This window comes from Achromobacter sp. RW408 (genome assembly GCF_003184165.1).
GTDB classification, from domain to species: Bacteria; Pseudomonadota; Gammaproteobacteria; order Burkholderiales; family Burkholderiaceae_B; genus Achromobacter; species Achromobacter xylosoxidans.
Genome location: NZ_QHHO01000049.1, coordinates 441,565 through 483,177 on the forward strand (window position 1 = coordinate 441,565; position 41,613 = coordinate 483,177).

Below are 41,613 nucleotides of genomic sequence, written 5' to 3' on the forward strand. Positions count from 1 at the left end.
CCGCCCCCGCCCGCCAACGCAACGGGCGGCTCAAGAACCCTTGAGCCGCCCGCAAAACACAACCATCCTGCAACCATCAAGGCAACGCGTCAGCCACCCCAACGTCCGCGGCCAGCTTCTTCAACCCCTCCCAGATGGGCGGCGCAAATTCCAGCGAATCCGCGTTCAGCTCCCGATTGCGGGCTTCATACTCGCCCGGGTACTGAACCCCATCCACGCCCGGTTGGGGCGGGCAGGCATGCAGGTAGTCGATGAACGCGCCCACTTCCATCGAGCGCCAGTCCGTATTGAAGTCCACCTGCGGATCCAGCAGCAGCGCGAACATATTGTTCGTGGCCACTCCGTTGCGCGGGTGTTCCGGCTGGATCGTGCCGCCGCCGGACAGCACGCCCGCCAGCAGCTCGGCCACCAGGCCCATCGCGTAACCCTTGTGGCCGCCGAACGGCAGCAGCGCGCCCGGCGGATCGGTGAACAGCGCGCCCGGATCCGTGGTCGGATTGCCTTGCGCGTCGATCAGCGAGCCCGGCGGCGCCTGCTCGCCCTTGGCCGCCAGCACGCGCGCCTTGTTCACCGCGATCGAGCTGGTCGCCATGTCGACGATGAACGGCGGGCGGCCGCCCGGCAACGGGCCGGCAAAGCACAGCGGATTGGTCGTCAGGCAGGCGCGCGCGCCGCCAAAAGGCGCCACCGTGGGGGCACGGTTGATCACGTTGGTGAAGGCCAGCAGGATCAGGCCCTTGGCCGCCACCATCTCGCCGTAGTGGCCCATGCGGCCCAGGTGATGGCTGCGGCGCAGCGTCAGGATGCACTGGCCGTGCGCCTGCGTGCGCTCGATGGCCTGCTCGATCACGACCTTGCCCACGTACTGGCCCAGGCCGTTGTGGCCGTCGTAGGCCAGCATGGCGCCACGGTCGTTGAGCAGTTCGGGGCGGCCGTCGGCCTGCGCCAGGCCTTCGGCCAGCACACGCCGATAGTTGGTCAGGATGGACAGGCCGTGGCTGGTGTAGCCCACGCGGTCGGACTCCACCAGGTGCTCGGCCACGTCGCGCGCGATATCTTCCGGCACGCCTTGCGCCATCAGCACGCGACGGCCGTATTCATTGGCTTGGGCAATGGAGATCTTCATGATGCGGTCTCCTTACAGCCAGCCCAGCCAGCGCCAGTAGGTCATGCCCATCAGCATCATCAGCGCGTAGCCGATGATGGTGACCAGGATGCCGACCTTGGCGAACTGCTTGGCGTTGAAGGTTTCCGTGCCCAGGCACACCATGTTCTGCGGCGCGTTGATCGGCAGGATGAAGCCATAGCTCACCACGAAGCCCAGCAGCATGGTCATGCCCAGGCGGCTGAAGTCGCCCGGCAGCGTGGCCAGCACCGAGATCAGGATCGGCAGCATCGCCGAGGTCAGCGCGGTGGCGCTGGCGAACCCCAGGTGGATGATGATCAGGAAGGCCGACAGGATCGCGAAGATGGCCAGCGGGCCGAGATGGTCCAGGCCGGTGTGCGCCACCACCTGGTTGCCCAGCCATTGGCCGGCCTGCGTGGTCAGCAGCGCGGTGCCCAGGCTGATGCCGACGCCGAAGACGATCACGGTGCCCCATGGAATGCGCGATTGCACGTCTTTCCACGTCATCACGCCAAAGCGCGGCAACAGCAGCAGCACCAGGCCGAAGTAGGTGGTGGAGGTGGTGTCGAACTTGTGCAGCTTGCCTTCGGTCGACCAGAACAGCAGCAGCATGACCGACACGGCCATCAGGCGCTTTTGCGCGCCCGTCATGGGCCCCAGTTCAAGCAGCGATTTCTCGACGGCTTCCTTGCCCCCCGCGATGCTGTCGCTTTCCGGCGGCAGCAGCTTGAGCACAATGATGATCAACACCGCCGACATGATCAGCGACCAGGGCGCGCCGGCGATCAGCCAGTCCGACCAGGCCACGCGCTGGCCCAGCATCTTTTCCATGAAGCCGACCGTCAGCAGGTTCTGCGCGGCCGCGGTCTGGATGCCCACGTTCCAGATGCTGGTGGCCTGCGCCACGATGATCATGATGCCGGCGGCGATGTTCGAGCGCTTGTCCACGCCGAAGGCCGCGATCACGCCCATCATGATGGGCACCACGGCCGCGCTGCGGGCGGTCGCGCTGGGCACTACCAGGCTCAGCACGATGGTCACGGCGATACATCCGATCAGGATGCGCCGCGTGCTGGTTCCGACCTTGGACAGCGTCACCAGCGCGATGCGCCGATCCAGTCCGGTGAAGGTCATGGCCGCGGCGATGAACAGGGCGCCGGTGACCAGCGCCAGCGCCGAGTTGGCGAAGCCGGTCAGCGCCATGCTGATGGCGGCCGACGTGCCGTAGACCACCTGCGGATCCTTGATGGTGGGCGCGGTGCCCAGCAGGAAGGCCATCAGCGTCGTGATCATGATCGCGCTGGCTTCGTAGGACACGGCTTCCGTGATCCACACCACCACCGCGAACGCCAGGATCGCCAGCATGCGATGGCCGGCAACGGGCAGGTCGGCCGGCAAGGGCAGCATCAGCACGCCGATCATGACGATGAAGCCGGCGACCAGGCCGATCGGGATTTTGGTTTTCTTGGGGGCTTGCGAGGCAGGGACAGCGGTTTCCGCAGTCATATCCATCTCCGGTTGAGGTCAAACTGACGACACCCCGTTGCCAAGCCTTGGGCTGGATCAAAGCGAAGTGTCGACGCTACAGAATGATCGTGACGGCATTAAGGAAAACCCGTATTGATACGTGTCAATTCGGCGGACAATCATGCTTGTCGGAAACCCGCTCCGGAGATTATGCTCGTCGGCCGGCAAAAATCGCAACCCTGCGAATGTTGCATAAAAACAAACAAATACTGCAACACCACCCGTGCGAGGCAGTTAATTCGTTCGTGTTATGGCGCGAATGAGATCAGCCCAACGCCAGGCGCAATTGCTCGTCCAGGTGCAGCGTGGGCGCCACGCGCCAGCCGCTCTGCGCATAGCGCAGCCAGCGGCCCAGCACCAGGTGCGTCAGCAGGCTGGCGTGCGCGGCCACGTTGGCCTCGGGCGGCAGGCCGCCGTCGGTCACGGCGATACGCAGCGATTGCTTCAACGACGCCTCGATGCGGTCGTTGATGTGGTTGATCCGTTCCTGCAGGCGATTGTCCTCGGTGACCAGGGCGTCACCCGTCAGCACCCGCGTCATGCCTCGATTACGTTCCGAGAACGTCAGCAGCATCGACACCGTCTGGTGCGCCTGCGACAGGCCATAGGGCTCGGCGATGGCGATCTGGTTCACCAGCGTGAAGATGCTGGTTTCGATGAATTCGATCAGCCCTTCGAACATCTGCGCCTTGCTGGCGAAATGCCGATAAAGCGCGGCTTCCGATACCGCCAGGCGCGCGGCCAGCGCCGCCGTGGTGATGCGCGAGGCGTGCGGCTGCTCCAGCATCTCGGCCAGGGTCTGCAGAATCTGGGTCTTGCGCTCGCCGGGTTTGCTCGCCATGGACGGGTCTGGTGTTACGCAGGCTGACGGTGGAGGAGGGAAGGCGCGTCGGCGATCAACCCCGCAAGGGGCGCCGGCGCAGCAGCAAATCACTGACGGAGTTTACCCGCAAGTCGACGTAGGCCGGCCGTTGCGCGCGGCCGCGCGCAAACGGGGTGCCGGGATGGAACACATGCACCGTGCGCAGCCCGGCGCGGCGCGCGCCGCGCAGATTGGCAAGGGTGTCTTCCACCAGCACCGCCTGGCGCGCCGGCACGCCTTCGCGCGCCAGCACGTAGCGCAGCAGCGCCGGCGATGGCTTGGGGCGGAATTCGCCATGCAGGCGCATGTGCTCGATGGCCCACAGGCTGTCGAACTGGCGCAGGATGCCCAGCCGCCGCAGCACCGCGCGCGCGTAATGCAGCGGCGCGTTGGTCAGCAGTACCTTGCGCCCGGGCAGTTGCTTCAGCTTGTACGCCAGCGCCTTTTCGGCGCGCACGAGCGGATTGACGTCGAAATCATGGCTGCGATGCAGGAAGACATGCGGGTCCACGCCATGGTGCCGGACCATGCCGATCATCGTGGCGCCATAGCGCTGCCAGTACTGCTTGCGCACGGCATTGGCGGTGTCGACGTCGACCTCCAGCGCCTCGGCCACCGCCATGGTCATGCCATGGTCGATTCGAGGGAAGATCGCATGCGACGTATCGTGCAGCGTGTTGTCCAGGTCGAACAACCACAGGCGCCCGGGGGCGTCCGTGGTCGTGCGGCGCGAGCGGCGCTGGCGCACCGCCGGCCGCAGCAGGGTGCGCAGCGCTCGCATCAGTGCGAGCTGATCATCGTGCCAACGCCTTGGTCGGTCAGGATTTCCAGCAACAGGCAGTGCGGCACGCGGCCGTCGACGATGTGCACCGAATTGACGCCATTCTTGGCGGCATCCAGCGCCGACGAGATCTTGGGCAGCATGCCGCCCGAGATGGTGCCGTCGGCGAACAGCTCGTCGATGGTCTGGGCCGACAGGCTGCGCAGCAGCTTGCCGCCCTTGTCCAGCACGCCCGGGGTGTTGGTCAGCATCAGCAGCTTTTCGGCGCCCAGCACTTCGGCCATCTTGCCGGCGACGACGTCGGCGTTGATGTTGTAGGCGGTGCCGTCTTCACCGTAGCCGATGGGCGAGATGACCGGAATGAACTGGTCGTCCTGCAGGGCCTTGACCACCGCCGGCTCGACCAGGGTGATGTCGCCGACGAAACCGATGTCGATCGGTTCGGCCGGGTTTTCCTTGTTGGCCATCAGCTTCTTCTGGGCCTGGATCAGTCCGCCGTCCTTGCCGGTCAGGCCCACGGCCTTGCCGCCGACCTCGTTGATCATCATGACGATGTCTTGCTGGACCTGGCCGCCCAGCACCCATTCGACCACTTCCATGGTCTCGGCATCGGTGACGCGCATGCCCTGGATGAAGGTGCCCTGCTTGCCGATGCGGCGCAGCGCGTCGTCGATCTGCGGGCCGCCGCCGTGCACCACCACCGGATTCAGACCCACCAGCTTGAGCAACACCACGTCATGCGCGAAGCTGCGCTGCAGGCGCTCTTCCGTCATGGCGTTGCCGCCGTACTTGACCACGATGGTTTTGCCGTGGAATCGTCGGATATAAGGCAGCGCTTCGGAGAGCACCGCGGCTTTGACAGCGGGAGACGAGACGGCAGCAGGGTCGGGGGTGTCGGTCATGGCAGCTAAGTCGGCAATAAGTAGGGTATGAAAGTTAGAGGTTGAAAGCCCGCGCCAGCGATGGCGGACAGGCATTGCCCCCCGTGGGGGCGTGGGGTCCGGCAGTAAAAAAATGCCTGCACAGGAACGCGTTGGCAACGCGGTAGCGCAAGCATACGACGGATTGTAGTACCCGCAGGTTGCTTATGCTTTAAACCCATGTTGTTATGCCCGACAAATAACCGGCATTCGGGTAAATTGGGGGCGTTTTCGCAACGGAGCACCCCTCACAAGGGGGAATCTCCACACCGGCCGGGCATATGCCCCCAAATTTCTACCTATAAAAGAGGCAACTCATGCGTTTGAATTTCGTCCGTTCCGCCCTGGTGGCGTCGGCCCTGCTGGTGGCAGCCACCGCCGCCCATGCCGAAAAGATCGTGGTGGGCGCCACCCAGGTGCCGCATGCCGAGATCCTGGAAGTGGTCAAGCCGCAGCTGGCCAAGGAAGGCGTGGAACTCGACATCAAGGTGTTCAACGACTACGTGCAGCCCAACCTGCAACTGGCCGACAAGCAGCTCGATGCCAACTTCTTCCAGCACAAGCCGTACCTGGATACCTTCAACAAGGACCGCAAGGCCACGCTGGTGCCGGTCGCCCTGGTGCACGTGGAGCCGTTCGGCGGTTACTCCAAGAAGATCAAGAGCCTGGCCGAACTGAAGGACGGCGCCACCGTCGCCATCCCGAACGATCCGTCCAATGGCGGGCGCGCGCTGGTGCTGCTGCAGAAGCAGGGCGTCATCAAGCTGAAGGATCCCTCCAACATCCTGGCGACCGCCGCGGACGTGACCGATAACCCCAAGAAGCTGAAGTTCCGCGAACTCGAGGCCGCCATGCTGCCGCGCTCGCTGGACGACGTCGACCTGGCCCTGATCAACACCAACTACGCGCTCGAAGCCGGCCTGGTGCCGACCAAGGACGCGCTGTTCATCGAGGGCTCGGATTCGCCGTACGCCAACATCCTGGTGACCCGCTCGGACAACAAGGACGCGCCGGGAATCAAGAAGCTGGTCAATGCGCTGCATTCGCCCGAGGTGAAGAAGTTCATCGTCGAGAAATACAAGGGCGCCGTGGTGCCGGCGTTCTGATCGCGACGCTTCCCCTGCCGAAACCGCCCGCATCATGCGGGCGGTTTCTTTTTTTTGGGCCAGGCGCTGGCTTCGGACGTGGGGCCAGGGGGGCGGCGGGGATCGGCCCGGGGTGTGGCCGAGGCCGGCGGGCCGCCCGCGGCCAAATGAAAACCGCCCGGCAGGCGGGCGGTTCATGGCGGCGGCCAAGCGGACCGGGGTTCAGCCCGCGGCCAGTGCCTTCTCGACGGTGGCATGGAATTCGGCCACGTCGTATTCGCCCAGGTAGCGCTTGATAATGCGTCCCTGTTTGTCGATCAGGAATGCCGTGGGCGTCAGGCGGATGTCGCCAAAGGCGCGGGCGATGTTGCCCTTGGTGTCCAGCGCCACCGGGAACGGCAGCTTGCGGCTTTCGCTGAAGTTCAGCACGTAGTTGGGCGGGTCGTAGTCCATGGCGACCGCGATGGCCTCGTAGCCCTTGCCCGCGTACTCGTTGTAGGCCGAGATGGTTTCCGGCATCTGCTTGACACAGGTGACACAGCTGGTGGCCCAGAACTTCACCAGGACCACCTTGCCGCGCAGGTCCTGCATGGAGAAGGTCTTGCCCTCCAGCGTGGTGAAGGTCACGTCGGGCGCGGTTTGCGTGGGGCGCAGGGTGAACCAGGCGCCGACGCCGACCGCCACCAGGACGGCCAGGGCTACGATGGCTTTTTTCATTTGATGGGCATCGCTTCTACGGCACTGCCACCGCTGCTGGGCGCGCTGCTGCCGCTGTCGGCAGCGCCCGCGCCGCTTTCGATGGGGGCCTTGGTTTCCGTGGTGGTCGACTTGCTGCCGCTGCTGGACAGGCGGATCGCTTCCTCGCGGCTGATGGTCTCGAACAGTTTTACCACTTTTGCCACGCCGCCGAGGTCGGCCACCGCGTTGGCGGCGTAGTCGCCCTCGGCCTGCGTCACCTTGCCCATGAGGTAGACGACGCTGTGGTCGGTGGTGACGGCGATGGTGCCGGAGGGCACGTACTTGGTGTTGATCAGCGCGGTCTTGGCCTTGGACGTCAGCCAGGTGTCGTTCGAGCGCACGCCGAACGACGCGATCGGACCGACGGTGAGCTGGTTGACCACCTGCTTGACGTTCTCGACGCCCTGGGCGATGGCGGTGGCCTGCGACTTGGCTTCCTCGGTGGGCACGTCTCCGGTCAGCAGCAGGTGGCCGCCGTACGCCATGGCGTTGACGCGCGCCGCGTCGCCGAGCTTGTCGGAGATCTGCTTCTGGGCCTTGAAGGCCATGTTCTGGTCTTCGAGCTGGATCCCCGAGGTGCGCCGGTCGGTGACGACGACGGCGGTGGTGGCGGCCGCGCCGCCCACGATCAGGGGCGCGCAGGCCGACAGCGACAGCGCGGCGCCGGACAGGGCCGCGGCGAGCAGCAGGGGGCGGGCGGCGGTTCTGGCGTCTGAAATCATTCGGTGTCTCCAAGCAGAAGAGCGTCAATGCCGTCGCAAAGCGCATGCAACAGCAGTATATGGACTTCCTGGATGCGCATGGTGCGATCGCTGGGAACACATAGATGGACGTCCATTGGCGTGATGAGTTCCCCCATGACGCCGCCGCCCTTGCCGGTCAGGGCCAGGACGTGCATTTCGCGGCTGGCGGCCGCCTCCATGGCGCGCACCACATTGGGCGAATTGCCGCTGGTGGAAATGGCCACCAGCACGTCGCCGGCCTGGCCAAAGGCGTTGACCTGGCGTTCGAACACTTCGTCGAAACCGTAGTCATTGCCGACGGCGGTCAGGATCGAGGTGTCGGTGTTCAGGGCGATGCCGGCCAGGGGCAGGCGTTCGCGTTCGAAGCGGCCGACCAGTTCGGCGATGAAATGTTGCGCGTCGGCGGCCGAGCCGCCGTTGCCGCAGGCCAGAATCTTGCCGTTGTTGGCCAGGGCGCCAAACAGCACGTCCACCGCGATCGCCAGCGGCTCGGCCAGCACGTTCATGCTTTGTTCGTACGTGGCCATGGCGTCGCGAAAGTGCGACGTCATTCGAGAGGTCATATCCATGGCCGCGATTATCTCACGGGCGGCGCCCGATCAAGGCAGCTCGAACGCCGCGCGTAGCCACCGGACCTGGCCGCCGTCGAAGAGCACGGCGTCGAAGCGGACCGCGGGCGGCCTGCCGCGCCAATGGCGTCGGGCCAGCTCGGGCAGCCAGTGGGCCGCCGCGCGCGCCAGCCGCGCCTGTTTGTCACGGCCGATGCTGGCGGCCGCGCCGCCATAGGCGTCTGCCTGGCGTGAACGCACTTCGACCAGCACCAGGATGTCGCCTTCACGCATGGCCAGGTCGATCTCGCCGGCGCGGCAGTGCAGGTTGCGCGCCAGCAGCACCAGGCCGGCGGCCTGCAGCAGGCGCAGCGCGGCGTCTTCATGGGCGTCGCCGGTGCGTTGGCGGGGCGAGCGCCGGGGAGGCGGGCGGTCCGCGGGGCCGGCGCGTCGCGCCGCGCGGCGGCGGCGTTTTTCGGCGCGGCGGCGTGCCGCCAGGGCGAGCTCGAAAGCGAATGTGTCAACCGTCATGCCAGTTCCGAAACGGGGGGGCGATGGCGGCTACACTGGCATGGTTTTCCGTGTAAGTAGGCTGCAATGAACCAAAATGTCTCACCCCCGGTGGCCGACGATGCCTGGGCCCGCGTGGCTGAACGCGTGGCCGGGCAGCATTGGCCGGCCTCGACGCTGTATGTGGTGGCCACGCCGATCGGCAATCTGGGCGACCTGGGGTTGCGGGCCTGGCACGCGCTGCAGCGCGCCGACGTGATCGCGGCCGAAGACACCCGCGCCAGCCGCACCCTGCTGGATGCCTGGGGCGTCGGCACGCCCCTGATGGCGGCTCACCGACACAATGAAGCGGCGGCGGCGCAGGCCATCTGCGAACGCCTGGCCCAGGGCCAGCGCGTGGCGCTGGTGTCGGACGCCGGTGCGCCGGCGGTCAGCGACCCCGGGGCGCGCGTGGTGCGCGCGGTGCGTGAAGCCGGTTTCGCCGTGGTGCCGGTGCCCGGCCCCAGCGCGGTGATCGCCGCCTTGATGGGCAGCGGCGTCACCACCGACGAAAATCCCGCATACGCGTTCGCCGGCTTTGCGCCATCCAAGGCCGCGGCCCGCCAGCGCTGGCTGCGCACCTGGTGCGCGTTGCCCGCGCCGGTGGTGATGTTCGAATCGCCGCATCGGCTCGCGGCGACCCTGGCGGATCTGCTGGAGGTCTGTGGCCCCGCCCGCCTGGTGACGGTGGCCCGTGAACTGACCAAGCGTTTCGAGGAGATCGCCACGTTCCCGCTGTCCGAGGCCGCCGCCTGGCTGGCAGCCGACCCGCATCGCGAGCAGGGGGAATTCGTGCTGATCGCGCATGCCCAGGCGGGTGGCGAGGTCGACGAAGACGCCGACCCGCGCGCCGACGCGTTGCTGGACGCGCTGCTGGAAACCCTGTCGCTGCGCGATGCCTCGAAGGTTGCGGCCAAGGTCACCGGCCTGTCGCGCGACGTCCTGTACAACCGGGCCCTGGCCCGCAAGAATTCGTAAGCCATGATCTACATCGCACAGGCACGCAAGCGTCCCGGCGAAGCGGCCGAACGCGTGGTCTATCGGGACATGCCCACGCCTTTGGGTGAAATGCGGCTGGTGGCCAGCGCCAGGGGCCTGCGCGGCGCCTGGTTCACCGACCAGATGTCGCTGCCCCCGGCCGACGGCTGGGTGCTCGACGAATCGGATCCCATCCTGGAACAGGCGCGGCGCGAACTGGACCAGTGGTATGCCGGCGAGCGCCGCGATTTCGACGTGGCGCTCGATCCGGTCGGCACGCCGTTCCAGCACGAGGTCTGGCGCGCCCTGTGCACGCTGGATTTCGGCCAGCTTGCCAGTTATGGCGAACTGGCGCGCGTCGTGGGGCGTCCCAAGGGGGCCCAGGCGATCGGCGGCGCGGTCGGGCGCAATCCGGTCAGTATCATCATCCCCTGCCATCGCGTGATCGGCGCGGACACCTCACTGACCGGGTTTGGCGGCGGCCTGCCGCGCAAGCAGGCGCTGCTCAAGCACGAAGGCAGCCAGTACCTGAGCCGCAATCCGCGCGCGCGGCGGGTTTGCGACGGGCAGGCGCAACTGCCGTTCGAGTTGCCGACGTTCGACTGGCCGCCGGCAAGGTAGGCCGTTATTGCGCGGCGATGCTGGGGGTGATGCCGAGGCGGTCGGACACCAGCTGTACCGCGTTCAAGGCGCTCTGGCGATCCGGATAGGGCCCGATCTTGACGCGGTAAAGGTTGTTGGCCTGCTCCACCGCGGCCGCTGGCGCGCCCTCGGCGCCCAGCTGCGTATTGATGCGGCTGACCAGTGATTGCGCGTTGGCCGGCTGGCTGAATGCGCCCACCTGCAGGTAGACGCTGCCGGCCGCGCCCATCGGGCGCACCGGCGCGCTGCCCGGCGCGGGCGCGGGCTGCTGCGCCAGCGGCTGGGGTTCCAGCGCCACCGGCGCGGCGGCAACGGGTGTGGCCACCGGCGTGGAGCCGGTCGCCGAGGCGGGCATCGGCGCCGGCGTGCCCTGCGAGGCCAGGCGGCGGATCTCGTCCTGTCCGATGCTCTCGACCACCACCTGGCCGCTGCCCGGCCCGATGATGCCCAGCTTGTAGGCCGCCACGTACGACAGGTCCATGATGCGGTCGCTGTGGAATGGCCCGCGGTCATTGACTCGCACGACGATGGTCTTGCCGTTGACCAGGCTGGTGACGCGCGCGTAGCTCGGGATCGGCAGCGTGGTGTGGGCCGCCGTCATGGCGTACATGTCGTACGGTTCGCCGATGGAAGTGGAGTTGCCGTGGAACTTCTTGCCGTACCACGAGGCGATGCCCTGGCGCTTGTAGGGCTGGCCGCTGGTATCCGGCACGTAGCGCTGGCCGAACACCACATACGGCCGGTTGGCGCCGCTGGCGTAGGGCTCGATGCGCGGCACCGCGTCCGGAACCTGGTCCAGGTTGGACGGCGGATTGGCGTCCGGGCCATCGTCCTTGTAGTACCCGCCGCCTTTCTTGCGTCCCCCGGTGGAAGAGCAGCCGGCCACGGCAATGGCCAGCAACAGCATCATCAGGATATGGAGCGGGCGGGACAGGATCATGCGGATTCGTCGGGCAGTTGGGTGCGATGGCGCACCAGCAGCGGGTCGTGGTCGGCAAAGCGCTTGGCCAGCTCTTCGACCACGTAGACCGAACGATGCTGGCCGCCGGTGCAACCGATGGCGACCGTCAGGTAGTTGCGGGTGTCTTGCGTGTATTGCGGCAGCCAGCGGTTCAGGAAGCCGGTGATGTCGTCGATCATCTGGCCCACCTGTTCATAACCGGCCAGCCAGGTGGCGACGGGCTCGTCGCGGCCGGTCAGCGGACGCAGGTTGCGGTCGTAATAGGGGTTCGGCAGGCAGCGCACGTCGAACACCAGGTCGGCATCGCGCGGCACGCCGCGCTTGTAGGCGAACGATTCGAAGGTCAGCACCAGCGGCGCGCGGTCGGCCTGGATCAGGTCGCGGATCCACGCGCGCAGCTGGCCCGGGGTGAGTTCCGAGGTGTCGATGACGTGTTCCTGCTCGCGCAGCGGCGCCAGCAGTTCACGTTCGAGCGCGATGCAGTCGGTCAGCGACGGGGCGGTGCCGCCGCGTTGCAGCCGGTCGGTCAGCGGATGGCGGCGGCGCGATTCGGAGTAGCGTTGCACCAGGGTGTCGGTGCTGGCATCCAGGAACACCACGCGCAGGCTGGTTCCCATGGCGCGCAGCGCGGTGACCACGTCCGGCAGTTCGGCCAGTTCGCCCGGCGAACGCACGTCGATGGCGACCGCCACGCGTTCCAGGCCGTCGTCACGGGCATTGGCGATGAATTCAGTCAGGAACCGCACCGGCAGGTTGTCGACGCAGGTGTAGCTGGCGTCCTCGAGCATGCGCAGGGCGACGGACTTGCCTGAGCCTGAGATGCCGGTGACGAGGACGACTTTCAACATGGACATGATTGTGGCACGCTTTTCCGGGAGGATGCCGGCGGGTCGGCATCTGATATGGCCGTAAACTGCGGATCTGCGCCTGTACCGTTTTACCGCCCCTGGCGTAAGCTTGGGCACCGGCACACGACCGAGATTCATCTACGCGCCCCGCCGCCATGCGCTTCCGGGGTTGGTTCGACTTAGTGTTAACTGGCCCTAGATGTTAGCCTTCATTTCCTTTCGTAGTGTTTCACTGCCACGGTTTTGGGCAAAATCCCGGCTTCTGGCCGCCGCCGTTGTGGCCTTTTCCGCAGCCCCCGTGCTGGCCCAGGACACGCCCCAGGTATTGCAGCCCGGCACCATGGCGGCCCGGGTGGCGGCCTGTACGGCCTGTCACGGCGAGCAGGGCCGCGCCGGCGCCGACGGTTATTACCCGCGCCTGGCCGGCAAGCCGCAGGAATACCTCTACCACCAACTGCTCAATTTCCGCGACGACCGGCGCCAGTACCGGCCCATGGCGCACCTGCTGGCGGGCCTGCCGGATGCCTATCTGCACGAAATGGCCGGCTACTTCGCGGCGCAGCACGTGCCGTATCCGCCGCCGGTGCGCGCCGAGGTGTCCGCCGCCACGCTGGAAGCCGGCCGCAGGCTGGCGCTCGGCGGCGATGCCGCCCGCGGCCTGCCGGCCTGTGCGTCCTGTCACGGCGCCTCGTTGGGCGGCTTGTTGCCCGCCGTTCCCGGATTGCTGGGCTTGCCGCGCGACTACATCAGCTCGCAGATCGGCAGCTGGAAGAACGGCCTGCGCCGCGCCGCCGCGCCCGATTGCATGGCCGACGTTGCCCACAAACTCACGCCCGCGGACATCGGCGCCCTGGCGGCCTGGCTGTCGTCGCAGCCGGTGGCTGACGACTATGCGCCCGAACCGGCCGGTTCCCTGCGCCTGCCAGCCGAGTGCGGCAGCCAGGTGCAGCGTTGAGGGGGCACGCCATGAAACTGATGAAGCGACTCCTCGGCATCCTGTTGGCGCTGGCCGCGTTGGCGGTCGGCATTCTCTATTGGCAAGGCACGCGCGACGATGCCAGCACCGGCCCGACCGAGGCGCCGGCCGATCCGCAGCAGCGCATCGAGCGCGGCCGCTACCTCGCCCTGGCCGGCAATTGCATGGCCTGCCATACCGCGCGCGGGGGCCAGGCGTATGCCGGAGGCACCGCCATTCCGACGCCATTCGGCACGATCTACGGCCCCAACATCACGCCCGACGAGAAGACCGGCATCGGCGCCTGGAGCGCGGATGATTTCTGGCAAGCGCTGCACAACGGCAAGTCGCGCGACGGCACGCTGTTGTATCCGGCCTTCCCGTACACCGAATACACCCGCGTCACGCGTGCCGACTCGGACGCCCTGTTCGCCTATCTGCGTACGGTCACGCCGGTCGAACGGCCGAGCCGCGCGCCGGAACTCGATTTCCCGTACGACCAGCGCATCCTGCTGGCGGCGTGGCGCGCCCTGTATTTCCGCCCTGGCGTGCAGGAGGCCGATCCGGGCCAGTCGACCCAGTGGAACCGCGGACGCTACCTGGTCGAGGGCCTGGGTCACTGCGCCGCCTGCCATGCGCCGCGCAACAGCCTGGGCGCGACGCGCGCGGCCGACGGCCTGGCTGGCGGCATCATTCCCATGCTGGACTGGTATGCGCCGCCCTTGACCAACGATCCGCAGACGGGCCTGGGGCGCTGGTCGGCCGAAGACATCGCGGCGCTGCTGCGCACCGGCATCGCGGCCCACTCCAGCGCCAGCGGCCCCATGGCCGAGGTGGTGCTGGGCAGCACGCAGCACCTGAGCGATGCCGACGCGCTGGCGATGGGCGTGTATCTCAAATCGTTGCCGTCGACTCCGGCGCCGGCCGCGGTCGCGAGCGCCGCGGTCGCGCCCGCGGCGATGGAGCTTGGCGGCAAGATCTACCGCCAGCAATGCGCGCAGTGCCACCAGCCGGCGGGCGAGGGCAGCGCGGGCGCCTGGCCCGCGCTGGCCGGCAACCCGACCGTGACGGCGCCGTCTCCGCTCAATGCCATACGCATGGTGCTGGATGGCGGCTTCGCGCCGGCTACCGCGGCCAATCCGCGGCCCCACGGCATGCCGCCGTTCGGCCAACTGCTCAATGACAATGATGTCGCCATGCTGGTGTCCTACATCCGCAACAGCTGGGGCAACCAGGCGGGGGGCGTGACGCCGCTGGAGGTCAAGCGCGCCCGCGCCGCCTCAACCCGCAACTGATCAGGAGGGCCGCGTCGCCTGGCTGCAGGCCGCGCGCGCCATCTCGCCCAGGACGCGGACGGCGTCAGCCTTGCCGTCGTCCCATGGATGGCCGTAGTTCAGCCGCAGGGCGTTGCCGAATTGCCCGCTGGCCGAGAAGATCGGTCCCGGCGCCACGCTGATGCCGCGCGCCAGCGCCTGCCGGTGCAGCGCCAGCGCGTCCACCGCCGCGGGCATTTCCAGCCACAGGAAGAAACCGCCCTGCGGACGCGTCACGCGGGTCCCGGCGGGAAACTCGCGCGCGATCGCATTGGCCATCAGGTCCTGCTGGGCCTGCAGCGTTTCGCGCAGCCGGCGCAGGTGGCGGTCGTAGCCGCCTTGCTCCAGGTATTCGGCGAGCGCGCCCTGGGCCGGACCGGACGCCGACAGGGTGGACGACAGTTTCAGGCGCTGCACGCGCTGCGTATAACGGCCGGCGCTGGCCCAGCCGATGCGGTAGCCCGGCGCCAGGCACTTGGAGAACGACGAACAGTGCAGCACCAGCCCGTGCTTGTCGAAGGCCTTGGCAGGCACCGGCCGGGCCGCGCCGAAGTACAGCTCGCCGTAGACGTCGTCCTCGATCAACGCGATTTCGTGGCGCGCCAGCAGCTCGACCAGCTGCCGCTTCTTTTCCTCGGGCATCAGGCTGCCCAGCGGATTCTGGAACTGCGTCATCAGCCAGCAGGCCTTGGGCCGGTGGCGCTTGATCGCCGTTTCCATGGCCTCCAGGTCCACGCCGGTGCGCGGATGCGTGGGCACTTCCAGCGCTTTCAGGCCGTGGCGCTCCAGCGCCTGCAGGGCGCCGTAGAAGGTCGGCGCTTCGACGATGACCGTGTCGCCCGGTTCGGCCACGGCCTGCAGGCACAGGTTGAGCGCTTCCAGCGCGCCATTGGTGACCACGATGTCGTTGGCCGGCACGTTGATGCCGGCGATCAGGTAGCGCAGCGCGATCTGCCGGCGCAGGCCGGGGTTGCCGGGCGACAGGTCTTCTATCGTGTCCAGCGGGTCCTGGCGCTTGAGATGGGCCGACATGGCCTGGGCCAGCCGCGGCAGCGGGAACAGCAGCGGCGACGGAAAGGCCGAGCCCAGCGGCGTGACGTCGCGGTTGCGCACGGAATCGAGGATGTCGAAGATGCGCTCGCTGATCGCCAGCTCGGTCGATTCGCCGTCGGGACAGGACGTGTCAGGTTCGGGCGGCAGACTGTCGTCGCGCGCATTGACGTAGTAGCCGGAGCGGGGGCGGGCGCGGACCAGGCCGCGCGCTTCCAGCAGGTAATAGGCCTGGAATACCGTCGACGGACTGACGCCGCGGCTGGAACAGGCATCGCGCACCGAGGGCAGCTTGTCGCCCACGCGCAGCACGCCGTCGCGGATCGACTTGGCGATCTCGTTGGCGAGTTTCTCGTACAGGCTCACGGTGCCGCGGGGCGACGCGCGTTATTTGCTGCTTTGCAGGATCGCCATGGCCTGGCGTTCCATGAATTCGCCCAGGGTGTCGATGCCGCGCAGCTTCAGGATGGTGTTGCGCACGGCGGCTTCGACCAGCACCGCCAGGTTGCGGCCGGCGGCCACCTGCAGCATGACCTTGCGCACGGGCAGGCCCAGCATGTCCTGGGTGATGTCCTGCAGCGGCAGGCGTTCGAACTTGTCCTGCGCGGTGGCGCGCACCAGGTGCACGATCAGCTTCAGGCGCATCTTGCGTCGCACCGAGGTCTCGCCGAAGATGGTGCGGATATCCAGCAGGCCCAGGCCGCGCACTTCCAGCAGGTTCTGCAGCAGCTGCGGGCAGTGGCCTTCGATCATGTTGGGCGCGGTGCGCGAGAATTCGACCGCGTCGTCGGCCACCAGGCCGTGGCCGCGCGAAATCAGCTCCAGCGCCAGTTCGCTCTTGCCCAGGCCGGATTCGCCGGTGATGAGCACGCCCAGGCCCAGCACGTCCAGGAACACGCCATGCACGGTGGTGGTGGGCGCGAGCTTCTTGCCCAGGTAGATGCGCAGCAGGTCGATCAGCTGCGCGGCCGCCACGGGAGTGGACAGCAGCGGCACCTGGTGCTGGTCGCATTGGTCCACCAGATCCTGCGGCGGCGTCAGGCCGTCGGCCAGCAGGATGGCCGGCACGCCGCCGATCAGCAACTCGTCCATGTGGTGCATGCGGCGGCGCAGGTCGAAGCGCGTGTAGTACGCCAGTTCCTCCTGGCCGAACACCTGGATGCGCGACGGGTGGATCAGGTTCAGGTGGCCCACCAGGTCGGCGGCCGCCATGCCGTCATCGGGAATCGCGCGGTCCGCGGCCCCCTGGCCGGAAATCCAGTTGAAGGGGATTTTGTCGGCGTTGTCGTCGACGAGTTCCTGCACCGTGAGCATGGCAGCGTTTCCGCGAGGGTCAGAGTTGGCCGGTGGTGAGCATCTTGTGCACGACGGCCGGATCCGGCTCGGTGGCCAGGGCCTCGCGCAGGGCCTTGTTGGACATCAGTTGCGCCAGTTCGGCCAGGATGTCCAGGTGTTGTTGCGTGGCGGTTTCCGGCACCAGCAGACAGAGCAGCATCGAGACGGGCTGGCCGTCCGGTGCGTCGAACGTGATGGGCTGCGCCAGGCGGATGAAGGCGGCCAGCGCCTGCTCCAGGCCCTTGACCCGGCCGTGCGGCACGGCAACGCCCTGGCCCAGTGCCGTCGAGCCCAGGCGTTCCCGTGCAAACAGGCTGTCGAACACGAGCGCGCGTGCCAAGCCGTGGTTGTTTTCAAAGAGGAGGCCAGCCTGTTCGAACGCGCGTTTCTTGCTCGTAGCGAGCATATCGAGGACGACGTTGCCGGCGGGAAGGATGCGCGACAAATGATTCATCGGGTCATTATAGGGTTATATGACGCACTGCAAAAAAACTCCGGTGGGGGCACTTTCCTGGCGGTCCGCACCCTCCTGGATCAGGCCGCCGCTCCCGGCACGAGAGCGACAGCATAGACCGATAGCGCCGCGTTGTGGGCATTCTTCGTGCGCAGGTAGGTATACCAGCACGGTATGGCGTGCTCGCTGCGAGCGGATATTCGGGGAGTACACGGCGCTCCGCGGCCATGTGCCGGGGAATCGGGGGACAAAGAGAAGGGGACTGAGGGAAGGAGTTTGCCGATGCCCCGGCTGGACGATGCGTCTAGCGGGACACCGGGACTTAGGCAGGATTCAACGATTGCTGTTTCCTGGCTCGCACGGCGAGCGGATCATGAAGCGCGTTGTTACTGGGTTGGCGAGAGGCTCGCCGCTTGCCGCTTCACGGACTCTGCCGAGTGGCTTCGTACCTTGTCCTTGTGCTTGATGACCTGACGGTCGACTTTGTCAGCAAGAAGGTCGATCGCGGCGTAGAGGTTTTCATCGGTTGCTTCACAATGAATGTCCTTGCCACTAAGACGCATGGTGATTTCGGCTCTGTGCCGCAGGGGCTCTACTGAGAGCATGACCTGGGTATCGATGACGTGATCGAAATGCCGCAGCACTCGCGCCAGTTTGTTCATGACATATTCCCGGATGGCCGGGGTGACGTCGAGGTGACGACCGCAGATGCTCAGGTTCATAGTGTGCTCTCCTTCTAAAAGAGGAAAAAATGGTGCGCGGAAGGCGCGGTGGGGTCGTTAGGCGTTCTCCTTGTTCGAGGGGTTCGTTTGATACTAGTGTATAGACTCGGGCCGATAAAACAAGCTGACCTAGCGCAAGTTCATGGCATTTTCATGGCGGCCGCCCAGGGGCGTGCCCCAGGGGCCGTCGCGGACCCTGGGACTTTCCCCAATCGGGGTGTTACATGCGGAAGTGTTCGCCCAGGTAGACGCGCCGAACGGCCGGATCGCCGACGATTTCGTCGGGGTGACCGTCGGTCAGCACCTTGCCTTCGCTGATGATGTAGGCGCGGTCGCAGATGCCCAGCGTTTCGCGCACGTTGTGGTCGGTGATCAGCACGCCGATGCCGCGGCCCTTCAGGAAACGCACGATGCGCTGGATCTCGATCACGGCGATCGGGTCCACGCCCGCGAAGGGCTCGTCCAGAAGGATGAAGCGCGGGCTGGTGGCCAGCGCGCGCGCGATTTCGACCCGGCGGCGCTCGCCGCCCGACAGCGAGATGGCGGCGTTGCTGCGGATATGGCCGATCTGCAGCTCTTCGAGCAGCAGTTCCATCTGTTCATTGATCTTGGGCGTGGACAGCGTGCGGCCGTCCGGCCCCAATTGCAATTCGAGCACGGCGCGGATGTTCTGCTCGACCGTCAGGCGCCGGAACACCGAGGCGTCCTGGGGCAGGTACGACAGCCCCATGCGGGCGCGCTTGTGGATCGGCATCGCGGTGATCACCGAGCCGTCGATCTCGATGCGGCCGGCGTCGGCCGGCACCAGCCCGACGATCATGTAGAAGCTGGTGGTCTTGCCCGCGCCGTTGGGGCCGAGCAGGCCGACCACTTCGCCGCTGGAGACGGACAGGGACACGTCCTGCACCACGGTGCGGCCGTTGTAGGTCTTGCGCAAGCCGGTTGCGCGCAGGCTGCCCTGCTTGACGCCCGAAGGGGCGGAGGTCACGGGAGTCTGCACAGAGGGTTGGTTCATCGTGGCTGCGTGTGGATAACGTGGGAGGCGCTTCAGCGCCCCTTCTTCGATTCTTGCTGCTTGCGGCACTCGGCGATCGCGGCATCGGACTTGGCGCGCGGCTCGGCCACCGAGCGCACCCGACCGCCGGCGGCCGACGAGTTCGGGCCGCCCTGGGCCTCGTAGGTGCCGCTTTTCTCGTTGTAACGCACCCGGTCGCCGCGAATCGTGTCAAACGGCTTGCCACAGACATAGCGCACCACCACGGCCTGGCCGATCAGGTCGAAGGTGCTCTTGGTGCCGTCGTATTCGGCGCGCAGGCCCTTGCCTTCGATCAGTTCGAAGTTCTCGGGACGTTCCTGGCGGATGGTCACGACCTTGCCCTTGTTGGCGGTCGCCGTGCCGTACTGGTTGCCCGCGGCGTCTTCGCGCATTTCCAGATTGTCGGAGGTGAGCGTCATCAGGCCGCGCGTCATGTTGACGTTGCCCGTGAAGACGCTCTGCTTTTTCACGTCGTCGTAGTGCAGCGTATCCGACAGGATCGTGGTGGTGGGTTCCTCGGCGGGCGCGGTCTTGCTTGCGCCGGCGGCCGGCTTGGGGTCGGCGGCGAGCGCCGGCGCAACCGCCGATGCCATCAACAGCACCGCGCCCAGCAGGCGCGTGGTGGGGGCAATGCGAATCCGGAAGTCGGTCATGGTTTCTTCTGGTCAGAGGTGTTGGCAGGGCTGTCGGCCTGGCGGCGCGGCTTGTTCTCCGAGCCGGCGATCTCCACGTCCGTGGAGGCCGATACCTGCAGTTGGCGTGTCTTGTTGTTGTAGTGCATACCCTTGCCGTTCATGCGCGAGCGTCCCTTGATGACCTCGGCCGGCAGGTCGGTGTACACCACGTCTTCGTCGGGCAGCAGGATCAGCTGTTGGCTGCGCACGTCCAGCACGTCGTTGTTGGCGTCGGGCTGGCGGTGCACGTGGGCGTCGCCATTCATGACGATGCGCTTGCCGCCCTGCTCCATGACGGCGGTCTTGGACACGCCCACGGTGATGGGACTGGCTTCGCGCTGGCCGACGGCCCGCGGTTGGGTGATGTGGTACGAATCGTCGTCGGGGAAATGCTCGGCGTAATCGCCTTCCAGCCGGTTGATGGGGCGACCGGTCGGGTCGGTGCGCAGCATCACGAAATTGCGCGACCAGGCGTCCATTTCGTGCGTGACGCGGCGCGGCGGATCCGTCTGGATGGCCCGTTGCGCGTAGTCGGCGGCCCAATACGTGCTGGCGACCAGCACCAGCAGCAGGAACAGCGCGATCAGGGAAGGGAAACGATCTTTCATCAGGTGTGCGAAGCGAGGTTGGGGGCGCGCTTACTGGATGGCGCCCGGGCCGAGCAGCCCCGGCGCGGCCAGGAATCCGCCCAGCCGGCCCTGGGAAGCCAGCAGCAGGTCGCAGCACTCGCGGACCGCGCCACCGCCGCCAGGTTGCGTGGCGATCCAGTGGGCCGCCTGGCTGACATAGCCCGGCGCATTCGGCACGCTGGCGGCGAAGCCCGCGCGTTGCATTGCCGGCAGGTCGATGATGTCGTCGCCCATGTAGCCGGTCTGGTTCAGTTGGACCGCGCTGCGCTGCGCAAGTTCGGCCAATGCGGCACCCTTGTCGCGCACGCCCTGCATGATCTCGGAAATGCCCAGTTCGGCGGCGCGGCGCGCCACGATCGGGCCGGAGCGGCCGGTCATCAGAGCGACCTTCAGGCCGCCTTCCATCAGCAGGCGCAGCCCGTGGCCGTCCAGCGCATGGAAGCGTTTCTGCACTTCGCCGCTTTCCCCGTAATACAGGCTGCCGTCGGTGAGCACGCCGTCCACGTCGAAGACCATCAGGCGCACGGCGGCGGCGCGTTCGCGCACGCCCGGCGGGATGCGGGCCAGGACCAGCGCTTCGGCGGGGTGGGTGATCGAGGGAGGAAGAGTCATAGTCATACCACTTTGGCGGCCATCAGGTCGTGCATGTGCAGGGCGCCGAGCAGGCTGCCATCGGCATCCAGCACCAGCATGTGATTGAGCCGCAGTTCGTCCATCTGGCGCGCGGCCTCGACGGCCAGCGCGTCCGGGTTGATGCTGCGCGGCGAGCGTGTCATGCCGGCCTCGACGTTCAGGCTGCGGATGTCGCCGTAGCGTGCGATCAGGCGACGCAGGTCGCCGTCGGTGAAGATGCCCACGGGGCGGCGCTGCGGGTCGCATACGACCGTCATGCCCATGCCTTTGGCGGACATGACCTCGAGTGCCTGCGCCACCGGCGTGCCCAGGGCCACCACGGGCAGGGCGTCGCCCTGGCGCATGACGTTGCGCACGTGGGTCAGCAGGCGGCGGCCGAGGGCGCCGCCAGGATGCGAGCGGGCGAAATCCTGCGGGCCGAAGCCGCGCGCTTCGAGGCAGGCCACCGCCAGGGCGTCGCCCAGCGCCAGGGCGGCCGTGGTGCTGGCAGTGGGCGCCAGGTTCAGGGGGCACGCTTCCTGGGCCACGCTGGCGTCCAGGTGGACATCGGCCAGCAGGGCCAGTTCGGACTGCGGATTGCCCGTGATGGCGACCAGGCCCGCGCCCATGCGGCGGGCGACAGGCAGGATGGTCAGCAATTCCTGGCCGGAGCCGGAGTACGAAATGGCGATCAGGACGTCGTCGCGGGTGATCATGCCCAGGTCGCCGTGCACCGCCTCGGCGGCGTGCACGAAGAAGGCGGGCGTGCCGGTGGAGGCCAGCGTCGCCGCGATCTTGCGGGCCACATGGCCGGTCTTGCCGATGCCGCTGACCACGACGCGGCCGCGGCAGGCCAGCAGCATGGCGACGACCTGCGCGAAGCTGTCGTCGAGCCGGGCGGACAGGTCCAGGATGCCCTGGCTTTCGATTTGCAACGTCCTGCGCGCAGATGCCAGCGCGGTCTCGGACGATGTGGTGGGATGGTCGGTCATCAGGGGATTTTAATATCAGGTTGCGGGTTTGCCCCGGGCTGGGGGGTATGGCATCCTGGCGGCTCTTTCATCCGGCTATCACTCTTTCCTTTCCAGGCCCGCTCCATGTCCAGCATTCCCAGTCCCGTCCTCGGCACGCCCCTGTCCCCCCTGGCCACCCGCGTCATGCTGCTCGGGTCGGGCGAACTGGGCAAAGAGGTCATCATCGCCCTGCAGCGGCTGGGCGTGGAAGTCATTGCGGTGGACCGGTATGCGGACGCACCCGGACACCAGGTGGCGCATCGCGCGCACGTGGTGTCGATGACGGATCCCGAAGCCCTGGAAAAGGTCATCCGGCAGGAGCAGCCGCACGTTATTGTCCCCGAAATCGAGGCCATTGCCACCAATTTGCTGGTGCAGCTCGAATCGGCCGGCGTGGCGCGGGTCACGCCGACCGCCCGGGCGGCGCAACTGACCATGAACCGCGAGGGCATCCGCCGCCTGGCGGCCGAGACCCTGGGCCTGCCCACGTCGCCCTATGCCTTCGTCGACACGGAAGACGAGTTGCGCCAGGCCATCGATGGCGGCATCGGCTATCCCTGCGTCATCAAGCCGGTCATGTCCTCGTCCGGCAAGGGCCAGTCCCTCATCAAGGCGCCCGAAGAGGTCGCGTCCGCCTGGCGCTACGCCCAGGAAGGCGGCCGGGTCGGGGGCGGCCGCGCCATCGTCGAGGGATTCATTCGCTTCGACTACGAGATCACCCTGTTGACCGTCCGGGCGCGCGGCGCCGACGGCCAGGTCGAGACCCGCTATTGCGAGCCGATCGGCCACAAGCAGGTCGACGGCGACTATGTCGAAAGCTGGCAGCCGCATCCCATGTCGCCGGCCGCGCTGGCGCGGGCCCGCGAGATCGCGTCGGCGGTCACGGCGGAATTGGGCGGGCTGGGCATCTTCGGTGTCGAACTTTTCGTGGCCGGTGACCAGGTCTGGTTTTCGGAAGTGAGCCCGCGGCCGCACGATACGGGCATGGTCACCATGATCACCCAGGCTCAGAACGAATTCGAGCTGCACGCCCGGGCCCTGCTGGGGCTGCCGGTGGACACCTCGCTGCGCCAGCCCGGCGCCAGCAGCGTCATCTATGGCGGTGTCGACGCCCAGGCCGTGTCGTTCCACAACGTGGCGCAGGCCCTGGCCGAGCCCGGCACCGACATCCGCCTGTTCGGCAAACCCGAATCCTTCGTCAAGCGCCGCATGGGCGTGGGCCTGGCCGTGGCGGGCGACGTCGCGGCGGCCCGTGCCAAGGCCAAGCGCGTTTCCGCCGCCGTGACCGTCAAGGCCGGCTGACCTTCCCGCTTTCCCGGGCGCTTGGCGCCCGGCTTCCCGTTGTTTCCCGCCACCGCCCCCACCGGCCGGTGGCTTTTTTTCGTCGTTCGGCCGCAACAAACGCCGATTGAATCCACGGCGAAAGCGGTTGAATACGCTGCGCTTGCGATCTTGCCCCCACCGGGAGTGTGGTTTGTGTTTTCGCACAGTTTGTTCGATAATTTCAGGAATTTCTGAAAACGGCGTAACTATTTATGTTTGCGCCGTTGCATTTGTCGGCCTGGATTCCTCATGGTGCTTACCCCCCAAAACGAACGTTTCGTCCTGCACTTCGGCGAAATGGGTAGCCGTTGGGGCGTGAACCGCACCGTCGGCCAGATCTACGCCTTGCTGTTCCTGGCGCCCCAGCCCCTGCATGCCGACGACATCGCCGAAACGCTCGGCTTTTCCCGCTCGAACGTCAGCCTGGGCCTGAAGGAGCTGCAATCCTGGCGCCTGGTGAAGCTGGTGCACCAGGTCGGCGACCGCCGCGACTACTTCGAGACCCCCAAGGATGTGTGGGAGATCTTCCGCATCCTCATGGAAGAAAAGCGCAAGCGCGAGATCGATCCCACCCTGACCCTGCTGCGCGACACGCTGCTCGAGCCCCCGAGCGGGCCCGATGGCGCCTACGCCCAGCAGCGCATGACCGAAATGCTGGAGCTCATCGAACTGTCCACCGGATGGTTCGATGAGGTTCAACGTCTGCCGCCGGAGACACTGCAGAACCTGATGAAACTGGGTTCGAAGGTGCAGAAAGTGCTGGGCTTCGCCGGCAAGTTGCGGGGCAAGGGTTGATTTTTGATCTGCCCCGTTTTTTTCAGGAAACCTCTATGAAGCTGTATACAACGCCCTTATCATGGCGCCAGAGTCGGCCTGGGAACCATGCCGGTTGCTGTGGCTACTCACCTGCAAGGGAGCGCCTCAATGATTGATCTCGACGTCGTCAACCTGTCGCGATTCCAGTTTGCCGCGACCGCGCTGTACCACTTCCTCTTCGTCCCCCTCACGCTCGGCCTGTCGTTCATCCTGGCCATCATGGAGAGCGTGTACGTCATGACTGGCCGCCCCATCTGGAAGCGGATGACAATGTTCTGGGGCACCCTGTTCGGCATCAACTTCGCGCTGGGCGTGGCCACGGGCGTGGTCATGGAGTTCCAGTTCGGCATGAACTGGTCGTACTACAGCCACTACGTGGGCGACATCTTCGGCGCGCCGCTGGCGCTCGAAGGGCTGATGGCCTTCTTCCTGGAAGCCACCTTCGTCGGCCTGTTCTTCTTCGGCTGGAACCGCATGTCCAAGGTCAGCCACCTGGTGGTGACCTGGCTGGTGGCGTTCGGCACCAACTTCTCGGCGCTATGGATCCTGATCGCCAACGGCTGGATGCAGAACCCGGTGGGCGCGGTGTTCAACCCCGACACCATGCGCATGGAAATGACCGACTTCGCCGCGGTGATCTTCAACCCGGTGGCGCAGGCCAAGTTCGTGCACACGGTCAGCGCGGGCTACGTCGCGGGCGCCATGTTCGTCATGGCGATCAGCGCCTGGTACCTGCTCAAGGGCCGCCACACCGACCTGGCCAAGCGCTCGATGGCGGTGGCCGCCAGCTTCGGCCTGGCTTCTGCGCTGTCGGTGGTGGTGCTGGGTGACGAAAGCGGTTATCTCACCACCGAGCACCAGAAGATGAAGATCGCGGCCATGGAATCCATGTGGCACACCGAGCCGGCGCCCGCGTCCTTCAACCTGATCGCGCTGCCCAACCAGGCCGAACGCAAGAACGACTTCGCCATCGAGATCCCCTACGTCATGGGCATCATCGGCACGCGTTCGCTGACGACGCCGCTGCTGGGCATCAACGACCTGATCCTGCGGGCCGAGAACCGCATTCGCGACGGCATGGTGGCGTACGATGCGCTGCAGAAGATACGCGCCAATCCCAAGGACGTCGACGCGCGCATGGTGTTCGACCGCACCTGGCCCGATCTCGGCTACGCGCTGCTGGTCAAGCGCTACCAGCCAGACATGAGCAAGGTCACCGAGGAAGACATCAAGAAGGCCGCGGTGGATACCGTGCCGAACGTGGCGCCGCTGTTCTGGGCGTTCCGCATCATGGTGGCCGTGGGCATGTACCTGATCCTGTTCTTCGGCGTGGCGTTCTGGCTGGCCTCGCGCGGCCGCCTGGACAGCCGTCGCGGCCTGCTGAAGGTGGCGCTGTGGAGCCTGCCCCTGCCCTGGGTCGCCATCGAGAGCGGCTGGTTCGTGGCCGAGTACGGCCGCCAGCCGTGGGTGATCGAAGGCGTGCTGCCGACGTACTACGCGGCATCGGGCCTGACTATCGCCGACCTGGCCATCAGCCTGACGATCTTCCTGGTGCTGTACACCGCGCTGCTGATCATTGGCGTGAAGGTCATGCTGCACGCCGTGCGCAAGGGCCCGAAGTCCGACGCGCCGGCCCCGGCCAGCGCCGCCGCCGATCCCGTCCACGCCGCCGTGCGCGCTTAAGGGGAGAGAAACAATGGATACCCTTATTCCTTTCGACTACGCCACCTTGCGGGTGGTCTGGTGGGTGCTGCTGGGCGCGCTGCTGATCGGCTTTGCCGTCATGGACGGCTTCGACCTGGGCGTGGCCGCGCTGTTGCCGGTGGTCGCCAAGACCGATGCCGAACGCCGCGTGGTGATCAACGTGGTCGGCCCCGTGTGGGAAGGCAACCAGGTGTGGCTGATCACCGCGGGCGGCGCCATCTTCGCCGCCTGGCCGCTGTTGTATGCCGCTTCGTTCTCGGGCTTCTACCTGGCGATGATGCTGGCGCTGATCGCGCTGATCCTGCGTCCGGTCGGGTTCAAGTACCGCAGCAAGATGGAAGGCACGCGCTGGCGCAACAGTTGGGACGGCGTGCTGTGCTTCTCGGGCGTGGTGGCCTCGCTGGTGTTTGGCGTGGCCGTGGGCAACATCATCCTCGGCGTGCCGTTCACGTTCGACGACAACGCGCTGCGCATGGTGTACCAGGGCCATTTCTACCAGTTGTTCACGCCCTTCGCGCTGCTGTGCGGCGTGTTGAGCGTGTTGATGCTGGCCATGCACGGCGCCGTGCTGCTGGCGTGGCGCACCGAGGACCCGGTGTCGTCGCGGGCCCGTAACTGGGGCCGCCTGTGCGCGCTGCTGACGCTGGCGCTGTTCGTCGCGGGCGGCTTCTGGGTGGCCAAGCTGGGCGGCCATGCGATCACCAGCACTGTCGACCTGCAAGGGCCGTCGGACCCCATGCTCAAGACGGTCGCCGTGGCGCCGGGCGCCTGGATGGCCAACTACGCCAAGTGGCCGCTGATGTGGATCGCGCCGGCGTTGGGCGTGGCCGGCGCCGTGCTGGTGCTGCTGCTGTTGACGCTGCGTGCCAACGTGCTGTCGTTCCTGGCCTCGGCGGTATCGATCGCCGGGATCATCCTGACGGTCGGCTTTTCGCTGTTCCCGTTCCTGATGCCCTCGTCCAGCAACCCGAAGGCGGGCTTGACGGTCTGGGACGCCTCCTCCAGCCACATGACGTTGTGGATCATGGTGATCGCCGTCGTCATCTTCCTGCCCATCGTGACGCTCTACACCGCCTGGGTGTACCGCGTGATGCGGGGCAAGGTGACCCACGCATCCGTGGGCGACACGCCCAACTCATACTGACAAGGAGTTTGCACCATGTGGTATTTCTCATGGGTACTCGGCCTGGGATTGGCGTGTGCGTTCGCCATCCTCAATGCAATGTGGTTCGAGCTGCGCGAAGGTCACTCGCATGACCCGCGCGCCAACCGCGACGACGAGTGAACGGCCGCGCGAGCAGCCTGGAGCACGATCCCTCGGCCAGCCTGCGCAAGCCGCCGCGCGAGCAATCGCGCTGGTTGATGGCGCTGGCCGGGGTGGCGCGGCTCCCGCTGATGTTGGCCGGCGCCGCGCCCCTGGCGTCGGGCGCGCTGCTGGTGGCGCAGGCCTGGCTGCTGGCCAGCGTGCTGGATGCCGCCATCGTCCGGCACGTCGCGCGCCAGGAGTTGCTGGGGCAGATCCTGGCCATCGTGGCCCTGATCCTGGTGCGTGCATGCATTACCTGGGCGGGTGAGCGCGCCGGGGCGGACGCCGCCGAACGCATCAAGCGCCATGTGCGCCAGGCCCTGTTTGCGCGCCTGCTGCAAAAAGGACCTGACTGGAGCCGCAGACAGGCCTCGGGTGAAATCGCCAGCGCGCTGGTGGATCAGGTCGAGGCGCTCGACGGCTTTTTCGCCAAGTACCTGCCGGCCATGGCCGCGGCGGCGCTGCTGCCGGTGGCGTTTTCGGTATTGCTGCTGCCGGTCGACGTGATCGCCGGGTTGGTGTTGTTGATCACGGCGCCGCTGATTCCCTTGTTCATGGCGTTGGTGGGCTGGGGCGCGCAAGGCGCCAGCCGCCGCCACCTGCGCGCTTTCGCCCGCCTGTCGGGGTTTTTCGCCGACCGCATGCGCGGCCTGTCGACACTGAAGCTGTACGGTCGCGCCGAGGCCGAGGCGGCGTCCGTGGCCGCGGCCAGCGATGCGCTGCGCCAGCGCACCATGTCCGTGCTGCGCATCGCCTTTCTTTCCTCGGCGGTGCTGGAGTTCTTTGCCGCGCTCGGCGTGGCGGGCGTGGCCGTCTACATCGGTCTGAGCTACCTGGGTTTCCTGGACCTGCGCTGGTCGCCTTTCACGCTGCAGGCCGGGTTGTTCTGCCTGCTGATGGCGCCCGAAGTCTATGCGCCGCTGCGCCAGTTCGCGGCGCACTATCATGACCGCGCCACGGCGTTGGCGGCGGTGTCGCAGATCGCCACGTTGTTCGATGGTCTGCCGCGGGACGAAGGCGTCGCGCCCGCGGCCGATGCGCCGCTGGCGCGCCCGCGGGGCGGCGCTGCGGCAACGGTGGCCGGCCTGACGGTGACGGCACTTGGCCGGCCATCGCCGGTGTTGGCCGATGTGGCCTTGACGCTGGCGCCGGGTGAACATGTGGCGCTGATGGGCCCCAGCGGCATCGGCAAGTCGACCCTGATCGAAGCGATCGCGCGACTGCGCCCCGCCCAGGGCGACATCCGTCTGGACGGGGTGCCCCTGGATCAGTGGGGCGAGGCCGATTTGCGCGCGCGCGTAGCCTTGATCGGGCAGAAGCCGCAACTGCTGGCCGGCTCGATTGCCGACAACATCCGCCTGGGCCGTCCGCAGGCCGACGACGCGGCGCTGCGGGAAGCCGCCCGCCGTGCCTGTGTGCTGGAGTTTGCCGCCGGACTGCCGCAGGGGCTGGACACGCTGTTGGGCAGTCGCGGACATGGCCTGTCGGGCGGCCAGGCGCAGCGCGTCGCGCTGGCACGGCTGTTCCTGCGCGATCCGGGCCTGATCCTGCTGGACGAACCCACCGCGCATCTGGACGAGGCGACACAGGCGCGCGTACTGGACGAGATCCTGGCATTCGCCGCCGGACGGACGCTGTTGCTGGCCACGCATTCGCCCGCGGTCGCCGCGCGTTTTCCGCGGGTGCTGCGCATCGCCGATGCCCAAGTGAAAGACGCATGAAGAATCTATTGCTGCTCCTGCCGCTCTACGCACGCCGCAAGGGCGGGCTGCTGCTGGCGTTGTTCTGCGCCCTGGCGACTGTCGCCGCGGGCGTGGGGCTGCTTGGCGTGTCGGGCTGGTTCCTGACCGGCGCGGCGCTGGCCGGCGCCGGGGGCGCCTTCAACCTGTTCGCGCCGTCCGCGCTGGTGCGCGGCCTGTCGTTCCTGCGGATCGTTTCGCGCTACGCCGACCGCGTGGTCGGGCATGCGGCCACGCTGCGCCTGTTGGCGGATTTGCGCGCGGCGGTGTTCGCCGCGCTGATCCGGTTGACGCCACGACAGCTGGCGCGCTATCGCAGCGGCGACCTGGTGGCCCGCATGACCGGCGATGTCGATGCGCTGGACACCGTCTTCCTGTTCGTGCTGGCGCCGCTGGCTACCGCCATCCTGGCCGGCGCGGCGCTGACGGCGGTGCTGGGCTATTGGGTGCCCGCGGCCGCGCTGGTGTTCGCGCTGGCCCTGCTGACGGTTTGCGTGCTGGTGCCGCTGTGGCTGCTGCGGGCGGCGCGCGCGCCTGGCGCGGCGGCGCAGGAAAGCGCCGCCGGATTGCGCGCCGCGACGTTGGACGCGGTCGATGGCCATGCCGACATGGTGGCGCTGCACGCGCAGGCGCAGACCCATGCGCATTTCGAACGGCTGTGCGAGACCAGCGCCAGGGCGCGCGCCAGCCAGGCGCGGGTGGCCGCCAGGGGGCAGTGGTTCCTGCAGGCGGCGGCGGGGCTGTCGCTGGTGGCCTTGCTGTGGTTCGGCCTGGCGCAGCATGAAGCCGGCGCGCTGGAGGGGCCGCTGCTGGCGGGCCTGCTGCTGGCCGTGATCGGCATTTTCGAAGTGGCGGGTCCCATCATGCGCGGGGCCTCGCGCATGGGTTCGGCCCTGTCGGCCGCGCAGCGCATCCGCGATGTGGCGCAGCGTGAACCCGACATGCGCGATCCGGTCGCGCCCAGTCCGCTGCCGCGACGCGGCGCATTGGAAATGGTGGACGTGACGTTCGCCTATCCGGCCAGGTCGGCGGAGGCGCCCGCGCCATTGCTGCGCGATCTGCGCCTGCGGGTGGAGCCGGGCGAACGGGTGGCGATCCTGGGCGAAAGCGGCGTGGGCAAGTCCACCTTGCTGCACCTGCTGCTGCGCCTTGAGGATCCGCTGGCGGGCCAGGTGCGCTACGCCGATGTGGACGCCCGCGCCTGCGCCCAGGCCGACTGGCATCGACGCATCGTCTTGTTGTCGCAGGATGCGCCGGTATTCCTGGGAACGCTGCGCACCAACCTGCTGATCGGCGACCCGCAGGCCGACGATGCCACGCTGTGGCGCGCCCTTGACGCGGCCCGGCTGGGGGAGTTCGTGCGCGGCCTGCCCGACGGCCTGGATACCTGGACCGGCGAGACCGGCTCGCAATTGTCCGCCGGCCAGGCGCGGCGTCTGTGTCTGGCGCGCGCCTTGCTGTCGCCGGCAGAGGTCATCGTGCTGGACGAGCCGACGGCCGGTCTGGACGGCGCGGCCGAAGCCGCGTTCTTCGCCGACCTGGGGCAGGCGGTGCAGGGGCGCACGGTCGTGCTGGCGACGCACGCCGCATTGCCCGCCGGCGCCGTCGACCGCTGTTGCATATTGCGCGGCGGACAGTTGCATGACGTGTCATCGCCGATGGCAATCCTGGCTTAAGCGCGGTTGCGCGGTTATAGTTCGCGTTGCTTCAATTCTTCAGGGCCGTCTTCCATGCAGACCGACAACGCCGAGTACATCCGGCGCACCATCCGCAGCGTTCCAGACTGGCCCCAACCCGGCATCATTTTCCGGGACATCACGCCGGTGCTGCAGGATCCTCGTGCGTTCCGGGTGCTGATCGATCTCTTCGTCTACCGCTACATGCGCCAGCGCCTGGACCTGGTGGCCGGCGTGGACGCGCGCGGTTTCATCATCGGCAGCGTGCTGGCCTATGAACTCAACCTGGGTTTCGTGCCGGTGCGCAAGAAGGGCAAGCTGCCTTATCGCACGGTGGCCGAGGAATACTCGCTGGAATACGGCAATGCCGCCGTCGAAATGCACACGGATTCCGTGCGCACGGGGCAGCGTGTCCTGCTGGTGGATGACCTGATCGCCACCGGCGGCACCATGCTGGCGGCGATCAAGCTGTTGCAGCGCCTGGGTGCGAACGTGGTCGAGGCCGCCGCCATCATCGACCTGCCCGAGTTGGGCGGTTCGGCCAAGATCGCGGCCACCGGCACGCCCTTGTACACCGTCTGTCAGTACGACAGCGCGTCCGTCTGAAACGCGGCGGCGAGCCCGAAGGAAAAGGGCTCAGGCGTCCGACAGCCGCGGCTGGATGAAGTCCAGGAAAGCCTTGGTCTTGGCGGGCAGCATGCGTGACGGCAGCAGGGCGAACAGGGGCAAGGGCGTCAGGCTCCAGTCGGGCAATACCCGCACCAGTCCGGCCTGCTTGATCGCGCGCTCCATCGCATCGAACACCAGCAGTGGCGTGATACCCAGCCCCTGGCCGGCCAGGCGTCCCAGCATGCCGACGTTGTTGGCGGACAGCCGCCCGGAGACCTGCACGCGCTCGACCTTGTCGCCTGAATGAAGCATCCAGAAGGATGACTCGTCGCGCATCGTCGGCCGCAGGCATTCGTGATGCGTCAGGTCGGCCGGCACCCGCGGTTCGCCGTGGCGTGCCAGGTAATCCGGCGAGGCATACAGCTGGTGGGCCATCAGCACGATCTTGCGTGAAATCAGGCTGGAATCGGGTTGCTGCCCGAATCGAAGGATCAGGTCGAATGGATTGCTGATGGGATCGATCGGCCGCATGCTCAGATCGAAATCGCACTCGATATCCGGATGCTGTTCGCGGAATTCGCGGATCACGGCGGGCAGGAACAACTGCGCCAGGCTGGTCGGCAGCGAGATGCGCAGGCGGCCCTTGGGCTGCACCGCCATATCGAGCAACTGATCGTGGGCGATGCGGGCTTCTTCGACGATGTGCCGGCACCGCTCGAAATAGATGGCGCCGGCTTCGGTCAGGTCGATCTTGCGGGTGCTGCGGTTGAGCAGCCGCATGCCTACGCTGCGCTCGAGTTCGCTGACACGGCGTGACAGCGTGGACGTCGGAATATTCAAGGCTTCCGCGGCATGGCTGAAGTTCTTGCGCTTGGCGACCTCGACGAAAAGCGCGATGTCGTTAAGCTGGATGTCCATGGAGCCCTCGATTTCAATTCCATTTCTGGCAGGGTCATATGATAAATGGAATTATTGTCCCGACAGTGGAAATGTCTATTTAGTTAGGACAAAGAAACTTCGGGGCGCGGCTGCGCCCATTTTTCGTTACACGGCTGGCGCGTAGCTGAATGGACGACGACGGATCACATCGGAGCAAGGTCGGCATTGCGCAATTGATGCGCAGGTTCCGCGTATGTGCTCCGCAATTGTCCCGCATATGCAAATATGTTCACCAAAATAAGGGTTTTTACTAAGGCCTGATCGCCAGATACTTCACCCCAGCAATCGAATTGACACATTGCCGCCGTCGCCCTGGCGGCGGACGGTGTGCCAGGTTTAGGATGGAGTCAACGCAATGAAAGCCCTAGCTACCGCAATCATGGTTACCGCAACGCTCGCGGGCATGTCCGCCGCCCACGCCGAAGGCAAGACCCGCGAACAGGTCCAGCAGGAACTGCAGGCCGCCAAGGCCGCCGGCCAGGTCACGTTCGGCGAACAGGATTACCCCCCCGCCATTCCCCAGCAGACCAACCTGACGCGCGAACAGGTCCAGCAGGAGCTGCAAAGCGCCAAGGCCGCCGGCCAGGTCACCACCGGCGAGCTGGATTACCCGCCGCGTGCCGCCGCCCCGCAGGCCATGGGCAAGACGCGCGAGCAGGTGCGCGAAGAACTGGCCCAGGCCAAGGCCCGCGGCGAATACACCTTCGGTGAACTCGACTACCCGCCCAAGGGGCGCTGAGTCGTCACGGCCGCGCCGCATGGAGGCATAAGCCCCTGCAAGGGGTTTTGCCTTTGATGCGGGAGGCTGCGTGTGGCCTCGCATGTGGTGTTTATGCCGCAAAAATTGTGCGGCTCGCGCAACAGGTGATGTCGATCGCCCGGCCCGCCGGGCCACGTCGCGGAGGCCGTCGCGGCGCGATTGCGAGCAACAATTCGCATTTGATATCAAGGCGTTAAAGCGCGTTCCTCGAGGTGCGGAAGCGGCTGCCGCCGCGCATTATCCCACCCATGGAAAGTAGTTCTTCGAAATTCGGATTACTTCAAATTGTTCCAGGTCCGACACTAGATTCAGTGCAGACGCCGCTCGCTTTTTCGTAGCGGCACGCAGCCCGAAGCGGAACCCGCCGTACGGATGCGGATTGCCTTTATCTTGCCATTTCGAGGACTCTCATGAAAAAGACGCTATTGGCTGTCGCGTTGCTGACCGGCTTTGCCGGTGCCGCGCAGGCTGCCGACTCCGTGACGCTGTACGGCTTGATCGACGCCGGTATCGGCTACGAAAAAGTCAAATTCAACGGCAATTCGCAAAGCCGCGTCGCCGGCGTGCAGGGCGTGAGCAGCGGTTCGCGCTTCGGCCTGCGCGGCTCGGAAGACCTGGGCGATGGCTTGCGCGCCGTGTTCAACCTGGAAGGCGGCTTCGGCCCGATGAACGGCCAGTCGCTGCAAAGCGGCCGTCTCTGGGGCCGCCAGGCCACCGTGGGCCTGGACAGCGACTCGTGGGGCCGCCTGGAATTCGGCCGCCAGACCAACCTGGCCTCGAAGTACTTCGGCTCGATCGACCCGTTCTCGATCAGCTACAACAACGCCAACCTGGGCACCACGTTCAGCAGCGCCAACACGATGCGCCTGGACAACATGGTGCTGTACCAGACCCCCAGCATGGACGGCTTCAAGATCGGCGTGGGCTATTCGTTCAGCGCCGATGACAGCGTTGAAGACGGCGTCAAGGAAAAGCACCAGACCGGCTTTGCCACGGGCAACAACAACCGTGTGCTGACCGCGGGTGTGCAATACCTGAACGGCCCGCTGAACCTGGCGGCAGCCTATGACCGCTTCAATCCGTCCAATGACAACATCGGCGGCAAGTCCAGCGCGCGTATCCAGTCGTACCTGATTGGCGGCACCTACGACTTCGAGGTGGTCAAGTTGGCGGCGGCTTTCGGCCAGACTCGCGACGGCTGGTTCGTAGGCCAGAACATGGGCACCACGCCGGACGGCATGCAGAAGTTCGGCACGTTCAAGCTGGCCGACGGCTTCCGCGCCAATTCCTACATGATCGGCGCCACCGTGCCGCTGGGCCGCCACGCTGTCTTCGGCTCGTGGCAGCGCGCCACGCCGAGCAACGACAAGCTGACCGGCGACGACGCGACCTTCAACGTCTACAGCCTGGGCTACACGTACGACTTCACCAAGCGCACCAACCTGTATGCGTATGCGTCCTACGCCGACAACTACGCGTTCCAGCGCGATGCCAGCGACACCGCCTTCGCGGTGGGTCTGCGTCACCGGTTCTAAGCGCAGGCGCCGGCCTGGCTGCACCTTGCTGAATGCGCGGCACATCTCCGTGAGCCGCCGAGTGACAGCGAACCCCCCCTCCAGGTTGCAGCCGGGCGGGTCTTGAGCAAAGAAGGGCAGGGCCTCCGTTTGGAGGCCCTCTCGCTTTCCGGACCGGGAATTACAGGAACAGCTTGTAGGCCGGGTTGTCGGTCTCGTTCCAGTGCGGATAGCCGAGCTCGGCCACGAAGTTGCGGAATTGCTTCTTGTCGGCCGGCGGCACCTGGATGCCGATCAGGATGCGGCCGTAGTCGGCGCCCTGGTTGCGGTAGTGGAACAGGCTGATGTTCCATTCCGGGTTCATCGCGTTCAGAAAGCGCATCAGCGCGCCCGGCCGCTCGGGAAATTCGAAGCGGTACAGCAACTCGTCGCGCGCCTGCGCCGAGCGGCCGCCGACCATGTGGCGCAAGTGGGTCTTGGCCATTTCGTCGTGCGTCAGGTCCAGCGTATCGAAGCCATGGCGGCGGAAGTGGCCCGCAATCCTGTCGGGTTCGGTCGGCGCTGAAACCTGCAGGCCGACGAAGACATGGGCGCGGTCGGAATCGGAGATGCGGTAATTGAATTCGGTCACGCTGCGCTCGCCGACCAGTTCGCAGAAGCGGCGGAAGCTGCCGCGCTGTTCCGGCATGGTGACGGCGAAGACGGCCTCGCGCATCTCGCCGACCTCGGCGCGTTCGGCCACGAAACGCAGGCGGTCGAAGTTCATGTTGGCGCCGCAGGCGATGGCCACCAGCGTCTTGTCCTTGAGCTTGTGTTCGGCGGCGTACTGCTTGGCGCCCGCCACGGCCATGGCGCCGGCCGGCTCCAGCACGCTGCGGGTGTCCTGGAACACGTCCTTGATGGCGGCGCAGATGGAATCGGTGTCCACCACGACGAAATCATCGACGTATTTGCGGGTGAGCTTGAAGGTCTCGGCGCCGACCAGCTTGACCGCGGTGCCATCGGAGAACAGCCCTACGTCGTTCAACTGCACGCGGCGGCCGGCGCGCACGCTGCGCAGCATGGCGTCGGAGTCTTCGGTCTGCACGCCGATGATCTTGATCTCGGGGCGCAGCTGTTTGATGTAGGCGGCCACGCCGGCGATCAGGCCGCCTCCGCCGATGGCCACGAAGATGGCGTCGATCGGGCCGGGATGCTGGCGCAGGATCTCCATGCCGACCGTGCCCTGGCCCGCGATCACGTCGGGATCGTCGAAGGGGTGCACGAAGGTCAGTTTTTCCTTTTTCTCCAGCGTCTGCGCGTGGGCGTAGGCATCGGAGAAGCTTTCGCCGGCCAGCACCACTTCGCCGCCCAGCCGGCGCACCGCGTCGATCTTGACCTGCGGGCTGGTGGTGGGCATGACGATGACCGCGCGGCAGCCGAGCCGGGACGCGGCCAGCGCCACGCCCTGGGCGTGGTTGCCGGCCGAGGCCGCGATCACGCCGCGGTTGCGCGCCGCCGGCGCCAGGTTGGCCATCTTGTTGTACGCCCCGCGCAGCTTGAAGCTGAAGACGGCCTGGGTGTCCTCGCGCTTGAGCAGGATCGTGTTCGCCATGCGCTGCGACAACAGCGGCGCGGCTTCGAGCGGCGATTCGACCGCGACGTCGTAGACCTTGGAGGTCAGGATGCGTTTCAGATAATCGGTGGACATGGACTGCGCGAGGGTTGGGGCGGAAAGAGGGCGGGGCGCGGGCAGGCCCGCGCGCCGCGGCGTGAGCGCGATTATTGCAGGGAAAGCCGCGTCTCCGAGGGTTTTCAGGCGCTTTCGCCACGCACCGGACGGCCGCGGCCGCGCGCGGCTACACTCGCTGGCATCATGGAAGAAAGCCTCCTCTCCGCCGTCCACTGGTTGCTTGGCCTGCTGGCCTTGCCCTCGGTCGGCCTGCCCGCGATCTTCGCGGTGTCGTTGATTTCCGCCACGCTGCTGCCGCTGGGGTCCGAGCCGGCGGTGTTCGGTTATCTGAAACTGTCGCCGGACATGTTCTGGCCCGCCATCCTGGTGGCGACCGCCGGCAACACCATTGGCGGGGCCATCAGCTATGCCATGGGCCTGGGCGCGGAGAAGGCGGTCGAGCGCTGGAAAGAGCGCCACCCGCACGCGCCGGCCGAACGACGCATGCGCGGCCGTTGGCACGAGCGCGCCCACGACTGGATCCACCGCATGGGACCGCCGGCGCTGCTGCTGTCCTGGCTGCCGGCGGTGGGCGATCCGCTGTGCGCCGTGGCCGGATGGCTGCGGCTGCCGTTCTGGCCTTGCGTGGCCTATATGGCCATCGGCAAATTCCTGCGCTATCTGGCCATGACGGCCAGCCTGCTGTGGCTGTTTCCCGGGCAGGTCTAGCGCTGACGTCCCGCTTAATTGGGGACATATAAACATGCAATTGCCCCGGTTTTGGACGCTTCCCAGGGGGTATTCGGGGGCAGTTCCGGCCAATGGCATAAAATAATTTTTTAAGGGCCCCCTCTTGCCGCCATGAACGCCCCACTCGCCAGCCACATCTTGAACGGGGCGACGCCGCCCGCAGCACCCGCGCGACTGCGCGAAATCCCCTACAACTACACGTCGTTTTCCGATCGCGAGATCGTCGGCCGTCTGCTGGGCGATGATGCCTGGAGCCTGCTGACCGACCTGCGCGGCGAACGCCGCACGGGGCGGTCCGCCCGCATGTTGTACGAGGTGCTGGGCGACATCTGGGTGGTGCGCCGCAACCCGTACCTGCAGGACGACCTGCTGGACAATCCCAAGCGCCGCAAGCAGCTGATCGACGCGCTGCACCATCGGCTGGGCGAGATCGACCGCCGCCGTGAACCCGGCGCGCCGGCCGAGGCCGGCCACGATCCGCATCGCGACGAGAAAGTGCTGGGCCTGCTGGGTCGGGCGCGTTCCGCCATTGCCGCCTTCGAGGGCGAGTTCGACCAGACCGCCATGCTGCGCAAGCAGGCGCAGAAGGTGCTGGGCCGCATCACCGCGCGCGACAACATCAAGTTCGACGGCCTGTCGCGCGTATCGCACGTGACCGACGCCACCGACTGGCGCGTGGAGTACCCCTTCGTGGTGCTGACGCCGGATACGGAAGACGAGGTCGCCGCGCTGGTCACCGCCTGTATCGAGCTGGGCCTGACCATCGTGCCGCGCGGCGGCGGCACCGGCTACACCGGCGGCGCGATTCCGCTGACCTGGAAGTCGGCCGTCATCAACACCGAGAAATTCGACAAGCTGGGCAAGGTCGAGTCCTGTATCCTGCCCGGGCTCACCGAGCCCGTGGCCGTCATCCATGCCGGCGCCGGCGTGGTGACCAAGCGGGTGTCGGAGGCGGCCGAGGCTGCCGGTTTCGTGTTCGCCGTGGACCCGACCTCGGCCGAGGCCTCGTGCGTGGGCGGCAACATCGCCATGAACGCCGGCGGCAAGAAGGCCGTGCTGTGGGGCACCGCGCTCGACAACCTGGCCTGGTGGCGCATGGTCGACCCGGACGGCAACTGGCTCGAAGTGACGCGCCTGGCGCACAACATGGGCAAGATCCATGACGTCGACGTGGCCCGTTTCGAACTCAAGTGGTTCGACGGCCGCGGCAAGCCGGGCGAGCGCCTGCTCAAGACCGAGACCCTGGAAATCGCCGGCCGCGTGTTCCGCAAGGAAGGCCTGGGCAAGGACGTCACCGACAAGTTCCTGGCCGGCCTGCCGGGCATCCAGAAGGAAGGCTGCGACGGCCTGATCACGTCGGCGCGCTGGGTGCTGCACCGCATGCCCAAGCATACGCGCACGGTCTGCATGGAATTCTTCGGCCAGGCGCGCGACGCGATTCCTTCGATCGTCGAGGTCAAGGGCTACCTGGACGGCGAGGGCCGCGCCCGCGGCGCCATCCTGGCCGGCCTGGAGCACCTGGACGAGCGCTACCTGCGCGCGGTGGGCTATGCCACCAAGAGCAAGCGCGGTTCGCTGCCCAAGATGGTGCTGATCGGCGATATCGTCGGCGACGACGAGGACGCCGTGGCCGCGGCCGCCAGCGAAGTGGTGCGCCTGGCTAACACCCGCCACGGCGAAGGCTTCGTCGCGGTGAGCGCAGAGGCCCGCAAGAAGTTCTGGCTCGACCGCTCGCGCACCGCCGCGATCGCGCGCCACACCAACGCCTTCAAGATCAACGAAGACGTGGTGATCCCGCTGCCGCGCATGGGCGAATACACCGACCATATCGAGCGCATCAACATCGAGCTGTCGACCCGCAACAAGCTGCGCCTGCTGGGCGCGCTGGACGACTACCTCTGTACGCCCTTGCCGGTCGGCAAGGCCGAGGACGCCGCCGACGACGATGAAACCCGCGCCGAGGTGCTGGCCGAGCGCACGCGCCAGGCCATCGAGCTGCTGGCCGCCGCGCGCCAGCGTTGGCAGTGGCTGTTGGACAACCTGGACCTGCCGCTGGCCGACGCCATGCCGCAGCTGGAAACGCTGGGTATGGGCCACCTGCGCGCCACGCTGGCCGAGCGCCTGGCGGCGCAGCCGCAGGCGCGCGTGTTCGATGTGGTGCAGGACCGCACCATCCGCGTGTCATGGAAGACCGAGGTGCTGGCCGGCCTGCAGGCCGCGTTCTCGGGCGCGGCGCGCAAGCCGATCCTGGACGAGCTGGTGGCGATCCATGGCCGCGTGCTCAAGAGCCGCGTATTCGTGGCGCTGCACATGCACGCCGGCGACGGCAACGTGCACACCAACATTCCGGTCAACTCGGACGACTACGGCATGCTGCAGGAGGCCCACCAGGCCGTCGAGCGCATCATGCAGATCGCGCGCGACCTGGACGGCGTGATCTCGGGCGAGCACGGCATCGGCCTGACCAAGTACGAGTTCCTGACGGAGGCTGAACTGGCGCCGTTCCAGGAATACAAGCGTCGCGTCGATCCCAACGGCCACTTCAACGCCGGCAAGCTGATGCCCGGCGCCGACCTGCGCCACGCCTGGACGCCCAGCTTCAACCTGATGGGCCACGAATCGCTCATCATGCAGCAGAGCGACATCGGCGCCATCTCCGATTCGATCAAGGACTGCCTGCGCTGCGGCAAGTGCAAGCCGGTCTGCGCCACCCACGTGCCGCGCGCCAACCTGTTGTACTCGCCGCGCAACAAGATCCTGGCGACCTCGCTGCTGGTCGAGGCCTTCCTGTACGAAGAGCAGACCCGCCGCGGCGTCAGCCTGAAGCACTGGGAAGAATTCGAGGACGTGGCCGACCACTGCACCGTTTGCCACAAGTGCTACAACCCCTGTCCGGTCGACATCGACTTCGGCGACGTATCGATGAGCATGCGCGCCGTGCTGCGCCGCATGGGCCGCAAGTCGTTCAATCCGGGCACGGCCAGCGCCATGTTCTTCCTGAACGCCAAGGACCCGGCCACCATCAACGCCACCCGCAAGGCGATGGTGGGGGTGGGCTACAAGGTGCAGCGCGCCGCGCATGACCTGCTGTCGGGCCTGGTGAAGAAGCAGACCTCGGCGCCGCCAGCCACGGTTGGCAAGCCGCCGCTGCGCGAGCAGGTGGTGCACTTCGTCAACAAGAAGATGCCTGGCGGGCTGCCCAAGCAGGCCGCGCGCAAGCTGCTGGACATCGAGGACGCGAACTACGTGCCGATCATCCGCGACCCCAAGGCCACCACGGCCGACACGGAAGCGGTGTTCTACTTCCCGGGCTGCGGTTCGGAACGCCTGTTCTCGCAGGTCGGCCTGGCCACGCAGGCCATGTTGTGGCATGCGGGCGTGCAGACCGTGCTGCCGCCGGGCTATCTGTGCTGCGGCTATCCGCAGCGCGGCAACGGCATGACCGACAAGGCCGAGCAGATCATCACCGACAACCGGGTGCTGTTCCACCGCGTTGCCAACACGCTGAACTACCTGGACATCAAGACCGTGGTGGTCAGCTGCGGCACCTGCTACGACCAACTGGCCGGCTACGAGTTCGAGAAGATCTTCCCGGGCTGCCGCCTGATCGACATCCACGAATACCTGCTGGAAAAGGGCATCAAGCTGGAAGGCGCCAAGGGCGTGCGCTACATGTATCACGACCCCTGCCACACGCCGATGAAGCTGCAGGATCCGATGAAGACGGTGCGTTCTCTGGTGGGCGACGGCGCCGTCAAGAGCGACCGCTGCTGCGGCGAGTCGGGCACGCTCGCCGTCAGCCGGCCGGACATCTCGACCCAGGTGCGCTTTCGCAAGCAGGAAGAGTTGCTCAAGGGCGATGCGGCCTTGCGCAGCGATGGCTTCACGGGCGACGTCAAAGTGCTGACTTCGTGCCCGTCGTGCCTGCAGGGCCTGTCGCGCTACCAGGGTGATACCGGCATGGACGCCGACTACATCGTGGTCGAGATGGCGCGCCACATCCTGGGCGAAGGCTGGATGGAAGACTACGTGCGCCGCGCCAATGCCGGCGGCATCGAGCGCGTGCTGGTGTAGCGACCGGCGCGGCTGGTATGGCGCGAGGAACGCCCGGCGGTAACGCCGGGCGTTTCGCTTTTTGGCGGACCGGCGCACCGGTTGGGCCAACAGAAAGCTTGAGTTGAAATTTTATTGCAAATAACATTGCGTCTCAGTTGTAATGTGAGGCGTCGCTTTCCCCATGCCTGTTTCTTCCCGCTCCCCCCTCCTGGCCGTCGTCCTGGCGGCCGCGGCCAGCCTGCCGGCCCATGCCGCGCGCCAGCCGGTCGCCGAAGCGCCACTGTCCGGCGAAACCGAGTTCCACTGCCGATTTGGCAAGGACAACAGCACCGAGTGCGTCAGCACCTATCGCTACACCATCCTGACCCTGGCCGGGCGCGACCTGGTATCGCGCATCGACCGCAGCTACGCCGAGAACGACAGCCTCAAGGTCGAGCGCGCCGAACTGATCCAGCCGGGCGAAAAGCCGGTGCCGCTGGCCGCCGCCCAGATCGACACCCGCATGGCGCCCAATCCGGACCAGGGCTTCCTGCGCCAGAAGCAGACTTCGCTGGCCTTTCCCAATCTGCGCGTGGGCAGCACCATCGTCTACACCTTGCGTGAACACTTTGCCGGCATCCCTTCGGCCACGCAGTTTCATTACGTGCTGGATCTGCAACCACGCGCCGT

General features: G+C 66.8%; 40 protein-coding genes. 18 read left to right on the forward strand and 22 right to left on the reverse strand.

What is annotated here, in order from left to right; all coding sequences use genetic code 11:
• Nucleotides 1–76: 76 nt before the first annotated feature.
• The 5 genes from DK459_RS21515 to argB form a co-directional block, all read right to left on the reverse strand.
• Nucleotides 77–1,126, reverse strand: a complete 1,050-nt coding sequence (locus DK459_RS21515) for an Ldh family oxidoreductase (protein ID WP_110135049.1) — start codon at nt 1,124–1,126, stop codon at nt 77–79.
• Nucleotides 1,127–1,138: 12 nt separating this feature from the next.
• Nucleotides 1,139–2,632 (reverse strand): DASS family sodium-coupled anion symporter, encoded by a 1,494-nt coding sequence (locus DK459_RS21520; RefSeq protein ID WP_006389861.1) that lies wholly within the window; start codon nt 2,630–2,632, stop codon nt 1,139–1,141.
• A 286-nt stretch (nt 2,633–2,918) separates the two neighbouring features.
• Entirely contained in the window at nt 2,919–3,494 is a 576-nt protein-coding gene (gene slmA / locus DK459_RS21525) for a nucleoid occlusion factor SlmA (RefSeq protein WP_006389862.1), read from the reverse strand.
• Nucleotides 3,495–3,549: 55 nt separating this feature from the next.
• Entirely contained in the window at nt 3,550–4,296 is a 747-nt protein-coding gene (locus tag DK459_RS21530; protein ID WP_006389863.1) for a pyrimidine 5'-nucleotidase, read from the reverse strand.
• Nucleotides 4,296–5,198, reverse strand: coding sequence for an acetylglutamate kinase (gene argB / locus DK459_RS21535; protein ID WP_026382124.1), 903 nt, complete (start codon nt 5,196–5,198; stop codon nt 4,296–4,298). Before argB ends, DK459_RS21530 begins: the two co-directional genes overlap by 1 nt.
• A gap of 335 nt (nt 5,199–5,533) precedes the next feature.
• Between argB and DK459_RS21540 the strand changes: the two genes are divergently transcribed.
• Nucleotides 5,534–6,322, forward strand: a complete 789-nt coding sequence (locus tag DK459_RS21540; RefSeq protein ID WP_006389865.1) for a MetQ/NlpA family ABC transporter substrate-binding protein — start codon at nt 5,534–5,536, stop codon at nt 6,320–6,322.
• Nucleotides 6,323–6,523: 201 nt separating this feature from the next.
• Here DK459_RS21540 and DK459_RS21545 read toward each other — a convergent pair whose 3' ends face one another.
• From DK459_RS21545 to DK459_RS21560, 4 genes are read right to left on the reverse strand one after another with little or no spacing between them, the layout of a single operon-like run.
• Nucleotides 6,524–7,018 (reverse strand): peroxiredoxin, encoded by a 495-nt coding sequence (locus tag DK459_RS21545; protein WP_006389866.1) that lies wholly within the window; start codon nt 7,016–7,018, stop codon nt 6,524–6,526.
• Entirely contained in the window at nt 7,015–7,761 is a 747-nt protein-coding gene (locus DK459_RS21550) for a BON domain-containing protein (protein ID WP_006389867.1), read from the reverse strand. Before DK459_RS21550 ends, DK459_RS21545 begins: the two co-directional genes overlap by 4 nt.
• On the reverse strand, nt 7,758–8,351 hold the full coding sequence (locus DK459_RS21555) for a phosphoheptose isomerase (RefSeq protein ID WP_006389868.1): 594 nt from the start codon (nt 8,349–8,351) through the stop codon (nt 7,758–7,760). Before DK459_RS21555 ends, DK459_RS21550 begins: the two co-directional genes overlap by 4 nt.
• Nucleotides 8,352–8,381: 30 nt before the next feature.
• Nucleotides 8,382–8,861, reverse strand: coding sequence for a YraN family protein (locus DK459_RS21560; RefSeq protein ID WP_020925974.1), 480 nt, complete (start codon nt 8,859–8,861; stop codon nt 8,382–8,384).
• Between the two features lie 66 nt (nt 8,862–8,927).
• Here DK459_RS21560 and rsmI point away from each other — a divergent pair, with 66 nt between their 5' ends.
• Nucleotides 8,928–9,857, forward strand: coding sequence for a 16S rRNA (cytidine(1402)-2'-O)-methyltransferase (gene rsmI / locus DK459_RS21565; protein WP_054448928.1), 930 nt, complete (start codon nt 8,928–8,930; stop codon nt 9,855–9,857).
• A 3-nt stretch (nt 9,858–9,860) separates the two neighbouring features.
• Nucleotides 9,861–10,478, forward strand: a complete 618-nt coding sequence (locus DK459_RS21570; RefSeq protein ID WP_006389871.1) for a methylated-DNA--[protein]-cysteine S-methyltransferase — start codon at nt 9,861–9,863, stop codon at nt 10,476–10,478.
• Nucleotides 10,479–10,482: 4 nt separating this feature from the next.
• On the opposite strand, the gene DK459_RS21575 is transcribed toward DK459_RS21570, so the two are convergent.
• A complete protein-coding gene (locus DK459_RS21575; protein WP_024070668.1) occupies nt 10,483–11,439 on the reverse strand; it encodes a septal ring lytic transglycosylase RlpA family protein in 957 nt (318 codons plus the stop codon).
• The gene (rapZ, locus tag DK459_RS21580; protein WP_006389877.1) at nt 11,436–12,308 is read right to left on the reverse strand and encodes an RNase adapter RapZ; all 873 of its coding nucleotides are present in this window, start codon (nt 12,306–12,308) and stop codon (nt 11,436–11,438) included. Before rapZ ends, DK459_RS21575 begins: the two co-directional genes overlap by 4 nt.
• Before the next feature lie 199 nt (nt 12,309–12,507).
• Here rapZ and DK459_RS21585 point away from each other — a divergent pair, with 199 nt between their 5' ends.
• A complete protein-coding gene (locus DK459_RS21585; protein WP_110135050.1) occupies nt 12,508–13,263 on the forward strand; it encodes a c-type cytochrome in 756 nt (251 codons plus the stop codon).
• 11 nt (nt 13,264–13,274) lie between these two features.
• The gene (locus DK459_RS21590; RefSeq protein ID WP_110135051.1) at nt 13,275–14,558 is read left to right on the forward strand and encodes a cytochrome c; all 1,284 of its coding nucleotides are present in this window, start codon (nt 13,275–13,277) and stop codon (nt 14,556–14,558) included.
• Here the strand turns inward: DK459_RS21590 and DK459_RS21595 are convergent, their stop codons facing one another.
• The 9 genes from DK459_RS21595 to DK459_RS21635 all read right to left on the reverse strand — a co-directional run bounded on the left by DK459_RS21595 (nt 14,559) and on the right by DK459_RS21635 (nt 22,080).
• Nucleotides 14,559–15,992 carry a PLP-dependent aminotransferase family protein gene (locus DK459_RS21595; RefSeq protein WP_026382130.1) on the reverse strand — a complete coding sequence of 478 codons (1,434 nt, stop codon included), beginning with the start codon at nt 15,990–15,992 and terminating at the stop codon, nt 14,559–14,561.
• A 21-nt stretch (nt 15,993–16,013) separates the two neighbouring features.
• Complete coding sequence (gene hprK / locus DK459_RS21600) at nt 16,014–16,940, reverse strand: HPr(Ser) kinase/phosphatase (RefSeq protein ID WP_006216298.1); 927 nt, start codon at nt 16,938–16,940, stop codon at nt 16,014–16,016.
• A 19-nt stretch (nt 16,941–16,959) separates the two neighbouring features.
• Nucleotides 16,960–17,415, reverse strand: coding sequence for a PTS sugar transporter subunit IIA (locus tag DK459_RS21605; RefSeq protein ID WP_006389881.1), 456 nt, complete (start codon nt 17,413–17,415; stop codon nt 16,960–16,962).
• Between the two features lie 386 nt (nt 17,416–17,801).
• Nucleotides 17,802–18,137 (reverse strand): ribosome hibernation-promoting factor, HPF/YfiA family, encoded by a 336-nt coding sequence (hpf, locus tag DK459_RS21610; protein ID WP_006389882.1) that lies wholly within the window; start codon nt 18,135–18,137, stop codon nt 17,802–17,804.
• 220 nt (nt 18,138–18,357) lie between these two features.
• Entirely contained in the window at nt 18,358–19,152 is a 795-nt protein-coding gene (gene lptB / locus DK459_RS21615; protein ID WP_035184247.1) for an LPS export ABC transporter ATP-binding protein, read from the reverse strand.
• Nucleotides 19,153–19,184: 32 nt separating this feature from the next.
• Nucleotides 19,185–19,826: a lipopolysaccharide transport periplasmic protein LptA gene (lptA, locus tag DK459_RS21620; RefSeq protein WP_006389884.1), complete on the reverse strand. Its 642-nt coding sequence runs from the start codon at nt 19,824–19,826 to the stop codon at nt 19,185–19,187.
• A complete protein-coding gene (gene lptC, locus DK459_RS21625; protein ID WP_006389885.1) occupies nt 19,823–20,455 on the reverse strand; it encodes an LPS export ABC transporter periplasmic protein LptC in 633 nt (210 codons plus the stop codon). Before lptC ends, lptA begins: the two co-directional genes overlap by 4 nt.
• 30 nt (nt 20,456–20,485) lie before the next feature.
• Entirely contained in the window at nt 20,486–21,094 is a 609-nt protein-coding gene (locus DK459_RS21630; RefSeq protein WP_006389886.1) for an HAD family hydrolase, read from the reverse strand.
• Nucleotides 21,091–22,080 carry an SIS domain-containing protein gene (locus tag DK459_RS21635; protein ID WP_006389888.1) on the reverse strand — a complete coding sequence of 330 codons (990 nt, stop codon included), beginning with the start codon at nt 22,078–22,080 and terminating at the stop codon, nt 21,091–21,093. Before DK459_RS21635 ends, DK459_RS21630 begins: the two co-directional genes overlap by 4 nt.
• A gap of 105 nt (nt 22,081–22,185) precedes the next feature.
• Between DK459_RS21635 and purT the strand changes: the two genes are divergently transcribed.
• The 8 genes from purT (at nt 22,186) to DK459_RS21675 (ending at nt 31,271) form a co-directional block, all read left to right on the forward strand.
• On the forward strand, nt 22,186–23,403 hold the full coding sequence (purT, locus tag DK459_RS21640; protein ID WP_006389889.1) for a formate-dependent phosphoribosylglycinamide formyltransferase: 1,218 nt from the start codon (nt 22,186–22,188) through the stop codon (nt 23,401–23,403).
• A gap of 270 nt (nt 23,404–23,673) precedes the next feature.
• Nucleotides 23,674–24,219 (forward strand): GbsR/MarR family transcriptional regulator, encoded by a 546-nt coding sequence (locus tag DK459_RS21645; RefSeq protein ID WP_020925982.1) that lies wholly within the window; start codon nt 23,674–23,676, stop codon nt 24,217–24,219.
• Nucleotides 24,220–24,348: 129 nt separating this feature from the next.
• Nucleotides 24,349–25,923, forward strand: coding sequence for a cytochrome ubiquinol oxidase subunit I (locus DK459_RS21650; RefSeq protein WP_006389891.1), 1,575 nt, complete (start codon nt 24,349–24,351; stop codon nt 25,921–25,923).
• A gap of 13 nt (nt 25,924–25,936) precedes the next feature.
• The gene (gene cydB, locus DK459_RS21655; protein WP_006389892.1) at nt 25,937–27,088 is read left to right on the forward strand and encodes a cytochrome d ubiquinol oxidase subunit II; all 1,152 of its coding nucleotides are present in this window, start codon (nt 25,937–25,939) and stop codon (nt 27,086–27,088) included.
• A 15-nt stretch (nt 27,089–27,103) separates the two neighbouring features.
• Entirely contained in the window at nt 27,104–27,229 is a 126-nt protein-coding gene (cydX, locus tag DK459_RS21660) for a cytochrome bd-I oxidase subunit CydX (RefSeq protein WP_020925984.1), read from the forward strand.
• Nucleotides 27,226–28,971: a thiol reductant ABC exporter subunit CydD gene (gene cydD, locus DK459_RS21665; protein ID WP_026382133.1), complete on the forward strand. Its 1,746-nt coding sequence runs from the start codon at nt 27,226–27,228 to the stop codon at nt 28,969–28,971. Before cydX ends, cydD begins: the two co-directional genes overlap by 4 nt.
• Complete coding sequence (cydC, locus tag DK459_RS21670) at nt 28,968–30,665, forward strand: thiol reductant ABC exporter subunit CydC (RefSeq protein ID WP_070541859.1); 1,698 nt, start codon at nt 28,968–28,970, stop codon at nt 30,663–30,665. The genes cydD and cydC overlap by 4 nt, the downstream gene beginning before the upstream one ends.
• A 54-nt stretch (nt 30,666–30,719) precedes the next feature.
• Nucleotides 30,720–31,271 carry an adenine phosphoribosyltransferase gene (locus DK459_RS21675; protein WP_006389896.1) on the forward strand — a complete coding sequence of 184 codons (552 nt, stop codon included), beginning with the start codon at nt 30,720–30,722 and terminating at the stop codon, nt 31,269–31,271.
• A 30-nt stretch (nt 31,272–31,301) separates the two neighbouring features.
• On the opposite strand, the gene DK459_RS21680 is transcribed toward DK459_RS21675, so the two are convergent.
• A complete protein-coding gene (locus DK459_RS21680; protein WP_006389897.1) occupies nt 31,302–32,192 on the reverse strand; it encodes a LysR family transcriptional regulator in 891 nt (296 codons plus the stop codon).
• Nucleotides 32,193–32,568: 376 nt separating this feature from the next.
• Here DK459_RS21680 and DK459_RS21685 point away from each other — a divergent pair, with 376 nt between their 5' ends.
• The gene (locus DK459_RS21685; RefSeq protein ID WP_006389898.1) at nt 32,569–32,952 is read left to right on the forward strand and encodes a DUF4148 domain-containing protein; all 384 of its coding nucleotides are present in this window, start codon (nt 32,569–32,571) and stop codon (nt 32,950–32,952) included.
• 431 nt (nt 32,953–33,383) lie between these two features.
• A complete protein-coding gene (locus tag DK459_RS21690; protein WP_006389899.1) occupies nt 33,384–34,508 on the forward strand; it encodes a porin in 1,125 nt (374 codons plus the stop codon).
• A gap of 160 nt (nt 34,509–34,668) precedes the next feature.
• Here DK459_RS21690 and ilvA read toward each other — a convergent pair whose 3' ends face one another.
• On the reverse strand, nt 34,669–36,177 hold the full coding sequence (gene ilvA, locus DK459_RS21695; RefSeq protein WP_006389900.1) for a threonine ammonia-lyase, biosynthetic: 1,509 nt from the start codon (nt 36,175–36,177) through the stop codon (nt 34,669–34,671).
• A gap of 165 nt (nt 36,178–36,342) precedes the next feature.
• On the opposite strand from ilvA, the gene DK459_RS21700 reads away from it, so the two are divergent.
• The 3 genes from DK459_RS21700 to DK459_RS30830 form a co-directional block, all read left to right on the forward strand.
• Nucleotides 36,343–36,867, forward strand: a complete 525-nt coding sequence (locus DK459_RS21700) for a YqaA family protein (protein WP_020925988.1) — start codon at nt 36,343–36,345, stop codon at nt 36,865–36,867.
• Nucleotides 36,868–36,999: 132 nt separating this feature from the next.
• A complete protein-coding gene (locus tag DK459_RS21705; protein WP_070541862.1) occupies nt 37,000–40,962 on the forward strand; it encodes an FAD/FMN-binding oxidoreductase in 3,963 nt (1,320 codons plus the stop codon).
• Nucleotides 40,963–41,125: 163 nt separating this feature from the next.
• Nucleotides 41,126–41,613 (forward strand): DUF3857 domain-containing protein (locus DK459_RS30830; protein ID WP_199234319.1); only part of this gene is annotated, 488 nt, incomplete at its 3' end.

What these genes read in the sequence shown, in the direction of transcription:
- DK459_RS21515 (WP_110135049.1), bottom strand. Translation starts at nt 1,126, where the DNA reads ATGAAGATCTCCATTGCCCAAGCCAATGAATACGGCCGTCGCGTGCTG.
- DK459_RS21520 (WP_006389861.1), bottom strand. Translation starts at nt 2,632, where the DNA reads ATGACTGCGGAAACCGCTGTCCCTGCCTCGCAAGCCCCCAAGAAAACC.
- slmA (WP_006389862.1), bottom strand. Translation starts at nt 3,494, where the DNA reads ATGGCGAGCAAACCCGGCGAGCGCAAGACCCAGATTCTGCAGACCCTG.
- DK459_RS21530 (WP_006389863.1), bottom strand. Translation starts at nt 4,296, where the DNA reads ATGCGAGCGCTGCGCACCCTGCTGCGGCCGGCGGTGCGCCAGCGCCGC.
- argB (WP_026382124.1), bottom strand. Translation starts at nt 5,198, where the DNA reads ATGACCGACACCCCCGACCCTGCTGCCGTCTCGTCTCCCGCTGTCAAA.
- DK459_RS21540 (WP_006389865.1), top strand. Translation starts at nt 5,534, where the DNA reads ATGCGTTTGAATTTCGTCCGTTCCGCCCTGGTGGCGTCGGCCCTGCTG.
- DK459_RS21545 (WP_006389866.1), bottom strand. Translation starts at nt 7,018, where the DNA reads ATGAAAAAAGCCATCGTAGCCCTGGCCGTCCTGGTGGCGGTCGGCGTC.
- DK459_RS21550 (WP_006389867.1), bottom strand. Translation starts at nt 7,761, where the DNA reads ATGATTTCAGACGCCAGAACCGCCGCCCGCCCCCTGCTGCTCGCCGCG.
- DK459_RS21555 (WP_006389868.1), bottom strand. Translation starts at nt 8,351, where the DNA reads ATGGATATGACCTCTCGAATGACGTCGCACTTTCGCGACGCCATGGCC.
- DK459_RS21560 (WP_020925974.1), bottom strand. Translation starts at nt 8,861, where the DNA reads ATGACGGTTGACACATTCGCTTTCGAGCTCGCCCTGGCGGCACGCCGC.
- rsmI (WP_054448928.1), top strand. Translation starts at nt 8,928, where the DNA reads ATGAACCAAAATGTCTCACCCCCGGTGGCCGACGATGCCTGGGCCCGC.
- DK459_RS21570 (WP_006389871.1), top strand. Translation starts at nt 9,861, where the DNA reads ATGATCTACATCGCACAGGCACGCAAGCGTCCCGGCGAAGCGGCCGAA.
- DK459_RS21575 (WP_024070668.1), bottom strand. Translation starts at nt 11,439, where the DNA reads ATGATCCTGTCCCGCCCGCTCCATATCCTGATGATGCTGTTGCTGGCC.
- rapZ (WP_006389877.1), bottom strand. Translation starts at nt 12,308, where the DNA reads ATGTTGAAAGTCGTCCTCGTCACCGGCATCTCAGGCTCAGGCAAGTCC.
- DK459_RS21585 (WP_110135050.1), top strand. Translation starts at nt 12,508, where the DNA reads ATGTTAGCCTTCATTTCCTTTCGTAGTGTTTCACTGCCACGGTTTTGG.
- DK459_RS21590 (WP_110135051.1), top strand. Translation starts at nt 13,275, where the DNA reads ATGAAACTGATGAAGCGACTCCTCGGCATCCTGTTGGCGCTGGCCGCG.
- hprK (WP_006216298.1), bottom strand. Translation starts at nt 16,940, where the DNA reads ATGCTCACGGTGCAGGAACTCGTCGACGACAACGCCGACAAAATCCCC.
- DK459_RS21605 (WP_006389881.1), bottom strand. Translation starts at nt 17,415, where the DNA reads ATGAATCATTTGTCGCGCATCCTTCCCGCCGGCAACGTCGTCCTCGAT.
- hpf (WP_006389882.1), bottom strand. Translation starts at nt 18,137, where the DNA reads ATGAACCTGAGCATCTGCGGTCGTCACCTCGACGTCACCCCGGCCATC.
- lptB (WP_035184247.1), bottom strand. Translation starts at nt 19,152, where the DNA reads ATGAACCAACCCTCTGTGCAGACTCCCGTGACCTCCGCCCCTTCGGGC.
- lptA (WP_006389884.1), bottom strand. Translation starts at nt 19,826, where the DNA reads ATGACCGACTTCCGGATTCGCATTGCCCCCACCACGCGCCTGCTGGGC.
- lptC (WP_006389885.1), bottom strand. Translation starts at nt 20,455, where the DNA reads ATGAAAGATCGTTTCCCTTCCCTGATCGCGCTGTTCCTGCTGCTGGTG.
- DK459_RS21630 (WP_006389886.1), bottom strand. Translation starts at nt 21,094, where the DNA reads ATGACTATGACTCTTCCTCCCTCGATCACCCACCCCGCCGAAGCGCTG.
- DK459_RS21635 (WP_006389888.1), bottom strand. Translation starts at nt 22,080, where the DNA reads ATGACCGACCATCCCACCACATCGTCCGAGACCGCGCTGGCATCTGCG.
- purT (WP_006389889.1), top strand. Translation starts at nt 22,186, where the DNA reads ATGTCCAGCATTCCCAGTCCCGTCCTCGGCACGCCCCTGTCCCCCCTG.
- DK459_RS21645 (WP_020925982.1), top strand. Translation starts at nt 23,674, where the DNA reads ATGGTGCTTACCCCCCAAAACGAACGTTTCGTCCTGCACTTCGGCGAA.
- DK459_RS21650 (WP_006389891.1), top strand. Translation starts at nt 24,349, where the DNA reads ATGATTGATCTCGACGTCGTCAACCTGTCGCGATTCCAGTTTGCCGCG.
- cydB (WP_006389892.1), top strand. Translation starts at nt 25,937, where the DNA reads ATGGATACCCTTATTCCTTTCGACTACGCCACCTTGCGGGTGGTCTGG.
- cydX (WP_020925984.1), top strand. Translation starts at nt 27,104, where the DNA reads ATGTGGTATTTCTCATGGGTACTCGGCCTGGGATTGGCGTGTGCGTTC.
- cydC (WP_070541859.1), top strand. Translation starts at nt 28,968, where the DNA reads ATGAAGAATCTATTGCTGCTCCTGCCGCTCTACGCACGCCGCAAGGGC.
- DK459_RS21675 (WP_006389896.1), top strand. Translation starts at nt 30,720, where the DNA reads ATGCAGACCGACAACGCCGAGTACATCCGGCGCACCATCCGCAGCGTT.
- DK459_RS21680 (WP_006389897.1), bottom strand. Translation starts at nt 32,192, where the DNA reads ATGGACATCCAGCTTAACGACATCGCGCTTTTCGTCGAGGTCGCCAAG.
- DK459_RS21685 (WP_006389898.1), top strand. Translation starts at nt 32,569, where the DNA reads ATGAAAGCCCTAGCTACCGCAATCATGGTTACCGCAACGCTCGCGGGC.
- DK459_RS21690 (WP_006389899.1), top strand. Translation starts at nt 33,384, where the DNA reads ATGAAAAAGACGCTATTGGCTGTCGCGTTGCTGACCGGCTTTGCCGGT.
- ilvA (WP_006389900.1), bottom strand. Translation starts at nt 36,177, where the DNA reads ATGTCCACCGATTATCTGAAACGCATCCTGACCTCCAAGGTCTACGAC.
- DK459_RS21700 (WP_020925988.1), top strand. Translation starts at nt 36,343, where the DNA reads ATGGAAGAAAGCCTCCTCTCCGCCGTCCACTGGTTGCTTGGCCTGCTG.
- DK459_RS21705 (WP_070541862.1), top strand. Translation starts at nt 37,000, where the DNA reads ATGAACGCCCCACTCGCCAGCCACATCTTGAACGGGGCGACGCCGCCC.